This window comes from Sporosarcina limicola, from assembly GCF_014873855.1.
GTDB lineage: Bacteria > Bacillota > Bacilli > Bacillales_A > Planococcaceae > Sporosarcina > Sporosarcina limicola.
In genome coordinates this window covers 1-57671 of sequence record NZ_JADBEL010000020.1, presented here as the reverse complement: position 1 = coordinate 57671, position 57671 = coordinate 1, and the positions used below count along the sequence as shown (strand labels likewise).

47 protein-coding genes and 3 pseudogenes (1 of these 50 running past the window's edge) are annotated in these 57671 nt (G+C 39.8%); 43 read left to right on the top strand and 7 right to left on the bottom strand.

Annotation, left to right across the window (positions count from 1 at the left end):
* Positions 1 to 1367, top strand: partial view of a S8 family serine peptidase gene (locus H4683_RS21970; protein ID WP_192599727.1) — the 3' end only. The gene continues 3949 nt to the left of window position 1, outside the view; the window shows 1367 of its 5316 coding nt (coding positions 3950-5316); its start codon lies off the left edge, out of view; the stop codon is at positions 1365 to 1367.
* A 340-nt stretch (positions 1368 to 1707) separates the two neighbouring features.
* On the opposite strand, the gene H4683_RS15435 is transcribed toward H4683_RS21970, so the two are convergent.
* A complete protein-coding gene (locus H4683_RS15435; RefSeq protein ID WP_192599726.1) occupies positions 1708 to 2340 on the bottom strand; it encodes a nitroreductase family protein in 633 nt (210 codons plus the stop codon).
* A 133-nt stretch (positions 2341 to 2473) separates the two neighbouring features.
* Between H4683_RS15435 and H4683_RS15430 the strand changes: the two genes are divergently transcribed.
* From H4683_RS15430 to H4683_RS15415, 4 genes are all read left to right on the top strand, one after another.
* Positions 2474 to 2845 carry a winged helix-turn-helix transcriptional regulator gene (locus H4683_RS15430; protein WP_192599725.1) on the top strand — a complete coding sequence of 124 codons (372 nt, stop codon included), beginning with the start codon at positions 2474 to 2476 and terminating at the stop codon, positions 2843 to 2845.
* 354 nt (positions 2846 to 3199) lie between these two features.
* Complete coding sequence (locus H4683_RS15425; protein WP_192599724.1) at positions 3200 to 3769, top strand: ECF transporter S component; 570 nt, start codon at positions 3200 to 3202, stop codon at positions 3767 to 3769.
* Positions 3770 to 3815: 46 nt separating this feature from the next.
* Positions 3816 to 5324, top strand: a complete 1509-nt coding sequence (locus H4683_RS15420) for an ABC transporter ATP-binding protein (RefSeq protein WP_192599743.1) — start codon at positions 3816 to 3818, stop codon at positions 5322 to 5324.
* A complete protein-coding gene (locus tag H4683_RS15415) occupies positions 5299 to 6066 on the top strand; it encodes a CbiQ family ECF transporter T component (RefSeq protein ID WP_192599723.1) in 768 nt (255 codons plus the stop codon). Before H4683_RS15420 ends, H4683_RS15415 begins: the two co-directional genes overlap by 26 nt.
* Positions 6067 to 6361: 295 nt before the next feature.
* Here H4683_RS15415 and H4683_RS15410 read toward each other — a convergent pair whose 3' ends face one another.
* Complete coding sequence (locus H4683_RS15410; protein WP_192599722.1) at positions 6362 to 7147, bottom strand: hypothetical protein; 786 nt, start codon at positions 7145 to 7147, stop codon at positions 6362 to 6364.
* 356 nt (positions 7148 to 7503) lie between these two features.
* Between H4683_RS15410 and H4683_RS15405 the strand changes: the two genes are divergently transcribed.
* From H4683_RS15405 to rlmD, 24 genes and pseudogenes are all read left to right on the top strand, one after another.
* Entirely contained in the window at positions 7504 to 8469 is a 966-nt protein-coding gene (locus H4683_RS15405; protein ID WP_192599721.1) for an ABC transporter ATP-binding protein, read from the top strand.
* A 17-nt stretch (positions 8470 to 8486) separates the two neighbouring features.
* The gene (locus H4683_RS15400) at positions 8487 to 9485 is read left to right on the top strand and encodes an ABC transporter ATP-binding protein (protein WP_192599720.1); all 999 of its coding nucleotides are present in this window, start codon (positions 8487 to 8489) and stop codon (positions 9483 to 9485) included.
* Positions 9482 to 10291: an IclR family transcriptional regulator gene (locus H4683_RS15395; RefSeq protein WP_192599719.1), complete on the top strand. Its 810-nt coding sequence runs from the start codon at positions 9482 to 9484 to the stop codon at positions 10289 to 10291. The genes H4683_RS15400 and H4683_RS15395 overlap by 4 nt, the downstream gene beginning before the upstream one ends.
* A gap of 14 nt (positions 10292 to 10305) precedes the next feature.
* A pseudogene (locus tag H4683_RS15390) lies at positions 10306 to 11901 on the top strand (ABC transporter substrate-binding protein).
* 226 nt (positions 11902 to 12127) lie between these two features.
* The gene (nikB, locus tag H4683_RS15385) at positions 12128 to 13060 is read left to right on the top strand and encodes a nickel ABC transporter permease (RefSeq protein WP_192599718.1); all 933 of its coding nucleotides are present in this window, start codon (positions 12128 to 12130) and stop codon (positions 13058 to 13060) included.
* Complete coding sequence (locus H4683_RS15380) at positions 13060 to 13962, top strand: ABC transporter permease (RefSeq protein WP_192599717.1); 903 nt, start codon at positions 13060 to 13062, stop codon at positions 13960 to 13962. The genes nikB and H4683_RS15380 overlap by 1 nt, the downstream gene beginning before the upstream one ends.
* A gap of 10 nt (positions 13963 to 13972) precedes the next feature.
* Positions 13973 to 16819 carry a M14 family metallopeptidase gene (locus tag H4683_RS15375; RefSeq protein WP_192599716.1) on the top strand — a complete coding sequence of 949 codons (2847 nt, stop codon included), beginning with the start codon at positions 13973 to 13975 and terminating at the stop codon, positions 16817 to 16819.
* 18 nt (positions 16820 to 16837) lie between these two features.
* On the top strand, positions 16838 to 17452 hold the full coding sequence (gene pcp / locus H4683_RS15370) for a pyroglutamyl-peptidase I (protein WP_192599715.1): 615 nt from the start codon (positions 16838 to 16840) through the stop codon (positions 17450 to 17452).
* Complete coding sequence (gene pxpB / locus H4683_RS15365; RefSeq protein WP_225942128.1) at positions 17442 to 18209, top strand: 5-oxoprolinase subunit PxpB; 768 nt, start codon at positions 17442 to 17444, stop codon at positions 18207 to 18209. The genes pcp and pxpB overlap by 11 nt, the downstream gene beginning before the upstream one ends.
* Positions 18194 to 18958: a LamB/YcsF family protein gene (locus H4683_RS15360; protein ID WP_192599714.1), complete on the top strand. Its 765-nt coding sequence runs from the start codon at positions 18194 to 18196 to the stop codon at positions 18956 to 18958. The genes pxpB and H4683_RS15360 overlap by 16 nt, the downstream gene beginning before the upstream one ends.
* Positions 18955 to 19815, top strand: a complete 861-nt coding sequence (locus H4683_RS15355) for a 5-oxoprolinase subunit C family protein (RefSeq protein ID WP_192599713.1) — start codon at positions 18955 to 18957, stop codon at positions 19813 to 19815. The genes H4683_RS15360 and H4683_RS15355 overlap by 4 nt, the downstream gene beginning before the upstream one ends.
* Positions 19816 to 20551: 736 nt before the next feature.
* Positions 20552 to 21262 (top strand): heptaprenylglyceryl phosphate synthase, encoded by a 711-nt coding sequence (gene pcrB / locus H4683_RS15350; RefSeq protein WP_192599712.1) that lies wholly within the window; start codon positions 20552 to 20554, stop codon positions 21260 to 21262.
* 32 nt (positions 21263 to 21294) lie between these two features.
* Positions 21295 to 23529, top strand: coding sequence for a DNA helicase PcrA (gene pcrA / locus H4683_RS15345; RefSeq protein ID WP_192599711.1), 2235 nt, complete (start codon positions 21295 to 21297; stop codon positions 23527 to 23529).
* 23 nt (positions 23530 to 23552) lie between these two features.
* Positions 23553 to 25562: an NAD-dependent DNA ligase LigA gene (ligA, locus tag H4683_RS15340; RefSeq protein WP_192599710.1), complete on the top strand. Its 2010-nt coding sequence runs from the start codon at positions 23553 to 23555 to the stop codon at positions 25560 to 25562.
* A gap of 5 nt (positions 25563 to 25567) precedes the next feature.
* Positions 25568 to 26701 carry a CamS family sex pheromone protein gene (locus H4683_RS15335; protein WP_192599709.1) on the top strand — a complete coding sequence of 378 codons (1134 nt, stop codon included), beginning with the start codon at positions 25568 to 25570 and terminating at the stop codon, positions 26699 to 26701.
* Between the two features lie 72 nt (positions 26702 to 26773).
* On the top strand, positions 26774 to 27061 hold the full coding sequence (gene gatC / locus H4683_RS15330) for an Asp-tRNA(Asn)/Glu-tRNA(Gln) amidotransferase subunit GatC (protein WP_192599708.1): 288 nt from the start codon (positions 26774 to 26776) through the stop codon (positions 27059 to 27061).
* A gap of 25 nt (positions 27062 to 27086) precedes the next feature.
* The gene (gene gatA / locus H4683_RS15325; protein WP_192599707.1) at positions 27087 to 28550 is read left to right on the top strand and encodes an Asp-tRNA(Asn)/Glu-tRNA(Gln) amidotransferase subunit GatA; all 1464 of its coding nucleotides are present in this window, start codon (positions 27087 to 27089) and stop codon (positions 28548 to 28550) included.
* Positions 28551 to 28552: 2 nt separating this feature from the next.
* Positions 28553 to 29983, top strand: a complete 1431-nt coding sequence (gene gatB / locus H4683_RS15320; RefSeq protein ID WP_192599706.1) for an Asp-tRNA(Asn)/Glu-tRNA(Gln) amidotransferase subunit GatB — start codon at positions 28553 to 28555, stop codon at positions 29981 to 29983.
* A gap of 257 nt (positions 29984 to 30240) precedes the next feature.
* Positions 30241 to 30810, top strand: a complete 570-nt coding sequence (locus H4683_RS15315; RefSeq protein ID WP_192599741.1) for a thioredoxin family protein — start codon at positions 30241 to 30243, stop codon at positions 30808 to 30810.
* A gap of 108 nt (positions 30811 to 30918) precedes the next feature.
* Complete coding sequence (locus H4683_RS15310; protein WP_192599705.1) at positions 30919 to 31830, top strand: diacylglycerol kinase; 912 nt, start codon at positions 30919 to 30921, stop codon at positions 31828 to 31830.
* Between the two features lie 345 nt (positions 31831 to 32175).
* A complete protein-coding gene (locus tag H4683_RS15305; RefSeq protein WP_192599704.1) occupies positions 32176 to 33522 on the top strand; it encodes a cytochrome ubiquinol oxidase subunit I in 1347 nt (448 codons plus the stop codon).
* Positions 33519 to 34544 (top strand): cytochrome d ubiquinol oxidase subunit II, encoded by a 1026-nt coding sequence (locus tag H4683_RS15300; protein ID WP_192599703.1) that lies wholly within the window; start codon positions 33519 to 33521, stop codon positions 34542 to 34544. Before H4683_RS15305 ends, H4683_RS15300 begins: the two co-directional genes overlap by 4 nt.
* A gap of 15 nt (positions 34545 to 34559) precedes the next feature.
* Complete coding sequence (cydS, locus tag H4683_RS22420; RefSeq protein WP_420826564.1) at positions 34560 to 34679, top strand: cytochrome bd oxidase small subunit CydS family protein; 120 nt, start codon at positions 34560 to 34562, stop codon at positions 34677 to 34679.
* Between the two features lie 755 nt (positions 34680 to 35434).
* Entirely contained in the window at positions 35435 to 36802 is a 1368-nt protein-coding gene (gene rlmD / locus H4683_RS15295; protein ID WP_192599702.1) for a 23S rRNA (uracil(1939)-C(5))-methyltransferase RlmD, read from the top strand.
* Here the strand turns inward: rlmD and H4683_RS15290 are convergent.
* Positions 36763 to 37260, bottom strand: coding sequence for a hypothetical protein (locus H4683_RS15290; protein WP_192599701.1), 498 nt, complete (start codon positions 37258 to 37260; stop codon positions 36763 to 36765). The genes rlmD and H4683_RS15290 overlap by 40 nt on opposite strands.
* 183 nt (positions 37261 to 37443) lie before the next feature.
* Between H4683_RS15290 and tnpC the strand changes: the two genes are divergently transcribed.
* Complete coding sequence (tnpC, locus tag H4683_RS15285; protein ID WP_192599700.1) at positions 37444 to 38868, top strand: IS66 family transposase; 1425 nt, start codon at positions 37444 to 37446, stop codon at positions 38866 to 38868.
* A 14-nt stretch (positions 38869 to 38882) separates the two neighbouring features.
* Here the strand turns inward: tnpC and H4683_RS15280 are convergent, their stop codons facing one another.
* Positions 38883 to 39971, bottom strand: coding sequence for a recombinase family protein (locus H4683_RS15280; RefSeq protein WP_192599699.1), 1089 nt, complete (start codon positions 39969 to 39971; stop codon positions 38883 to 38885).
* A gap of 158 nt (positions 39972 to 40129) precedes the next feature.
* Positions 40130 to 40276 carry a hypothetical protein gene (locus H4683_RS15275; protein WP_192599698.1) on the bottom strand — a complete coding sequence of 49 codons (147 nt, stop codon included), beginning with the start codon at positions 40274 to 40276 and terminating at the stop codon, positions 40130 to 40132.
* A gap of 522 nt (positions 40277 to 40798) precedes the next feature.
* Here H4683_RS15275 and H4683_RS15270 point away from each other — a divergent pair.
* Positions 40799 to 41425, top strand: a complete 627-nt coding sequence (locus H4683_RS15270) for a hypothetical protein (RefSeq protein ID WP_192599697.1) — start codon at positions 40799 to 40801, stop codon at positions 41423 to 41425.
* 153 nt (positions 41426 to 41578) lie between these two features.
* On the opposite strand, the gene H4683_RS15265 is transcribed toward H4683_RS15270, so the two are convergent.
* Entirely contained in the window at positions 41579 to 42550 is a 972-nt protein-coding gene (locus tag H4683_RS15265; protein WP_192599696.1) for an IS30 family transposase, read from the bottom strand.
* 58 nt (positions 42551 to 42608) lie between these two features.
* On the opposite strand from H4683_RS15265, the gene H4683_RS15260 reads away from it, so the two are divergent.
* The 4 genes from H4683_RS15260 to H4683_RS15245 all read left to right on the top strand — a co-directional run bounded on the left by H4683_RS15260 (position 42609) and on the right by H4683_RS15245 (position 48970).
* On the top strand, positions 42609 to 42911 hold the full coding sequence (locus H4683_RS15260; RefSeq protein ID WP_192599695.1) for a hypothetical protein: 303 nt from the start codon (positions 42609 to 42611) through the stop codon (positions 42909 to 42911).
* 1727 nt (positions 42912 to 44638) lie between these two features.
* Entirely contained in the window at positions 44639 to 46606 is a 1968-nt protein-coding gene (locus tag H4683_RS15255; protein ID WP_192599694.1) for an SNIPE associated domain-containing protein, read from the top strand.
* A 221-nt stretch (positions 46607 to 46827) separates the two neighbouring features.
* Positions 46828 to 47871, top strand: a complete 1044-nt coding sequence (locus tag H4683_RS15250; protein ID WP_192599693.1) for an HNH endonuclease — start codon at positions 46828 to 46830, stop codon at positions 47869 to 47871.
* A 319-nt stretch (positions 47872 to 48190) separates the two neighbouring features.
* Positions 48191 to 48970, top strand: a complete 780-nt coding sequence (locus tag H4683_RS15245; RefSeq protein ID WP_192599692.1) for a hypothetical protein — start codon at positions 48191 to 48193, stop codon at positions 48968 to 48970.
* Positions 48971 to 49142: 172 nt separating this feature from the next.
* Here H4683_RS15245 and H4683_RS15240 read toward each other — a convergent pair whose 3' ends face one another.
* Complete coding sequence (locus H4683_RS15240) at positions 49143 to 49595, bottom strand: helix-turn-helix domain-containing protein (protein WP_192599691.1); 453 nt, start codon at positions 49593 to 49595, stop codon at positions 49143 to 49145.
* Positions 49596 to 49736: 141 nt separating this feature from the next.
* Between H4683_RS15240 and H4683_RS15235 the strand changes: the two genes are divergently transcribed.
* The 8 genes and pseudogenes from H4683_RS15235 to H4683_RS21480 all read left to right on the top strand — a co-directional run bounded on the left by H4683_RS15235 (position 49737) and on the right by H4683_RS21480 (position 57364).
* On the top strand, positions 49737 to 50798 hold the full coding sequence (locus H4683_RS15235; protein ID WP_192599690.1) for a hypothetical protein: 1062 nt from the start codon (positions 49737 to 49739) through the stop codon (positions 50796 to 50798).
* Between the two features lie 407 nt (positions 50799 to 51205).
* On the top strand, positions 51206 to 51535 hold the full coding sequence (locus H4683_RS15230) for a transposase (protein WP_192599689.1): 330 nt from the start codon (positions 51206 to 51208) through the stop codon (positions 51533 to 51535).
* A 194-nt stretch (positions 51536 to 51729) separates the two neighbouring features.
* Positions 51730 to 52020: pseudogene (locus H4683_RS15225) on the top strand (IS3 family transposase); the annotation flags it as partial.
* The gene (locus tag H4683_RS22220) at positions 51998 to 52429 is read left to right on the top strand and encodes a DDE-type integrase/transposase/recombinase (protein WP_192599739.1); all 432 of its coding nucleotides are present in this window, start codon (positions 51998 to 52000) and stop codon (positions 52427 to 52429) included. The pseudogene H4683_RS15225 and the gene H4683_RS22220, both read left to right, overlap by 23 nt.
* Positions 52430 to 52557: 128 nt before the next feature.
* Positions 52558 to 54831 carry an AAA family ATPase gene (locus tag H4683_RS15215; protein ID WP_192599688.1) on the top strand — a complete coding sequence of 758 codons (2274 nt, stop codon included), beginning with the start codon at positions 52558 to 52560 and terminating at the stop codon, positions 54829 to 54831.
* Positions 54818 to 56491, top strand: a complete 1674-nt coding sequence (locus H4683_RS15210; protein ID WP_192599687.1) for a LeoA/HP0731 family dynamin-like GTPase — start codon at positions 54818 to 54820, stop codon at positions 56489 to 56491. Before H4683_RS15215 ends, H4683_RS15210 begins: the two co-directional genes overlap by 14 nt.
* A 25-nt stretch (positions 56492 to 56516) precedes the next feature.
* Positions 56517 to 56834 (top strand): annotated as a pseudogene (locus H4683_RS15205) (Fic family protein); the annotation flags it as partial.
* A 113-nt stretch (positions 56835 to 56947) separates the two neighbouring features.
* Positions 56948 to 57364, top strand: coding sequence for a hypothetical protein (locus tag H4683_RS21480; RefSeq protein ID WP_225942126.1), 417 nt, complete (start codon positions 56948 to 56950; stop codon positions 57362 to 57364).
* Positions 57365 to 57671: the final 307 nt, after the last annotated feature.

Below are 57671 nucleotides of genomic sequence, written 5' to 3'. Positions count from 1 at the left end.
TTAAAACTATGGCTGCGACTAAAGCTGTTGTTAACCTATCAGTCGACAAAACAGCTCTTTCAATTGAAAAAGGTAAAACGGCTACTGTTAAAGTAACGGAAACCACTACAATGGAAGGTGTATCTACAGAAGTCGATGTAACTGCTAAAGCGAAGTATGCTGTTGAAGACGATGCAGTAGCATCCGTCGAAGCAGGCGTAATCACTGCGAAAGAAAAAGGCGATACAAAAGTCAGTATTACACATGGTGAAAGTACTGCAACAATCAATGTTTCAGTAACGGATTCAGAAGTTGTAACTCCTAATCCAGAACCAGTCGTTACCCTTTCAGTCGACAAAACAGCTCTTTCAATAGAAAAAGGTAAAACTGATTCTGTAAAAGTAACAGAAAAGACAACGATTGATGGTGAATCTACTGAAGTTGATGTAACAGCTGATGCAAAATATATTGTTGAAGGCGATGCAATCGCATCCGTCAAAGCAGGCGTGATCACTGCGACAGTAGCAGGTGAAACAACAATCACGATTACACATGGTGAAAAATCAGTAACAGTTAAAGTTACAGTAACAAATCCGGCTCCAGTTGATCCAGGTCCAGTAACGCCAGGTCCAGTAACTCCGGACCCAGTTAAACCGACACCGGTCTATCCGGATCCAGTCTATCCAACACCAGTCTATCCGGGTCCAGTAACGCCAGACCCAATTAAACCGATACCAGTAGACCCGGGTCCAGCTAAACCGGTACCAGTAGACCCAGATACGGATCCAGTAAAACCAGAACTAGTGGATCCTGATCCGATTAAACCAGAACCAGTCGATCCGTCACCTGTGACATTCACAGATACAAAAGGTCATTGGGCAGAAAGTTATATCGCAAAAGCTACTGCATTGGGGATTTTTAAAGGCTATACGGATGGAACGTTCAAACCAAACAAGCAGTTAACACGTGTACAGGCCGTCTCCTTAATTGTCCGTACGTTGGGCATAACTACCGATGAAGCAGCACCGTTTACTGACATTGCTAATTATGCCGATGAAACAAAAGCGGAAATTGCAGCGGCGTATAAATACGGGATTATCAAAGGGAACAATGGCAAATTTAAGCCTGCGGATAAAATCACGCGTTCACAACTCGCGTTAATGATTGAACGCGCATATGAATATAAAACAGGTAAGAAATACAAAGCATCGAAAAAAGCACCGTTCTCTGATTATGGAAATTATAATGCAGAAACAGTGAATGCAATTACCATGATGTATGATCTTGGAATTGTGTCTGGATCTGAAGGTAAATTCATGCCAAATAATCCGACGACACGTGCACAAGCATCGAAAATTTTTGTTAACTTAATCGAAAATCTTAAGTGATTTTCACTGCATACCAGTCACTCGTAGAGTTTGGGGACTATTCCCATAGTTAGCATGTGACCACATGAAATAAAAAAGTCCCTTGACCGAGAAAATCGGTCAGGGGACTTTTTCTTGTCAAAAGATAAGAAGGTATGAGTTTTTTTGCCCGCCACAATCCACGAGGTTGTGACATCTACTACCATGAAGCGACTAATTCTACTCCTGAACCACTCAATCCTTTTATGATAATCAAGATGTATTAAAAAGATAAGAAAATTGATCCTTTTGGACTCACACAACCTGTGGTAAGTATAGACGACAAGGTACTGGGTGGTTTGTGCCAGGTTTTTCTAAGTAATTAGATGAAAGTTGCTATTTTTTCAAGCGGCAAGCGGGTAGAGCCATAAGCAGGAGCAGCTGCTTTACCTAAAGCAATTAGTACGATGGGCACATATCGATCTTCCAACTCAAACTTTTCCGCAAATTGTTTTTTATCAAAGCCGCCCATGCAAACGGTATCATATCCTTTTGCTTTAGCAATTAACATAAATTGCATGGAAATTAAGCCGGCATCAAAAGAAGCTATATTCAAAAGTACTTCAGTAGGCGCAATCGGATATAACGCTTTGGCATTTTGAATTTGGCGTTCCATATTTAGTTTATCGATATTGCCAGCCTCGAAATTGGAACGATAAATTTCATCGATATTATGATGCATTTCAGTATCGCCAATTACGGCAATGATGGCTGAAGATGTTTCGATTTGCTCTTGATTAAATGAAAACTCTTTAATCTTTTTCTTGGCTTCTGAATCTTGAATAACGATGAATCTCCAAGACTGTGTGTTACTCGATGAAGGAGCTTCTGTTGCTTCACTTAGCATTGCTGCAATTTCTTCTTTAGAAATTTCGGTTGATGCCTCGAACTTTCTTACGGATTTCCGTTCATGAATGATTTCAGATAAGGTATTATATTTTTGGGACACGGTCATTATCTCCTAAGAACATAGTGTTCATTTATTAGCTTACTAATAGTAAGCTTAATATAGAGGTTACTATTAGTAAGGTTGTTTGTCAACAATAAGTATGCTAAAATTAAGGTATCAAACAAATGGAGTTTTTATTATGGAGCATAAAGATAATCTTATACAATCATCTATTAAGGAAAAAGCTGTCACCTTGTGTGATAGTTTTCATGGAACTATAGAATTTATTGGTAAGCGATGGATGGGAATTATCATCTATCATTTGCTAAGCGGTCCAAAACGTTATCATGAGTTAGTAGCGGAAATTCATGGTATATCTGATCGATTACTGACCGAACGATTACGCGAATTGGAAACACAAGGCCTAGTCGTAAAGAGTGTTTCTAAATCATCTCCAAGAAAAGTGGAGTACGAATTGACACAAACGGGACTGGAATTAGAAGAAATCATTAACTCCATCTTAAAATGGGTGAAAGTAAATGGCTGCCATACCGACCGGAACAACAAATAATGGGGGGGTCATTGTGACTGCTAAAGCTTAAAGGTCTCATTCAAACGTGAAAGTTTAAACAATCATGTTTACTCGAACTAACATGAATATTTCAGTGTCATCGCTCACTGGGGCCACTATTGCTATATAACAAAAGCTACTATATAATGGAATTAACTTCATAAAAACCTAATCGGGTGCTCGAGTGAATCGGGCTGAGATTGCAGCTATAATCCGCTGCTAACCGTTAATCTGATCTGGATAATGCCAGCGTAGAGAACTTGTTGAATGACTACATAGGGACCCTTCTACCGTCTGCGCACCCAGGTGGTTTTTTTGTTGTAAAATAACGCAATATAGAAGGGGATAAAAGAGATGAAGAGATTGAAATTTTCGGATTTACTAATCACTATCATGATTGGTGTTGTATTCGGTATTACAATGAAATTCTGGGATGATCTATATACGGTTGTTAAGCCGATGCTTCCCATTGCTCGTCAGTTATTATACGGTATGTGGTTTATGGTAGGTCCTTTCGCATTTTTACTCATTCGTAAACCAGGTGTTGCTTTACTAGCTAGTATTGCAGCAGCAAGTCTTTCGGCATTTATTGGGGGAGGCTTTACGGTCCTCATTTATGGTTTTGTACAAGGTTTAGCGGCAGAATTACTATTTGCTTCATTTCGTTATAAGAAATTCGGAATTGTTGTTGCGGGATTGGCGGGTGTGGCGTCGTGCTTCGCAGGGTTCTTTTTGGATTTATTCTACGGTTATGCGAATTTGGAATCATGGGCATTATTCGTCAAGTACGGTCTACGTGTAGTAAGTGCTTTCCTATTTACAGGTGTATTTGCCTACTTAATCGTTCGTGCATTGGAAGCGACTGGTGTAACGAATCTCATTAGGCCTGTATCGAAAGAAGAATACAGTTTGTTAGATAACTAGTTATAAAGGGTGTTAGCCAGTGAATAATCATCAACAAAACAGTATTATGCAAGTTTCGAATCTTCGTTTGAAATTCCCAGGAGAGTCTTCCTTAATTTTTAAGGACCTCTCCTTTACTGTATCGCAAGGGGAAAAAGTATTATTGCTTGGTCCTAGTGGTTGTGGAAAATCAACATTGTTACAGGTATTGAGCGGAATTATTCCCCATTCTATTGAAGTTCCACTTAAGTGCGATTCGATTCAATTGCCAGAGTCATGGGGATTCGTCTTTCAGGATCCGGACACTCAGTTTTGTATGCCTTATGTGGATGAAGAACTTGCATTTGTATTAGAAAACTTGAATGTACCAAGAGACAAGATGGGTCCGCTGATTGGGAAGGCGTTATCCAGTGTGGGCTTGCCGTTACCCGAACAGCATATTTTGATTCAAACTCTTTCTCAAGGAATGAAGCAACGGCTAGCGCTTGCTTCGGTATTACTTCTAAAGCCAGATGTTCTATTCCTAGATGAACCCTCGTCCTTACTTGACCCTGAAGGTACCATTCAAATTTGGGATTCGGTCAAGGAAGTGGCGGCAGAAAAAACGGTTATAATCGTTGAACATAAAATTGATCACATTGCCGACTGGGTTAATCGTGTCGTTTTGTTCAACGATGTTGGTGAAATCATAGCTGATGGGTTGCCAGAGGAAATCTTTGACCAGTACAAACAAGAAATCGCTGAATATGGCATATGGTACCCCCAAGTGTGGGAAGATTATTTAGTTTCTACGAATTTCAAGGAAATAAATACGTTAAGACGGCAGGAGAATCTGTCCCGTCTTAAGCCACAGAAAACGATAATCAAACTTCAAGACTTTCGAGGGTATAGGGGTAAAATCGAGAAGATTAACATACCACAGGCAGAAATAGATGGAGGTAGTTGGATCACCATCATAGGAGATAATGGTGCAGGTAAGAGCACATTGTTATTATCTTTAATGCATTTGCTTCGCACAACAGGTCAATACGAGTTAAACGGCAATCTTATTAATTTGCAGAATCGAAAGAAATCACCACCTAATGAACTTTCGCTCGTATTTCAAAATCCAGAACTGCAATTCGTTACAAATTCTGTGTTCGATGAAATCGCGTTTTCGCTTCGACTAATAGGACTTTCAGAATTGGAAATACGTACAAGAGTAATGAGTCTGCTAGAGTTGTTTCACCTTAATGTAAATGAACAACGTCATCCTTTTCAGTTATCGATGGGGCAGAAGCGGCGTTTAAGTGTAGCTACTGCATTTGCACATGGAACTACGATGTTGTTGCTTGATGAGCCAACGTTCGGTCAGGATGCTCGAAATACATTCGCTATTCTGGAGAAGTTGGAGCAGTTACGCAGTGGAGGAACGACGATAATGATGGTGACTCATGATAGGAGGATTGTAGAAAATTTTGCTACAGAGGTATGGACAATTGACCAAGGTAAGCTAGTTAAGATGTGTGCTTCACAAAACGTCTCTGAGCAAAAACGGGAGGAGAAGCACTGTGCTGGAATTATTCACACCACATAGAGAAACTTGGCTGTATCGGGTCAATCCTGCTTTGAAATTCGTCGTTTTTTTCGCCTTTATGTTAATCGTGCTCTTCAATCAAAATTTCCACTTTGCGCTCAATCAACTGATTTTATATGGGGTACTAGTGTATAGCTTCAGCGGCTATTCATGGCGAAAGTTATTGCTTTTTTCTGTTCCGATTGTTATCTCTTTTGTCTCTTCTGCGGCCACGATGATGTTGTTTGGTAAAGGGGTAACTATTTGGTGGTCATGGGGACTAATCAAAATATCGGAGGAAAGCTTCAACTATGGGTTATTACTAGGCTTTAAAACACTTAGCTTCGGCTTTATTAGTCTAGTCTTCCTGTTGACGTCTCGACCTATTTTGTTGTTCTATGCGCTTATGCAGCAGTTCAGGCTACCCTCTAAATACGCATATAGCTTCATTGCCTCCATCCGCTTGATGCCGGTGATTGTGGAGGAATTACAGACACGTTCCGACGCTTTGAAAATACGGGGAGTTCACTTTCCGAAAGGTTTGAAAGGAATTTTCCAACGTTTACGGATGTATACGGTGCCCTTGTTTGCCCAAAGCATACGCAGAGCTCAACGTGTGGCGGTGGCGATGGAAGCAAAGCGTTTTCAAATGGGTGCTAAGCGAACGTACTATTATCCGACGACTTATGAACGGGTGGACGCAGTATTTGTGATTGTTATGGTTGTTTCGTTTGCTTCGGCATTGGTGCTATCAGTTAGATAATGAATGTTCCGATTCGCAGCTTGTATAAGCTACGGAGCGGGACATTTTGTTTGATGCTGCTCACTTGCTTCACTCGCTAACTTGGCTGTATGTAGTTGATAATGACTTTTGTCGGAAACTTTCGAAGCTTAAGCTTTACTTCTTTCGAAATCAGTCCTTACAAACGTGTAAGATAGGTTACCAAATAGAGTCGATCAAAGTATTCCGACGACCTATCGAATTAGTAGGAACCCCCTCACTTCAAAAACGATGCGTTGGAAGTGAGGGAAGTTCATAATTGCATGACTGGTACGCTTTAAAACCAAGAAGTTAAGTCATTGAAGTACACTCTAATTCTTGAGTCCGCCAAAATGCTGACAAAGATATAAAATAGGATTGAAAATGTGACGATGTACAAAATGAATCTATACAATGAATCGATTCCAGTTGGTTTTTTTGTTAGTAAGGAACTAATTAGGTATAACGGTAAAATGAACACGGCGAAAGTGAAAACAATCCATAATACTAGATTTCCATACGTGAAAGACTCCAAAAATAGTAGCAGTAAAGATACTCCGGCACCTATCAGAAGTGGCGATAAATGTCCGCCATAAAGACTGGTGATTGCCTTGAAAGAAAGTTGAGGTCCGAAAAACCGACTTATGAGGAATAAAGATACTAGTGAAATTCCCATCGCAACCAATGAAAATATGAGAATGCTACCAAAAATTGAAATAAAACCTGGTTCGTAGCCCGAAAACATACTATTCAAAAATGAATACAAGGTCAAAGCAATTACAACAGCTAAAAGTAGAATACTAGTTAGTCCATTTGAAAAGTTGGCCTTCTCTTGGTTAAAAGCAAGAGAGGGCCTCTTTAGCTGTTGAACGAAATAGGATCCATACATTTTCGATTGCGCCTTAATCTTTTCTATATGAATATTTGGCTCAGCCATTTTCTCGGGGGAGATTGGCTGCTGCACAGACTCTATCGTAGCTCCTTGTTCTAGGATTGTAGACTCGATGCCTTTTTCGAACTCCGTACCACATCTACCACAAAACAATCCTATATCTTGCACATAACCACATTGGGCACAATTCATTCCCCTACTCCCTCCAATTCTTGATGATGGTGGATTTTTTGCTTGTTAAGGATTTTTCATAAGCATTTCTAGAGTCTATGATAAATTACTCCAATTTATCCCAATCAAAAATCTCTTTCGTGATTTACTTGGTTTTTTACAATAAGTTGGACGGATTGAGCGTTCGGTGACAGGAAGTTATAGTTAATTTTTTATAGACAAAAGAGAGGTTGGAGAATAGTAAGTAAGGCTTTCCGAAAAAATAAACAACATTTCGGACAAATATAGTATTGCGAAAAATAGTTCTATTCTGTACAATAATAGAAACAAGAAATGAAATCGCGTTTCAAATAATGAAATCTCTTAGGGGTGTCAAAATGAGTAGAAAATTATTGGAAGTTGATAATTTGCAAGTTGGCATAAGTGACGATGGTGTGCGGACACCAATTGTTAATGGCATAAGCTTTCAACTGAATAAGGGGGAAACGCTCGGCATTGTTGGAGAGTCGGGATGTGGTAAAAGTATGACTTCTCTTTCTTTAATGGGTTTACTGCCACCGGGTGTGGAATGGCAAGACGGGGACATCCATCTACATAATTTGCATTTCAAAGACTTCAAGAAAAAAGATTGGAGAAAAACCCGAGGTAAGAAGCTATCGATGATTTTCCAAGAACCGATGAGTTCGCTAAATCCTGTTTATCCAATTGGTAAACAAATAATAGAAATGATTTTAAATCATGAAAAAATCAGTAAAAAACAGGCGCGTCAACGTGCGCTCCAAATGCTGCAACTTGTAGGAATCCCAAGACCTGAACAAGTATTGGATGAATACCCCCATCAATTATCTGGCGGGATGCGTCAACGTGTTATGATCGCGATTGCATTGTCTTGTAATCCAGAAATACTTATTGCAGACGAACCAACAACTGCTTTGGACGTAACCATTCAAGCACAAATACTAGAATTGATGAAGAAATTGCAAGTGCAAATGGATATGTCAATTATCTTAATCACGCATGACTTAGGCGTCGTAGCAGAAATGTGTGACCGTGTGATTGTCATGTATGCAGGCGAAATTATCGAAGAATCTACCATTGTTGAGCTATTTGATAATCCCAAGCATCCTTACACAAAAGGATTATTAGAATCTTTACCAGATATAAATGAACAAAAAGAGTATCTTTCGTCTATTCCAGGCATGGTTCCAGCACCAGGCGACATGCCAAAAGGATGTCGATTCGCTCCAAGATGTTCGAGGGTGCATGATAGATGCTCACAACAACCGCCTCTTGTCACAACAGAAAGCGGTTCCAAAGTGCAATGTTGGTTGTTTGAGGATTGAGAAGGGAGGATGACGTCATGCACAAACAAGAAGAATTATTGAGAGTGGAAAACATAAAAAAATATTTCCCTATTAAAGGCGGAGTTTTCGGAAATAAAACAGTGCAATATGTGAAAGCAGTTGACGGCATATCATTCACTGTCAACCAAGGGGAGACGTTCGGGATTGTTGGTGAATCGGGTTGTGGGAAAAGTACGGCTGGTAGAACAATCATGAGAATGCTTGAACCGACCGAAGGCACCGTCTATTTTCAAGGGCAGGATATTACAAAGCTTGCGAATGACGACATGAGAAAACTTAGGAAAGACATTCAAATTGTTTTTCAAGATCCTTTCGCATCGCTGAATCCACGGATGCGTGTCTATAAAATTATCGAAGAACCATTGATAAACTTCGGTGTGACCGATCAAGCGGAAAGACATCGAAGGGTTCTGGAAGTGGCAGACCAAGTCGGGATTTCTCAAGCCCAATTGAAAAGGCTTCCGCATGAGTTTTCTGGTGGCCAACGTCAACGGATCGGAATTGCCCGCGCGTTGATATCTAAACCTAAATTGATTATTGCCGACGAACCTGTTTCGGCATTAGACGTTTCAATCCAATCACAAGTGTTGAATTTAATGAAAGATTTACAGAAGGAATTTGGACTTACCTATATATTCATTTCCCATGATTTAAGTGTTGTGAAGCATTTTTGCGATCGTATTGGCGTGATGTATCTAGGGAAGATGGTAGAAATCTCAGCGAAAGATGATTTGTATGATGACCCGAAGCATCCGTATGCCAAAGCGCTTCTCTCAGCATTGCCAAAAGCGCATCCGTTGCAGGAAAAGGAGAGGATTATGTTAACTGGGGATGTGCCAAGCCCTTCTAATCCGCCGAGTGGATGTACATTTCATCCGAGATGCCCATCGTGTATGGACGCTTGTAAAACAGTTGAACCAATCCTTCAACCGATTGGACAGAATCATATCGTCTCGTGTCATCTGTATACAGCAGAGGAGGCGAAAAGTAGATGAGTAAAACAATGGAAAAAGGACTACAATTACTGGATTTGTTCACAGAGGAAAAGCATTCTTGGACGTTGGATGAAATCTCTACTCACGCAGAAATGCCTAAGCCGACTGCCTATCGAATGCTACGTTCTTTAGTGAATGTTGGTTTTCTACAAAGAACGTTACTAGAGAAAAACGGAAAAATTATTGAGAGTGACAATTATGTCCTTGGACTAAAATTGTTGCAGTTAGGCGGGCGTGTCGCAAGCGCCCTTGAAATAAGAGAGATTGCTTTTCCATATATGAAACAGTTGCAGTCTGAAATTAATGAAGCAGTTCAATTAGTGACCCGTGACAATGAAAATGGAATTTACATTGAAAAGGTGGAAAGCACAAGACCTGTTCGGCTGTATACGCGTATTGGGCGACAGGCTCCACTTTATGCAGGTGCTTGTACGAGAACACTACTGTCTTATTTACCTGACGATGAAATAACCGAAATCCTTAAGAACCCGATTAAAAACTATGCCAGTCATACGCCTAAAACCGTAGAAGACGTTTGGGCATTAATTCATAAAACAAGGCAGGAAGGTTTTGCTTACAGTCATTCTGAACTGGAAGAAGGTACTGTTTCGATTGCAACCCCTATCTTTAATCATCGTGGTGAAGTTCAATATTCAATTAGCATTGCCGGTTTTCCGGTATCGCTTCCCATTGAAAATGTAAAAAAATTCGTAGTTCCACTTTGGAAAGTTGCCAGTATTATTTCGAAAAAACTCGGTTATAACGATCCATATCCGTATGGTGATAACATAACAAAAATTAGTTAATAGGAGGAAATGACATGCAAAAGAAGAAATTTTTTATGCCGATAGTAATGGCAGTCATGCTAGTTTTAACTGCTTGTTCAGGCGGAGATAAAGACAAAGTGGACGGAGCTGGGAAGAAGCCTGTAAAAGATGGGGCTGCTTCTGTAGTAAATCCAGCAACAGATCGTGGGAATGAAGTCGTTGTCGGTATGTCAAGTGACCCACAAAGTTGGGACCCGATTGATACATTTTTACTTGACTGGAGCACAGTTGCGACATCTGTATTTGAAGGACTCGTCGAACGTGACCTAGATTTAGAATTAAAACCAGGATTGGCTGAAGAGTGGGAGTACTTGGACGAACAGACGTTGCAATTCAAACTTCGTAAAGGGGTTGAATTCCATAATGGAGAACCGTTTAACGCTGAAGCTGTAAAATTTACCTTTGACCGTTTATTGGGAGAAGAAGGACAACAAGGCCCTCAATATTCAAACTACACGGCAATCGATTCTGTAGAAGTGAATGACGAATACACAGTAACGATGATATTGAATACACCAGATCCTGTATTACTAACTAAATTAGCAGGTTATGGTGCAGTTATTGTACCACCGACCTATGTAAAAGAGAACTCGGATGATCACTTCAACAATAATCCAGTTGGTACTGGACCATTCAAGATGACAGGTTATAAACGTGATTAGGAAGTAGTGTTAGAGAAAAACGACAAATACTGGAAAGAAGGACTACCAAAACTCGACAAAGTAACGTTTAAAGTCATTCCGGAAGCTTCTACTCGTTTAGCAGAATTGCAGACCGGAAAAATTGACATTATGAAACGTGTCGAAGTTGCACAAACGAAAACAGTGAAAGATACAGACTTCTTGGAATTGAAAGATGTCGGAACACCAACTGTCTTCGCATTACGCTTTGATACTTCAAAAAAACCATTGGATAATAAACTGGTTCGACAAGCCATTAACTACGCAATCGATAAAGAAGCGATTATTAAAGAAATTTTGGGTGGTTATGGAACACCAATCAGTACATTCCAAAGTGAACTTTCTTTCGGGAATAACCCGAATTTGAAACCCTATCCATATGATCCTGAAAAAGCAAAAGAGCTTCTTAAAGAAGCAGGTATTAAAGAAGGGACAACTTTAGAAGTATTCATCCCTGGGAACGATGGGAACTTTAAAGAAATTGTCCAAGCTGTTGGATTCTACATGGAAGAAGTCGGTTTGAAAATAAATATCAACAGTGTGGATAATACGACATTGATTTCCGACCTAATTCCTAACGGCAAATCGGGTGATATGTACCGTAATGGCTGGGGCGGATGGACATTGGACTTTGATAATACAGCCTACTTGATGTATTACGAAGGGGAGCATTGGAATCCGACTTACAAGAATGAAAAAGTTGAGGAATTGTTGCGTGCTGAACGTGCTACAGTCGATCAAGTTAAGCGTGAAGCAATTTTCATGGAACTGACGGAATTGCTGTATGATGAAGCGCCAGAAGTAAACTTGTATCAAGATGTTGCGCTATATGGTGTGAATAGTCGGTTGGAAAACTTCCAACCACCACATGAGGATCGTATGAGATTAGATGAGGTCACTGTAAAATAAAGGTACAACAGACAAAGAGATAGTATGGTCCTCATGCTATCTCTTTCTTTTAAAGATAAAAAACAAGTTTTTTACTAGGTAATGGTGTCTAGGCTTCAGCGCCTAAAGGCTCGGGTCATAAGCCAGTCCGGCTATGCGGCAAAGAACGCCGCTTCGCCAGCCTTTCTTATGCCTGTCGCCTCTAGATAGGCGCTTACGCTTTTCTTAAGAGGACGGAGGAACGATAATGATTGCATATGTTACCCGAAGATTAATTCATACAGTATTTGTTGTTCTTGCTATTTCCATCGTCATTTTTTTCTCCATCCGACTAACAGGGGATCCTGTGACAGTCATGTTTTCTGCTGGCGAACCTACTAAAGAAGCCATTGCAGATTTGACTGCGAAATTAGGTTTGGATAAGCCGATTTGGGTACAATACGGAATCTTCCTGAAAGGTCTTTTTACATTGGATTTTGGAGAATCCTTTCGTAGTGGCGCACCGGTTACGGCATTAATATTTGAACGTTTGTGGGCTACCTTGGCATTGGCTCTTGGAGGAATCGTCGTTGCAGTTGCAATCGCTTTTCCAGTAGGAATAATATCCGCTGTAAAGCGGGGCACACCTGTTGATTTCTTTGGACGGATTTTTTCATTGATTGGCATTTCATTCCCTAACTTTTGGCTTGGAATAATGTTGATATTGATATTTGCTGTGACCTTGCAGTGGTTACCCGCTTCCGGATTTGACGGTTTTTCTTCCCTCATACTTCCTTCGATTACATTAGGAATGATATTATCCGGAATTTTAGCAAGGCTTGTTCGGTCTTCAATGTTGGAAGTGTTGAATCAGCAGTATATTGCCACCGCAAAGTCAAAGGGAATCAGTGATTGGGCTGTTATTATAAAACATGCATTCCGTAATGCGCTTTTACCGACAGTGACTTTCTTAGGTTTACAGTTTGGTTCCTTATTAGGTGGAACAGTTATTGTTGAGCAAGTTTTTGCTTGGCCAGGTATTGGTCGACTCATTATCGATGCCATTAATCAGCGAGACTATCCTGTTATTCAAGGCGGCGTCATCTTCCTGGCAATTATCATGGTTGTCGTAAATTTGATTGTCGATTTGAGTTACTCATTGATTGACCCGCGCATTAAAGTTGGAAGGGGTGGGCGGTAATGGTGAATGTTCAATTGAAAGAATCAAAAGGGAAGAATAAGAAGACGAAATTGCAATTGCTCGGTCGTTTCATAAAGAAGAATCCAGCAGGGTTTGTAGGAATTTTACTTGTCCTTTTAAGTGTCGGTTCAGCATTGTTTGCACAGTGGATTGTACCATTTGACCCGTCAAAAGCGAGTTTGGCAGCCAGATTGACGCCTCCTTCTTGGGCTAATCCAACTGGAGAATCCACATTTTTCTTAGGTACTGACCAATTAGGTCGAGACTTGTTGAGTCGGATTATTTATGGGGCGAAAATCTCGTTGATGGTTGGGTTTTTCGGTGTTTTGATTTCATTGATTATCGGGACTGTTTTAGGTCTGATTTCCGGATATTTTGGGAAATGGATGGATGATTTCATTATGCGTTTTGCAGATATTCAACTAGCATTTCCATTTATTTTATTTGCAATTGTTGTTATGAGTGTTTTAGGGACTGGTATTTGGAAAATTATCATTATTTTAGGGTTAACCTATTGGGTTGGTTTTGCGCGTTTGATACGTGGGCAAGTCATTTCCTTAAAAGAGCAAGAATATATTCATGCTGCCAAAGCAATCGGAGGTACGACGTTCACGATTATTCGGAAGCATATTTTACCAAATGTACTGTCTTCGATATTGGTTTTGGGAACGATGTATATTGCGGAATTCATTCTACTTGAAGCGTCTCTTACGTTTTTGGGGCTTGGTGTAGATCCGACGATTCCATCATGGGGTGGTATGTTAGCGGATAGCCGTAACTATATTACAACAGCATGGTGGACAGCTGTTTTTCCGGGAGTTGCCATTATGTTAACTGTCTTAGGCTTTAATTTGCTTGGGGATTGGCTGCGTGACCGATTCGATCCAAATATGAAGTTGTAGGTGAAATAGGATGGATAAAACCTTATGGTCAGAAGATGGCATTTTTGTCGATAAAAATGGTGACGGAGTTCTTGATGGTGTTTCGTTATTTATTGATTTGCCGGAGGGTTTATTGCCAATAGGTTTAATCGATTTTTGTGCAAGGGTTGGTTTTGAAACAACGGCATTGTCATTTAGTTTTTTTGAAAAAAACAATCAACAAGTGACAATGCAATTTGTACAATCGTCAAATGAGACAGCGGCAACATATACGGATGGTAAACTCATTTTGACTTATCGAAATGAGGGTGAACTAACCCAGTTACTGCGCTCCATCACGTTTGGGGATGTAAAAAAAACGACAGCAGAGGCAAATCGATTTTATAGTGAAGTGAAAAGTTTAAGTGAGATTTGGAGCTTTTCAGGTTTCGGGACTCAAATTGAAGCCTCACCAACTCGCATACTGAGTTTGAATATTACGGTAGAAGACGCTATGCTGACAACTGCTTTATTGAAAGAGTTATGTTATTTTGCGGCACGAAGCGCGTTATATTGTACTGAAATTGACTTTCCTGTAACCCAAAATAATGATGCGAAAATTTCGTTCGCCATTGTTCAAGCGGAGCAAACTGAGCTAACTTTGCAAAGGGAAAACGCGATTTGTTTGGCAGGTACGAAAGACAATTTGCCAGCCGCGTTGCATTCATTTGTTCGTAGTACACATTGGAGTGAAGGCGGCACAATTGGAAACTGGGAGCAGCAACAGTTGTTAGCGTCAAAAAATGAAGCGGAATTACTGTTCGAGCAAACATGGACTGACGATAGTGAGGTCGATCGGGTTTTTGATTGCCTACAAGCATCATCTAATTTGGATGATGCAATTATTGAAATCTATTTGTCTGAACCCGTTAATAGAAGAAAGGAATTAAGTGCTGAGTGGCAGAAGGTATTCCCACAAGTTCAATCCATCGTGGTTCGATCGGCCTTTAAAACAGGCTTCCATTGGATTAAAGAAGAGTTATTGCACGACCTTCATGAGGATGTTGAAAAAGTAGTCATCTCAGTCAAAGAAGATGTAAATGAACATGCGCTGGAACTACCTATACGATGGATTCAAGAGATGTATCCAATCGATCGTTACATAGAAGAAATGACAACGATCCATTCTGAAGATGTGACGTTTATCCTTGAAGGAAATCAAGAACCTACGTATGAGGTTTTCGGTGAGTTGCGAAATGGCAAGAAAAAAAGAATCGGCGTTTTGAATGTACCGGTTTCGCGAATGCCTTATGTAGATGAAAGGCATGCTGTTTATCCGTCAACGAGTGCAGTACAAATCTTTCAAAATGGTACACTTGTTGAGGAGCAGATTATTGAAACAGATCGAGCGCAATTTTATAGGTACTATATGGCTCAAATATTGCCGGAACTACGCGAAGCAATCAGCGAATACAATGATGGACAAGGGCATACACGGCCTTTGTTTGACCGCATTGAAATTGACGTTTGGATGAGTGAGGAAGAGGCGAAGCTTCCTGTCGATGAAGAACGGATTTCATCTCTCGAGGCATTACATGAAGATCTTTATTTCAACACATTGGACTACTTTGCGCAAATGGGTGAAGATCTGGAAGGGAAACCTTTTAATGCTCCAGGCGGCGTACATCCGTTTATGCATGTACGAATCGGTGAGAAACCGAAAGCGCGTTTTCGTGTCTACCAATGGAATGATCAAGAAACTGAAAAGATAACAACCGTGAAAATAACGTTCCAGCAAGATGGTACCTTAGAATATGCTTATATGAATCAAGGAAAACAGCAAATTATCTCATCCATTGAGTGCTTCAAACTTCCCGAAAATCATCTTCACCCAAGTGTTTCGAAGTGGATGAAAAACAATGAATCGTATCGGATTGTTTACCCTGACCATTCCTATCGACAACATGCCATACCTGTTATTGAGTGTTTTGCACCAACGGGAGAACGATTTAACTCGGCTTTGAAAATGACATTGTTGAAAAAGACGGTATTCATTGAAGCGGGGCATCATTCGAATGAAGTATCGAGTACGCCGGCCATTGTCGAGCTGCTAGAAAAGAGTCATCAACTACTTGTGAAAATGAATATTGTCGTCATTCCTCTGGCAAATCCGGATGGTTATGAACTTCTTCAAAAACTAACCGTAGAGCATCCAGAATGGAAACACCACGCGGCTAGGTATAATGCTGTTGGATTAGAGTTTGCGCATGTCCGTTTTCAAGAAACTGTTTTTAGGGAAGCGAATGTCTACTCGGAAATTTTACGGAAATGGGCACCAGATATTATCGTTGACAATCATGGGATCCCTTCGCATGAATGGGTGCAGCCATTTGCGGGCTATAATAGTCCGCCTCGATTTCCAGTGTCCTATTTTTTACCGAGTGCGAAAATCTATGGCATCGGGCGAGCATCGTTTGAAGTAAATCGAGCCCTTCACGAAGAAAATTTAGAGAAAATCGTGCAGGAAGTGAGCTCGGCGATTAGTGACACGGATATTGCGTGTGAAAATGACTATTGGAAGCGACGATTCGTAAAATATGGCCAGCAATGGTTGCCAGAAGTTTTTCCGATTGAAGAAGCACCGGGAATTCATTTTTATCGACAGACGACTGTCACACCAACGTATTCTTCTGTTGGGATTTTACGCTACCCAGAATGGGTGGCGGCGGATATCATTACAGAAGCGGCGGATGAAGTCGTCTATGAGGAAGCATTGGATACATGTATCGAAGCACAAACGCTCTTTAATAGGGCCATTTTGAATTTATTGTACCGTGCGAAATCAGTGCCTAACAGAGAGGGTGCTAAAATGATTCGGCATCGCCCCATACACTTATAGGAAAGTAGGTAGGAATAGATGAAAAAACTATTGCTGACAGGATTCGAACCATTTCTAAACTATACGGTTAATCCGACAATGAAAATTGTTCAGGAACTAAACGGCCAACAAATTGGTGACTATGCGATTCATAGTGAAGTGTTGACGGTCGATTTCACATCTTCTGGTGAACAACTTCTCGCCCATATCGAACGGCTACAACCGGATGCTGTCATTTCTTTAGGTTTGGCAGGAGGTCGTTATAAAATGACACCTGAGCGGATTGCCATTAACTTTAAGGATGGCGAACCTGATAACCAGGGAAATAAACCAGTAGATGAAGCGATTCAACAAGGCGGGGAGCCAGCTTATTTGTCGACGTTACCTGTACGTGCGATGGTTGACAAGTTATTGGCGGTCGGATTGCCTGCTGAACTATCAAACACAGCCGGAACGTATTTATGTAACAACGTCATGTATGAAGCATTGCATTACGCAGCAACGAAACAACCAGGCATGAAATCAGGATTTCTTCATATTCCAGCATCCCACGAACTTGCGATTCAACACGGCCAAATTCCGAGTTGGTCGCATGAGGATTTGAAAAAAGGGGTAACGGTTTGTATCGAAGTGTTGTCGGCATATGAATCGTGAAAAAATGAGTTTTCCTCAAGTGATGGTGACCGGCGAGCAATCCATCAGATTTCAATTTGGAGAGGCAATCAATCAAGAAACATACAGCTATGTGCAAGCGTTTTCCCAATTAATCATAAAACGTAACCATCATTTACTAGCAGAAATTGTGCCAAGTTACCATGCAGTCACGATTTATTTAAAGAAAGAAGTAGCTAACTCTTCTTTGCTGATAGATGAATTATTAATGCTGTGGTCAATGAGAGAAGTTTTTACACCTACCCAACTCACAAGCCGGCAGTTTCAAATTCCCGTTTGCTACGATGAAAAGTTTAGTGAAGATATGGATCGAATCATAAATATAACGGGACTTTCACGGGAGGAAGTTATTTCCTTGCATACGACAACAAGTTATACGGTCTATATGATTGGCTTTTTACCTGGCTTTCCCTATCTAGGAGAATTACCGGAAGCCCTTCACGTACCAAGACTCGGCAAACCGCGTTTACTTGTACCTAAAGGAACTGTTGGCATCGGTGGAAATCAGACAGGCATTTACCCACTCGAATCGCCCGGCGGATGGAATATTCTTGGGAGAACTCCGCTCGATCTTTATTGTCCAAATCGGAAGGAACCTTTTCTGCTGCAAGCTGGGGATTATTTGTCATTTGTTCCTATACCTATCGAAGAATATAGAGAGTTGGAACATCAATTAGCGCGTGAACCGGAAGCGATATATGACCTTGTGAAGGAGGAGTCTCGATGCGAATCGATATAAATGCGGATGTAGGAGAAAGCTTTGGTGCCTATAAGATGGGTGAAGATGAAAAACTCTTTCCATTCATTACATCTGCGAATATAGCTTGTGGCTTTCATGCGGGCGATTTCAATGTCATGCAGGATACAGTCCAAAAAGCCGCGAAACAGGGGATAGCAATCGGTGCTCATCCAGGGTACCCGGATCTTCAAGGGTTTGGAAGACGGAATTTATCGATGGCGCCCCGTGAAGTCTATCATGCTGTCGTCTATCAAATTGGCGCCCTTCATATGTTTTGCAAAATTAATGGTGTCCCGGTATCGCATGTTAAGCCGCATGGAGCGCTGTATAATACAGCTGCCATCGATGTGGAAATTGCGGAAGCGATTGCGGAAGCCGTCTATGATACAGTGCCAGAAGCGTATTTATTCGGCCTTTGTAACAGCGAAATAATCCGAGCAGGTGAGAAAATCGGCTTGAAAACAGCGGGTGAAGCATTTGCTGATCGGCGGTACGATATATCAGGTCGCCTTTGTTCGCGGACGTTGCCAAATGCCGTACTCCATACAACTGAAGCGATTGAACAACAAGTGTTAAGCATTGTTTTGGATGGAAAAGTGCAAACGATAGGTGGGGGAACAATCCCACTGAAAGCAGATACGATTTGTTTTCATGGAGACGGGAGTGAGGTTGCCAAGCGGGCAGAATTGATCCGCGCAGCACTGCAATCGAATCATGTAATTATTCAAGCGATAGGTGAACACCGATGATTCCTCTTTTTCGAGTGATTAAACCCGGTGTTTACGGCACGATACAAGATGCAGGAAGACCTGGATTTAGACGATTTGGAATGCCAATTTCTGGCCCCATGGATGAACAAGCCTTCCATTTGGGAATGAAGATAATGAATAATAATGGCAAAGAGAGTGCGCTTGAGTTGTTTTTGGGTGGGCTGACACTGGAAGTCCTAAGTGATCATCGAATTGCGATTACAGGAGCGGATTTGACGGTAAGTATTGATGGCATCGAAGCTCCGATGTGGAAATCATTTTACATAAGGAAAGACCAAACTATTCGTTTTACGAAACCTGCTACTGGCGGTATTGCATACATCATTCCGGAAGGCGGATTTTGTTCTCCGAAAGTGCTCGATAGCCAATCTGTGTATCCGAAAGGGTTGATTGGTGGTCCTGTGAGAAAAGATGAAATTCTCTATGCCAACATACCTATAAAGAACCGATGTAATAGTGGCATGCGAGTGGAAGATATCCCGACGTATTCAAATGATGTTACCGTTGAATTATGGGATAGCCCTCATATGCATCTATTTCGTAAAGAAAGTGTTCAAACTTTTTTCAATGCAACTTACACAATGCGTGGCGGCGATCGAATGGGCTACTTTCTAAATGGCCCAGCACTTGAATTTGAAGCAAGCGGGGACATCATAAGCGAAGCCACCCAATTTGGCACAATCCAAGTCCCTACAAATGGCCAACCAATCATTTTAATGGCAGACGCTCAAACTGTCGGAGGCTACGCGACGATTGGAAAAGTTGTGAACAAGGACTTACCGAAAATAGCGCAACTACGAACTGGTGGAACGATTCGTTTCGTGCAGAGGATTTAATCAGTGTTCTATAACAGAAGAAATCAAGTCGGCAATTTTTACCGGCTTGATTTCTTCTGTTTTTGAAAGACAAGAAACAATAAGTGTTTAGGCTCGCCACAATTTAAGCTATTGTGACACCTTTCACCGTCAAGCGACCAATCCTTCTAACCAAGCGACCAATCCTTCTAATCAAGCGACCAATCTCACACTCCAAGTGACCAATCCTTCTAACCAAGCGACCAATTCCACACTCCAAGCGACCAATCTTCTAATCAAGCGACCAATTCCACACTCGAAGCGACCAATCTTCTAATCAAGCGACCAATCTCACACTCCAAGCGACCAATCTTCTAATCAAGCGACTAATCCTCTAATCAAGCGACCAATCCTTCTAATCAAGCGATCAATCTCACACTCCAAGCGACCAATCTTCTAATCAAGCGACCAATTCCACACTCCAAGCGACCAATTCCACACTCCAAGCGACTAATCCTCTAATCAAGCGACCAATCCTTCTAATCAAGCGACTAATCTCACACTCCAAGCGACCAATCCTTCTAATCAAGCGACTAATCTCACACTCCAAGCGACCAATCTTCTAATCAAGCGACCAATTCCACACTCCAAGTGACCAATCCTTCTAACCAAGCGACCAATCCAATTCTTAAAAAACTTGCAGTGCGTAGGTGACTGGTACGCTATAATTTATTTGGTATACTAAAGGAACATACAATTATAGAGTAGGTGGGTTAACATGGATTACACTACATGGCGTCATGCTTTTAAATTAGATCCTGCAAAAAAGCTAACAGACGAACAATTGGAATTGCTTGCGGAATCGGGAACAGATGGGCTTATCGTTGGGGGATCAGATGGGGTTACACTCGACAATGTCCTCGACTTGCTTGTTCGGATAAGACGTTATTCCGTCCCGATTGCACTTGAAGTATCCACGGTCGATTCTGTAACACCGGGCTTCGATTTTTATTTCATTCCAACGGTACTCAATTCAACAAAAGTAGAGTGGGTCAACGGCATCCATCATGCGGCGCTCCGCGAATACGGTCATATGATGAACTGGGATGAAATCGTTACTGAGGGCTATTGCATATTGAATCCTGCTTGCAAAGCAGCAAAAATGACTGGTGTTACAGCAGTGCTGGACGAAGAAGATGTAATTGCGTATGCGCGTATGGCGGAGCATCTTTTTAGATTGCCAGTTTTTTATATAGAATATAGTGGTACATACGGTAATCCTGAAATCGTCGAAGCCGTAGCCAGCGTTCTCAAAAATACGCGACTCTTCTACGGTGGAGGCATCAAAAATGCCCAAGACGCCAAAACGATGGCCAGAATCGCAGATACAATCATCGTTGGAAATAGTATTTATGACGATTTGAATGCCGCACTTGAAACGGTTGATGCAGTGAAATCAGTTTCCCGTAAAGGGCAAATAAGTGTATAATAAAGAACGAATGTTCCGAGAGGGTGTAAATTATGAATAAAATTGCAGAAGATTTACTTGCGGGCATGAATCCTGAACAAGCGCGCGCTGTGAAGAAGACAGAAGGACCACTTCTCATTATGGCGGGGGCGGGCTCTGGGAAGACGCGAGTACTAACTCACCGTATCGCCTATCTCGTTGTAGAGAAAAACGTTTACCCATCCAATATCCTTGCCATCACATTTACGAATAAGGCGGCAAGGGAAATGCGTAATCGGATTGATGGACTCCTAGGTGCTGGCACCGGGGAACGGATGTGGGTATCGACCTTTCACTCAATGTGTGTACGTATTTTGCGTCGAGATATCGATCGTATCGGGTTCGCCAAATCATTCTCGATTCTCGATTCCTCGGATCAATTGACCGTTGTGAAAAATGTCCTAAAACAATTAAACCTTGACCCAAAGCAATACGATCCGCGTATGTTGCTGAATACAATTAGCTCGGCGAAAAACGAATGCATTAACGCACAAGACTTCCGTAGTCAAATTGATCCCTCCAATCCATATGAAAAAACAATTGCGGGCGTATACGACGGTTACGCCAAACGGTTGCGCCAAAACCAATCACTCGATTTTGACGACCTGATCATGATGACACTCGTCCTATTCGAACGCGTCCCAGATGTTCTTGAGTTTTATCAAAATAAATTCCAATACATTCATGTCGATGAATATCAGGATACGAATAACGCGCAGTATCGTCTCGTCAATATGATGGCGGATAAATTCAAAAACCTCTGTGTTGTCGGAGACTCTGATCAGTCCATTTATAGATGGCGCGGCGCAGATATCGGCAATATCCTATCTTTTGAAAAAGATTATAAAAATGCGGAAATGATCATGCTTGAGCAAAACTATCGTTCGACAAAACGAATCCTACAAGCGGCGAATGACGTCATTACAAACAACCACAGCCGTTACGATAAAAAATTACGGACGGACAACGAAGAAGGGGAAACAATTTACGTCTACAAAGCGAGTGATGAAAAAGACGAATCACAATTTGTAGTCGGCAAAATTATTGAGTTGAGAGATCAGGAAAGCTTGAAACTCGACGAATTCGCTATTTTGTACCGAACGAATGCACAGTCCCGTATCATCGAGGAATATCTTGTGAAATCGAATCTCGACTACACAATCGTAGGCGGCACGAAGTTCTATGACCGGAAAGAAATCAAGGACTTACTCGCCTACTTACGACTTATCGCAAATAATGCGGATGATCTTGCGCTCGCACGAATCATCAATGAACCAAAACGGAGTATCGGCGCCACTTCATTCGAAAAAATGGCAAGATTCGCGATTGAACATGACCGCTCGATTTTTGACGCATTACAAGAAGTCGACTTTATGGGAATTACGGCAAGGGCCGCAAATGAAGTAGCGAAGTTCCGTGACCTAGTAATAGGCTTTACGCAAATGCAGGAATATTTGTCGGTCTCTGAACTTGTGGAGCAAGTGCTCGATAAATCGGGTTATCGCGAGATGCTTAATCGGGAAAAAACGATTGAGTCGGAAAGTCGCTTAGAAAACATCGAAGAATTCCTTTCCGTGACAGAGGCATTTGAAAAACGTGCGGCAGAGGAGGAGGGGGATCGATCATTGGTCGCTTTCCTGACAGATCTAGCACTCATTGCAGATATCGATTCGCTCGACAAGGAAGAGAACCAAGCGACTGAAAAAATCGTCCTTATGACGATGCATGCGGCGAAAGGACTTGAGTTCCCTGTCGTATTCATTATAGGGATGGAGGAGAACGTCTTTCCACATGCCCGTTCAATCGGCGATAACGAAGAGATGGAAGAGGAAAGACGCCTCGCGTACGTAGGCATTACACGTGCAGAGCAAAAGCTTTACTTGACCTCTGCATCGTATCGGACGCTCTACGGACGTGCGAGTTACAATAACCCATCACGGTTCATCAGTGAAATTTCAGATGATATCATGGAAGTGATTTCGAGGAAATCGGACTTTTCTTCTGGTGGATCACGGAGCAGAATTGTTGAGCCAACTCGTTCGGCGGTTAAAAAGCCTGTCTATAAGACGAGTGGTGGGGACAAGATGGGATGGAACCCAGGCGACAAAGCGGTCCATAAAAAGTGGGGTACCGGAATGGTCGTCAGCGTGAAGGGATCAGGCGAGGAAGTCGAACTGGACATCGCATTCCCGGATCCGGTGGGTATTAAACGTTTACTTGCGAAATTTGCACCAATCGAAAAAGAGTGACGGCTCAAGGAGGAAAAATGAACATGAATCGAAGCGAACTCGAAAAGCGAGTGGAAGAATTGAACAATCTACTTCATACGTATGGACGGGCCTACTATATGCTCGACAATCCGGTTGTGACCGACAAGGTTTATGATGAACATATGCAGGAACTACTTTCAATTGAAGCGGAAAATCCGGACCTCATCTACCCAGACTCTCCATCGCAGCGCGTCGGCGGTGAAGTTTTAGCTGGATTCGGAAAAGTCGTTCATGCGTATCCAATGCTTAGTCTATCTAATGCTTTTAATGCTGAGGATTTGAGAGAGTTTGACAGACGCGTCCAGACAGCCGTAGGTGATGTCTCTTATATTTGCGAATTAAAAATTGATGGATTAGCTATTTCACTCAGATACCTTGATGGGAAATTTGTACAAGGTTCAACTAGAGGGGACGGAACGATCGGAGAAGATATCACGGCCAATCTAAAAACAATCCGAACAATTCCACTCCGGTTGAATGAATCTAGTACAATTGAAGTACGTGGCGAGGCGTATATGCCGAAAAAGTCGTTCGTCGACTTGAATGCCGCACGTGACGAGGCAGGGGAAGAGCCGTTTGCGAACCCGAGAAATGCAGCGGCGGGTTCACTTCGTCAGCTCAATCCGAAAATGGCTGCTAGTAGAAACTTAGCGATTTTCGTCTACGGAATTGGCGGCGACGGTAGTGCATACGGACAAGATAGACATTCGGATTCTTTGGATCATCTTGGAGTACTCGGATTTGAAACAAATAAGGAACGGCAACGTTGTGCCACAATCGAAGAAGTGATTGATTATATCGAGAAGTGGACGAAAAAGCGCTCCAATCTTAATTATGAAATCGATGGGATTGTCGTGAAAGTCGACCGTTTTGAAGAGCAAGAACAGCTTGGCTTCACTGCTAAAAGTCCGAAATGGGCAATCGCGTATAAATTCCCAGCCGAAGAAGTAATGACGAAATTACTGGCTATCGAACTAAGTGTTGGACGGACGGGTGTAGTTACGCCCACCGCTATTTTGGAGCCTGTTCGAGTTGCAGGTTCTACAGTCGGACGTGCATCCCTTCATAATGAGGATCTTATTAAAGAAAAAGACGTCAGAATCGGCGATACCGTCATTATTCGGAAAGCAGGCGACATCATCCCTGAAGTAGTTGCCCCATTGGTCGAAAGGCGTACTGGGGACGAAATACCGTTTGAAATGCCGAAAAACTGTCCGGAATGTGACTCGGAACTTGTGCGTATTGAAGGGGAAGTTGCCCTTCGTTGCGTGAATCCGCAATGTCCTGCACAGATGAAAGAGGCAATCATCCACTTTGTGTCCCGCAATGCCATGAACATCGAAGGCGTTGGAGAAAAGGTAGTCGATCAATTGTATCGTTCAAGCCTTGTTCACGATGTCTCGGATTTATATACGCTAACAAATGAGCAATTACTTGCGCTGGAACGGATGGGTGAGAAGTCGGTCTTCAATCTTCTGAGCGCAATTGAAGCCTCAAAAACGAATTCCCTAGAAAAAATGCTCTTTGGACTTGGAATTCGACATGTCGGTGAAAAAGCAGCGGCAATACTAGCGGAAGAGTTTGGTACACTTGATGCGTTGATGAAAGCGGATGTAGACCATCTTTTAACAATCCATGAAATCGGTGATAAAGTTGCTAATTCCATTACAACCTACTTCAGCAATGAAGACGTCGTTGAAGTGCTCCGTAAGTTGGAATCCTACGGCCTGAATATGACGTACAAAGGGCGTAGCAGACAAGATGTACCAACTGATGGACCATTTGCTGGTAAGGTAGTTGTATTAACAGGAAAGTTAACGATACTAAGTCGAAGTGAAGCGAAAGAGAGAATCGAAGCACTTGGCGGAAAAGTAAGTGGTAGTGTAAGTAAGAAGACCGATCTTGTCATTGCGGGGGAAGACGCCGGTTCGAAACTGGTAAAAGCCGAGGAACTTGAAATCACGGTATGGAATGAAGAAAAGCTGATTGAAGCACTCAGCGAAAAGGAGTAAATAGGATGAAAAGGTTATTTGTAATCCCTGGACTCTCAGTTGTGTTATTGCTTGGCGGATGTCTCCCTTCATTCGGAACGGAAAAGGAGGAATTCATTCAAGAGAACGAGGAAAGTATCGAAGAAACGGTCATGATTCCGGATATACAACTGAAAGATGAGTATTATAGGATACTACAGCCTTTCAAGAAAAGCGCAAGCCGCGGACTTGTTATACCAAATATCTATACGAAATATGATATGAAAGAGGCGGAAGAGGGGTTATTGCGTCTGTCTGTCCCAAACTTCGCCCCAAAAACCCACCTCTTCCAAGAGGGGCAATATATCGATAAAGAAATGACTGGCGCTTGGCTCTCAAGGAGTTCAGTAAATAAAGCTGGGTTGAATCCCCCGATTAAAAAAGGGATGACTGACGAGCAAATAGTAGCAAAGGCACCCCTTTATCTTGCACATATTGTCGAACAAAATTACTTAGTCAAGACCGATAAGAATAAAGTTCAACTTTCGGGTATTTCGATTGGTCTTGCTCTTAATTCAATCTATTATACAAAGAGTGGGCAAAAGGCTGAAATTTCGGGTAAGGTGATTGAACAACAGGGAATGAAGATGGCTGAAGAAATTGTTAGTCGCCTCCGTAAGCAGGAAGGACTTGGAGAGGTCCCGATTGTCGTAGGATTGTTTAAACAGGCAAGTCGAAACTCCATTGTCCCTGGTACTTACTTTGCAACAGCGGTTGCTGGTAAAGGTCAAGTAGCATTAACAGGGTGGAAAGAAGTTAATGAAAAGTACGTGGTATTCCCTGCGTCGTCAGACACTGACACTGATAATTATAGGGATATCAATACGAAATTCAATAATTTTAAGCAGGATATTGATCAATATTTTCCGAGCTTCGTCAATGTCATTGGCACTGGGTTTTATAAAGAAGACAATTTGAAATCACTCAAAATAGAAGTGCCTATTCAGTTTTTCGGTACGAGTGAAATAATTGGTTTTACACAATATATGACTTCTCGTGTATTAAAGTATTTTCCGGATATCCATACCGAAGTAAGTATAACTTCAGTAAATGGGCCAGAAGCGCTTATAGTCAATGAAGCTAAAAGTAATGACCCTTATGTTCATATTTATGGCTATTGATTTTCCTAACTTTTCACCATTAACAGAAGGTGTTATGATGAATCGTACAACTAATGATGAGGGGGAGAGAATATGACACAATTTACGAAAGATGATGTCTACTACTTCGCAAAATTCGCGAGACTTGCCATGACGGATTCTGAAGCGGAATCATATGCTTCACGACTAAGTGATATGATTGGTTTTGCAGATGCATTAAAAGAAGTTGACACGGAAAATGTTGGACCCATGACCCATCCACTTAAACTTATTAATGTATTACGTGAAGATATACCGACAGATAGACTTGACCGTGAAGAAATGTTGAAAAGCGTAAAAGAACATGAAGCTGGAATGATAAAAGTGCCGAACATCCTTTGATGTGTGGATTTGAGGAGGAGAAAAAATGACATTATTGACAAAGACGGCAACAGAACTTCAATCGCTTTTACATAAAAAAGAAGTGTCTGTCAAAGAATTGACTAAAGAATCACTTACTCGTATTGCTAAAATTGACGGGGATGTACAAGCGTTCCTTACAATAACCGATGATGAGGCACTTGCAAGGGCCGAACAATTAGACAATCAACCTTTAGAAGGCAGAGGACCATTATTTGGTCTGCCTATCGGGTTAAAAGATAATATTGTAACAAAGGACGTTGTTACAACTTGCGGAAGTAAAATGCTTGAAGACTTCGTACCGGTCTATGATGCGACGGTCGTTGAGAAACTTAATGCAGCAGGCATGGTGACTGTTGGAAAACTAAATATGGACGAATTTGCGATGGGATCGACGACTGAACGATCTGCATTTAAACAAACGCATAACCCATGGAATTTGAAGCATGTTCCTGGCGGCTCATCGGGTGGTCCAGCGGCAGCAGTTGCGGCTGGTGAAGTGCCGTTCGCACTTGGCTCGGATACAGGTGGTTCCGTTCGCCAGCCAGCAGCATTCTGTGGCGTTGTCGGTATGAAACCAACATACGGTCGCGTCTCACGCTTTGGTCTTGTCGCATTTGCATCGTCACTCGATCAAATCGGGCCGATTACACGAAATGTTGAGGATAATGCGCTTTTACTTAGTGCAATTGCAGGCGTAGATCCGAAAGATTCATCGACATCACCTAATGAAGTACCTGATTTCAAAGCTGCACTTACGGGCGATGTCAAAGGTTTGAAAATCGGTGTTCCAAAAGAATACCTTAGTGATGGAGTAGCGGAAGAAGTTAAAAACGCCGTGAAGGAAGCATTGAATGTGCTAGTGTCACTTGGTGCGGAGTGGGAGGAAGTTACACTTCCACATGTTAAGTATGCATCGCCTACGTACTATGTCATTTCTTCATCCGAAGCGTCATCAAACCTTTCACGCTTTGACGGAATCCGATATGGCTATCGTCCTGAAGATGCGAAAAATCTTGAGGAACTATACTTGCGTTCCCGCTCTGAAGGATTTGGAGACGAAGTGAAAAAACGTATTCTTTACGGAACCTATGCGCTAAGTGCAGATCATCATAAGGATCTTTATGTAAAAGCACAAAAAGTACGTGCATTAATCGCTCAAGACTTTGCGAATCTTTTTGAAAAATACGATGTTATCATCGGGCCAAGTTCAGCAACAACAGCCTACGAAATGGGTCAATTGATCAACAATCCATTGACGCTTTATGCGAATGATGTATTGACTGTACCAATCAATCTGGCTGGTGTTCCAGCAATTTCCGTACCTTGTGGTTTTGCAGATGGCTTGCCGATTGGCTTACAGATCATCGGTAAGCATTTCGATGAAGCGACAGTATACAGAGTTGCGCATGCGTATGAACAAGCCACTGATTTCCATACAAGCACTCCGGACATATGGGAGGGGAAATAACAATGAATTTTGAAACGATTGTCGGCCTTGAGGTTCACGTAGAACTTAAAACAGATACAAAAATCATGTCACCCGCACATGCTCATTTTGGTGCGGAACCGAATATGAATATCCATGTCACTGACTTGGCCTATCCTGGTGTATTACCAACGCTTAACAAACGTGCAATTGACTTTGGTATGAAAGCATCAATGGCATTGAACTGTGACGTTGCAACTGTCATGAATTTCGATCGCAAACATTATTTCTATCCGGATAACCCGAAAGCCTACCAAATTACCCAAGATGAACGACCAGTCGGTTCTAATGGTTGGGTTGAAATTGAAGTCGACGGGAAAAAGAAGAAAATTCGTATCGAACGTGTTCACCTTGAAGAAGATGCGGGGAAATTGACACATACGGACGAAGGTCACTCTTTTGTCGACTTAAATAGACAAGGGACGCCACTTATTGAAATCGTTACGGAAGCAGATATTCGCTCACCGGAAGAAGCGTATGCATTTCTTGAAAAGTTAAAAGCAATCATTCAATATACAGGTGTCTCTGATGTACGAATGGAAGAAGGCTCTCTTCGTTGCGATGCGAATATTTCCCTTCGTCCATATGGCCAAAAGGAATTCGGAACGAAAACAGAATTAAAAAACTTGAACTCTTTCAACTTTGTGCGTAGAGGGATTGCGAATGAAGTGGAACGTCAGGAGGGAATTTTGTTATCTGGCGGGGAGATTGAGCAACAAACACGCCGTTATGATGAAGCGACGGGCCAAACTGTGCTCATGCGGATAAAAGGCAGTGCGAATGACTACCGCTTCATCAACGACCCTGATTTATCAGAAGTCCATATTGACGAGGCGTGGATGGAACGTATTCGTGCGGAAATTCCTGAACTTCCAGATGCGCGTAAAGAACGCTATGTCAATGAGTTAGACTTACCTGATTACGACGCAATGGTGTTGACGTTGACAAAAGAAATGTCCGATTTCTTTGATGCGACTGTTACAGCAGGTGCAGATGCAAAACTTGCATCTAACTGGCTTATGGGAGAGGTTTCAGCGTATCTAAACGCTGAGCAAAAAGAACTTCGTGCAACTGAACTTACACCTGAAGGACTTTCAAGCATGATCAAGCTTATTTCGGATGGCACGATTTCATCCAAAATAGCGAAGAAAGTATTCAAAGAATTGATTGAGAACGGCGGTAATGCAGCTGACATCGTTAAAGAAAAAGGACTCGTCCAAATTTCTGATGAAGGCACGCTGCGCAAGATTGTCACGGACATATTGGATACCAACGAGCAATCGATTGAAGACTACAAAAACGGAAAAGAACGCGCTGTCGGATTCCTCGTCGGCCAAATCATGAAAGCGACGAAAGGGCAAGCAAACCCGCCACTCGTCAATAAAATTCTTCTCGAAGAAATTGCAAAACGATAGAAATTTTTTAACTTCATTCAGCAGGGATTCAAACCCCTGCTGAATGAAGCTAAAGCCTCCGGCGGATGCCACAGATTTTAAAGGAGTCAATTGGGCAAGCCCAATTCAAAATCTGGGCACAATTCGCCGAGGCGTTTTTGATATGGGCGTCCTATGCAAGACTTTAAGTAGTCAGCGCATAGGGCGTTTTCTGGACTTTGTATTTGATTCGCACCATAGGACAGTTTAAACTGATAGGAAAGGAGTGTGGATGATTGATGAAAACAGAAAAGCACTATTTTGATGAAGCAATTTCACTCTCAGCATATATGGATACGATGGAAACCCATAAAGAAAATAGTTTTCGCATCTATGAACAATTTGAAGTCCCGCAAGACGATGAATTCATAGAACTGTTGAAGGTTAAGAAACTCAATATCCTCGTTATCACAGAAGATTGGTGCGGAGATGCGATGATGAACAACCCTATTCTACGGCGAATTGCGGAAGCCGCTGATCTTGATGTACGAACGGTTTATCGTGACAATGACACGGATTTAATTGATAAACATCTGACAAACGGTGGCAGGTCGATTCCTGTCTACCTTCTTTTGGATGAAAACGGTGAAGTTGAAGCGAAATGGGGACCACGTGCGGCCACGATTCAAGAATATGTCATGGGTTTGCGGAAAGACTTACCACCAGCGGATGCACCGGAATTTAAAGAGAAGCAACAGCTGTTCATGGAACGAATCATGGCGGAATATACGTCCAAGCCCGAACTTTGGTTGACGGTATACGAAGATATCCGTAAAACATTTCTGCCGGTCGTACAGAAGCAAGCATGACCGAGAACCGCGTTGCAACTAACTATGTTGAACAATCGTCATACTTAGCACTTTCAATTAAATAACCATTGCAAATTATTATTTGTAGGAATAGAGAGGGAAATTCGGATGAAACGTGCACGAATTATTTATAATCCGACGTCTGGCCGTGAGGTATTTCGCAAGCATCTTGGGGAAGTCCTTGCGAAACTTGAGATAGCTGGCTATGAAACTTCTTGCCATGCGACAACTTGTGAAGGAGACGCAACAGAGGCTGCTAAAAATGCAGTGGAACGAGGCTTTGACCTTATTATCGCTGCTGGCGGGGATGGCACGCTGAATGAAGTGGTTGCAGGCGTTAGCCCATTTGAAAAACGTCCGAAAATTGGGCTCATTCCTACTGGAACAACAAACGACTTTGCACGTGCATTGCATATTCCGAGAGATATTGATGCCGCTGTAGATATCATCGTCCGAGGAGAAACGATTCCTGTCGATGTCGGACTCATGAATGACCGTTGCTTTATAAATATCGCGGGTGGCGGCAGGATGACGGAATTGACGTATGATGTTCCGAGTAAACTTAAAACCGTACTCGGTCAACTGGCGTATTATTTAAAAGGCATCGAAATGCTGCCATCCATTCATTCTTCACATGTAAGGATTGAATATGATGGAGAAGTATTCGATGATGACGCGATGATGTTTCTAGTTGGATTGACGAATTCGGTTGGAGGCTTCGAAAAGCTGGCACCGGACTCTAGCATCAATGATGGCAAATTCACGTTAATCATTTTGAAGAAATGCAATATTGCGGAATTCATTCGTGTGGTATCTCTTGCAATCAGAGGGGAACATTTGAATGATCCGCTTGTTATTTCAACAAGAGCGGAAAAAATTACTGTGACTTCTTCAGAAGATGTTTTGCTGAATCTAGATGGAGAATATGGCGGTTTACTTCCAGCGAAGTTCGAAAATCTCTACCGTCATATTAAAATGTTTGCACCATTGGAGGATTTAAGAGAACAAGATCGGATCTAATGGACTGATCGTTGCCTAGAATAAGTCGTTAAATAAACAAAAGCTGTTTCTAAGAGGATAAAGCTGTGTGCGTGTCGCAATATGACGTGTGTGCAGCTTTTCTATTTCAAGAGGTAAAACGAAATAAAAACCTCGATGCGCAAATAATTTTCATATTTCTACTCAATTTCGCATTATCATATTGAATAGAGGGTATAGCTAAGAATCAAGATAGAATTGAAGGGGTGTGCTGCCCATGTACAAAATACATGAAAAACGTCTTATGTGGCTTGCATTCATTGTCGCAGGGATTATGCTGATATCCATCATTGGTAGACTATTTGGAAGCTGAAGGGGGATACAAGGATGGGAAATGAAGAAGCCGTCTTTTTTTCGCGCGTTTTAACAGAACTAACCTTATCATTCCATATCATTTACGCTACAATTGGCGTTGGTGTACCGCTTATGATTATGATTGCCCAGTGGGTAGGGATTAAGAAAAATGATGAACATTATATTTTACTCGCCCGTCGTTGGGCACGCGGTTTTATCATCACAGTCGCTGTCGGAGTTGTAACCGGAACCGCTATCGGTCTTCAATTATCATTGCTCTGGCCAAATTTCATGGAACTTGCAGGGAATGTCATTGCACTTCCGCTGTTCATGGAAACATTTGCGTTCTTCTTTGAAGCAATTTTCCTCGGCATCTATTTATATACATGGGATCGTTTTGAAAACCAGAAAAAACATTTTCTTCTGCTCATTCCTGTTGCAGTCGGGGCATCTTTCTCAGCTGTATTCATTACGATTGTCAATGCCTTCATGAATGCACCGCGCGGATTCGACATCGTCAATGGGGAACTCGTCAACATCAACCCATTGCTTGCGATGTTCAACCCAGCGATGCCGACGAAAGTGGCACATGTCGTTGTGACAGCTTATATGACAGCCGCCTTCGTACTTGCTGCAATCGCTGCATTTCGATTATTGAAAGGATCGAATCACGAATACCATAAAAAGGCCCTTTACCTTACGATGAAAGTCGGGCTTGTCTTCGCAATAGCGGCAGCAATTATCGGCGATTTCTCTGGGAAATATTTAGCGGAATATCAGCCAGAAAAATTGGCTGCTGCAGAATGGCATTTTGAAACAGAGGGCAATGCTCCGCTAATCATGTACGGTGTCCTTAAAGATGGGGAAGTTAAATATGCTATTAAAATTCCGTACGCTTTATCATTCCTCGCGCACAGCAGTTTCACTGAGGAAGTGATCGGTCTGGATCAATTTCCACCAGATGAGGTTCCACCCCTTTACATCCATTATCTTTTCGACATCATGGTGACGATTGGCGTCTGGATGACAGTGCTGTCCGCTGTGTATTGGTTCGGTATGAAGCGGCGTTGGGCAATGGTGAGGGCAAGGTGGTTCCGCTGGCTCATCGTACTGGGTGGTCCACTATCGGTTGTAGCAATTGAAGCAGGTTGGTGGCTAGCGGAAGTAGGAAGACAGCCGTGGATCCTACGCCATATAATGCGGACACAGGAAGCCGCTACGACGAGTGCACATGTCGATTCGATGCTCATTTTATTCTCGTTACTCTATCTTGTGTTGGGTGTTGGGAGTATCGTCGTGTTAAGACGGATGTTCCGCAACAATCCGGTTGAACGTGAAATTGAAGACCGTGAAATGGAGAAAGGCGGTGACGTATTATGACGCTTGAGATAATCGGCATATCCGTCTTATGGACTTTCCTTTTCGGTTATATACTCGTAGGCGCGATTGACTTCGGAGCAGGATTTTTCAATGCATACAGCCTACTCACCGGTCGACAACGTGTCTTGACAAATGTGATTCAGCGCTATCTATCACCCGTGTGGGAAGTGACGAATGTTTTCCTCGTCTTCTTCTTCGTTGGAATCATCGGGTTCTTTCCGAAAACTGCGTTCTATTATGGAACGACTCTGTTGATTCCCGTTAGCATAGGAATCATCTTAATCGCAATTCGAGGCTCCTACTATGCGTTTGAAACATACGGTACGCGTGGCCATAAAGGCTATTCGTTCATGTATGGACTCGCGGGAATACTAATCCCTGCTTCACTATCGATTGTTTTGACGATATCCGAAGGCGGTTTCGTGACGATGGTGGATGGAAATCCCGTACTTGATTATTGGTTGTTATTTACGAGCCGGCTTACATGGGCTGTTGTCTTTTTAAGTATTTCTGCAACGCTCTATATTTCGGCGGTGTTCCTAACCTGGTATGCCAATAAAGCGCGGGATGTTGAAGCCACGAATCTTCTGCGGAAATATGCGCTCATTTGGGCATTGCCGACGATAATTACAGCGGGCGGTATCATCGTTGAATTGAGACAACATAATCCTTTGCACTACAGCAATATTCAGATGTTCTGGCCGATGTTCCTCATTTCATTTCTGATGTTTGTCGGAACGGTATGGTTACTTTGGAAACGTCGAAAGTATGGATTGGCGTTCAGCTTACTTGCAGGGCAATTCGTCTTTGCCTTTTTCGGCTATGGCGCATCACATTATCCCTATTTGCTCTATCCATATTTGACGATTTACGACAGCTTCACAAATCCAGCAATGGCAATATCGCTTATTATTGCGTTCATTCTAGGGCTTGGCTTGCTGATACCGTCATTAGTTCTACTCATGCGCCTGTTCCTGTTCGATAAAGACTATGTCCGCGGAAAAGGCGATTACCATGCATAAGGGAGGAACCGATTCATGACACACTTTCTAATGTTCTACGCACCATTCATCGTACTCATCGGGGGAATCGTTCTGGCGTTTGTCATTGCTCCAATGGATGAGGCAGTGAGGAAACAGATAGAAGATGAAAAATAAGTAGGGAGCAGACGTCGGTAGTGCGTCTGCTCTTTTTTTGATTAAATATGGTGTAAGCGACTAATGTTTCGGTTCAAGCGACCAATCTTCGAACCAAGCGACAGATTCCACTGTTGAAGCGACTAATTTTTGAAACAAGCGACAGATTCCACTATTGAAGCGACTGATTTCTTAATCAAGCGACCAATACCACTGTACAAGCGACTGATCTTTGAACCAAGCGACCAATACAACTGTCGAAGCGACTGATCTTTGAATCAAGCGACCAATTCCATTGCCGAAGCGACTGATCTTTGAACCAAGCAACCATTTCCATAGTAGAAGTGACTGATCTTCGAATCAAGCGACCATTTCCATTGCCGAAGCGACTGATCTTCGAATCAAGCGACCATTTCCACTGCCGAAGCGACTATTCATCGAACCAAGCGACCAATTCCGTTGCCGAAGCGACTAATCTTCGAACCAAGCGACCAATTCCGTTGCCGAAGCGACTAATCTTCGAACCAAGCGACCAATTCCGTTGCCGAAGCGACTAATCTTCGAATCAAGCGACCAATTCCACTGCCGAAGCGACTGATCTTCGAATCAAGCGACCATTTCCATTGCCGAAGCGACTAATCTTTGAACCAAGCGACCAATTCCACTGACCAAGCGACTATTCATCGAAACAAGCAACCTAAATGGACCGCAACACCTTCTTTTTCAGCTCCACCGTGTTACTATAAGACATCGAGAATTATTTGGAGGAAAAAAACATGTCTTTTACTGTTCATAGAAATGAATGTCTTACCGTCTTCGTAGAGGACTTAACACATGATGGCTCAGGTGTCGCAAAAGTTGAAGGGTATCCGCTTTTCATTCCGGGTGCGCTGCCAGGCGAAGAAGTTAAGATACAAGTAGGAAAAACGTTGAAAAACTACGGATTTGCAAGGTTATTGAACGTCATCAAGGCGTCACCAGACCGTGTCAAACCACCTTGCCATGTGTTTTCAGAATGCGGTGGCTGTCAAATGCAACACTTATCCTACGAAGCACAACTCGTACAAAAACGTAAAACGGTCCGCGATGCGCTAGATCGAATCGGCAAACTACCCGATGTACCTGTCCACCCCGTAAAAGGAATGGCCAACCCATGGCGCTATCGCAATAAATCACAAATACCTTTCGGTGAACGCGATGGCGAAGTCGTATCCGGTTTTTATAAATCCCGTACACATGACATCGTCGACACGGACGTCTGCCTCATCCAGAGTCACGAAGCGGATGACTTAATGACGATGTTGAAATATGAACTTCATGCACTTGGCATCGATGCATACGACGAGAAAACACATCTAGGTATGTTGCGTCATCTTATCGTTCGCAAAGGTCATGCAACTGGCGAACTGATGGTTATCCTAGTAACGCGCAAGAAGAAATTCACACAACAAGATGAAGCCATTAAACTCATCAAACGATTCGCTCCAGATGTGACATCCATCATGCAAAACGTCAATACAGAAAAAACAAACGTTATTTTCGGCGATGAAACAATTCTGTTGTACGGCAAACCAGTTATCGTCGATTCAATCGGCAACATCGATTTTGAAATATCCGCAAGATCCTTCTATCAAGTCAATCCAGTACAGACGGAAGTTCTTTACAGACAAGCCCTGGACTATGCTCAATTAACAGGGAGTGAAACAGTCATCGATGCCTACTGCGGTATCGGTACAATTTCATTGTTCATCGCCCAAAAAGCGAAAGAAGTGTACGGCGTAGAAATCGTCCCACAAGCAATTGAAGATGCAAAGCGAAATGCGGAACTGAACGGCATCACAAACACCTATTTTGAAGCAGGTGCCGCAGAAGTCGTCATCCCGAAATGGTATAAGGACGGTAAACGATTCGACGTGCTAGTCGTCGATCCGCCGCGTAAAGGCTGCGACGAAGAACTATTGAAAACAATCTTGGAATATAAACCGAAACGTGTTGTTTATGTATCGTGTAACCCAGCTACACTTGCACGGGATTTGCGTATTCTTGAAGACGGTGGGTATCGCACGCAGGAAGTGCAGCCGGTGGATATGTTCCCGCATAGTAGTCACGTGGAATGTTGTGCGTTTCTAGAATTGAGTAAATAAAGAGCAGGCGTGTCCGAGAATCGATAGTGGATTCTCGGGCTTCTTTCTGCTTTTATTTCGATTTTTTCTATGAAGCGATTCAAAATATCAGAAGTTAATTTCTCGAACGACAACAAATCAATAAGAAGAGATTTGATCAATTTAAGACCTTCAATATCATCATCAGTTGAAAAAGTTTCTTTTATAGAAACAATCTCATCTTGTATTTTGCATTCCTTATTTCTTTTAGACTCAATATAAAGATGATATTCCTCTTTAGTCGTATTACCATCCATATGGAAGTCCATTGCCTTATTTTTTTGTTTTTGTATTCGTTCTAAACGACGCTCAAGTGCCGGGATCTTTTTCTCCAAATTCACGGATTCCTTGTTCATTTCCGCTTCTAGTTGGGAGAATACGTCGTTCTCTTTGAATCCGCTATTCAACTGCTTAAATTCTTGCTGTAATATCTCAATCAAATTGTTTTCTCGCACCCTATGATGACTACATTTCTTTTTCCCGTGCTTATTGAAATTTCCACAAACATATCCCCTACTATTCTTTTTGTGTAACTACTTAGGTACCCAATTTCAAAACTCAAACAAATGAGGTATAATGAATAGATTACCAACATCGAAGATTATGAAAGGGGGATAGCCACTATGCAATACTCTGCTAAGGATATTGAGAAGATCAGTCATGGCAAACCGGCTGACATCGCAACGTTTATTACGACCCTTTTGACGCATATCGAAAAGCTAGAAACCCGTGTAAACGTGTTAGAGCGTCAAGTTGGTTTGACAAGTGCCAACAGTAGTAAGCCCCCTTCAAGTGATGGACTACGCAAGCCAAAAAGTATGCGCAAATCTGGAGGCAAGAAGGGAGCCCCAAAGAATCATGACGGATATACTTTGAACATGGTTGATGAACCAGATGTAATCGAATGGCATCCAGTTCAATCCTGTTCCCATTGTGCGACTTCCCTTGAAGACATTCCAGCTGATGGGTATGTCCGTCGTCAAGTATTCGATTTACCCCTTCCTAAAATTGTAGTTACGGAGCATCGTTTCGAAAAAAAGTGCTGTCCGAACTGCACAAGTAAACAACAAGCTCCTTTCCCAGAAAACGTGAAAGCACCCGTCCAGTATGGCGACAGCTGGGCTGCTTGGTGTGCTTATTTACATACCTTTCAACTACTTCCCCTCGAACGAATCAGCCAGTTTTTTCAAGATATGACGGGTTACCGCCCAAGCGAAGCAACACTTCTTAATCGTTTGGACGCGTTTCACGAAGAGCTTGAACCCATTGAAAAACACATTCAACAGGAAATCATAAAAAGTGACGTTCTTCATTCAGATGAAACCGGTCTGCGTATCGAGGATAAAACACAGTGGCTACACGTGGTAAGCAGTGAAGACTGGACGCTGTATCATGCCCATGAAAAACGCGGACAAGACGCCATCAATGAGCATGGAATACTTTCCAAGTACGAGGGTATTCTTGTTCATGACTTTTGGGCACCCTATTTTACAACCGATTATTCCTATGAACATGCGATGTGTGGAGCCCATCTTCTTCGTGAGTGTCAAGGGATTATGGACCATGACAAGCATCGATGGGCTGCTGATATGCAGAAGTTCCTGCAGGAAACTTGGAGCGAAACGAAAAAAGCTAGAAAATCAGGGATCTTGGTGGATGAATTCAAAATGGCTGAATGGGAAGCCGAGTATGACGCTATTTTGAGTCTGGGTGAAATTGAATGGTTTACAGCCCCCGTCCCCGATGCCCCGCTCAAACGTGGACGAAAGAAAAAGAGTAAAGCCGCTAATCTGGGAGAGCGTTTTCAAAATCACAAAACCGCCATTCTGCGGTTTATTCGAGATGACCGTGTACCTTTTGATAACAGTTTAGCCGAACGTGATGTCCGAAGGATGAAGGTAAAACAAAAGGTATCAGGATCCTTTCGTACAGTCAAAGGTGCAGAAAGATTCGCCCGAATCCGTGGCTTCGTCTCTACTGTTCGAAAGCAGAATCGTGGGGTACTTTCTTCTTTGATAGCAGTCCAATGTGGGAAGTTTACTTTCTAATAAGTAAGACCTACCTAAGTAGTTACCTTTTTGTAATGCATAGCTCTTCCACAATCAGCACAATAAATGATATTTGAAAAGAGTCGGGTATTTGCTTGTGGTCTAATTCTTTTTCGGGATTGTATTATTTTTTGTACAAGATCAAAATCCGTTTGGGAAATAATCGCTTCATGTGTATCCTTAACGATAATCATTTCATCTGGATTTTTAGCAACTCTTTTCCGGGAAGTAATACTAACGCTTTTTGTTCTAGATTGAACAAGACTTCCTGTGTAGTGCGGATTTTCTAAAATAATGCGAATTGAAGATCCATGCCATTCATCGCTCGCATTTTTTCTAGCTTGTTTCATTGAAGGTGTTGGAATGCTTTCGTTATATAAACCACGTGCAATAGCGTCATGTCCGTTACCAGCTAAATATTCACGGTATATTCGTCTAACGATTAGTGGAGTTTCGTCATCGTTAATAAACAACTTCTTATCTTTTACCGTGTATCCATACGGGGGATTCGAACCATTAAATTCTCCGTTTTTAGCTTTCATATCGAGAACTGATTTGATGCGCTCTCCAGTTGTTCGGGATTCGTTTTCATGCATCCAAACATGTAAACCAAACATTTGGGTATTACCGATTAATGTATTGATCGAGTTATCCAAGGAAACCCAATGTAGCTGCTTTTCTGATATTGAATCACGAATAAGGTAGGATAAAGATGAATTTCTGGAGATACGGGATATTTCCTTTGTTAAAAGAACATCAAACTTATTTTCTTTTAAATCATTTAAGAATCTCTTAATTTCATCACGATCCGAATAGCGACCACTTTCGATTTCATAGTAGAAGTCGGAGAGTTCCCAACCGTTTTTTTTGATCGTATCTATATACATTTGCTTCTGATTGACTAAAGAATCCTTTTGTTCGTCTTTGTTTGTTGATACTCGAATAAAAGCTACGCATCTCATGACTTTCTTCTCCTCATCATTGAGCGTGCGTGTATTCACCTTACTCATATCGTAGTCTTCAGTAAATTTATTGTCAATTCCGTATGCCATTCCCATTCCTGAAAGTGGTGTCTCTTCGATTGTTGTAAGTGAGCCAGTCAATATAATCCCCTCCAAATGCGTATGCTATTTGTGATTCAATGGCAAGCATACACAAAGTTTAGAAATTGCAAGTTCTAAATATGTTCGAGCAAGTTTGAGATATTGGTAAACGTCAGTATGGAGTCTGAAAGGTCTTTTTATTAATTAGGGATTTGCTTTTACAAGTCGTTAGTTTGCTCTTTTTTGTTGTGTATGCCTTCTTTGTAGTCTTGCACTAGATTGTTTATCTGATTGGAAATAAACTCCTTAAATAAATCTTCTACCGTACGTTTACTATCTTCTGTAAATACTCTTTCAATCTTCATTATTATTTTCCCCTCCACTAGCTTTTCATGGCAAAAGCTTTATATGGAGTATTGTAGAAAAAAACAAGTATTTTAGGACCGAAATCTGCCGAAGTCTGTTCGAGTCACTTGGCAACGTTGAACACAGTCCTTCATCATTATGTTTTGTGAACTTATGTAAAAAGAGTTGTGAAGGCCTTCGATTATGAGGGCCTTTTTGTTGTTCGACAGTGTAGAACCGTTTTCAGCTAGATGCCGATTGGATTTTAGTTATGATTCAGGATGTCAGTGGACAGGAGAGTAGCAGAATTTGTGCTGTTCATTATTTTTTCATTGTCTTACAAGCTGCATATAAAGTGCTTGGAAGGTAGTTCAACACTAATTTTGTTATGGGCTTAGAAAAGGAGGGATAGCATACGAAAACAACAATCGATTTAGATTCGTTGTCAGAACTAATAAATATAGCTGAGATATAGGAAGGAGAAGACGAACGAAGTCATATACACCAATACCTTTAAGTTAATCAAGAGGAGGAGAAAGTTGATGATTCATACATTCAGGATTATATCTGATTTGGAAGTGCAGCATGTGAACTACATGAAAGAAAAATATAGAATCGAAACATATGAATTATGCGGAAATTTTGGGTCTATTTTCAAAGGTGTTGAGGTATGTATTGCTAAACAGTTATATACCAACAAATTGCATGCAAGTATTGTCGTAGATTTACCAGTTATGCTTAACCGTGGTGAAATAACTAATGCAGATTTTCCATTTGTTACGAAAACATTGGAAAACGTATTCGAGTGTTTTTTTGGTGATAAGAATCTATTTCAAAAGCATCGACTAATGCGCATAGATTACCGCTATGACGTTATTGTTGAGAGTAAGGAGCACAGAGATGCCTATATAGACCTGTTCGAAAAATCTTTACAGAAAAAAGGGCATCTACAAAGAAAGTTAGGACGATTCAATGTTAAACGAGAATTTGTGGAATATGGTACGACAATTGAACACAAAAATAAATCTATCAAATCAATGATTTACGATAAGATGGCTGAAAGGATTATTAAAGGTGAAAAGGTAGAAACATATGAAAAAAATGTTCTTAGATTCGAAGTTGCTTTATTAGTAGATCGACTATACTATGAAAAAAATCAAATGGATTAGTGAGAACGCTGGACAATTACTTTTGCTATTGGTCGTTTGTTTATTATATGAAGATTTATATCTTAGAAACTTATCTCCCACAGGATTTCTATCGCTTTGCAAATGCCGTGAAGGTGATAAATGGAAGTCATCATTCTTTACAAACTTGGTTTGTCAAATTAAGCGAGACAAAATATCTTTATCAACATGTTCGTCCATGTGACTCATGAAACACTCAATGGGCGTCTGGTAATTCAATGATTTTCTAGGTATGTGGTTTCTACGTAAAACAACACTAGAGATATAATCCTGTAAGACAGGACGGAAATCCATTTCTTTGGGTAATCCATTCTTACGTAAAAGTCCGTTAGAATTCTCATTCAAAGCTCTTTGAGAAGGTGTTCCTGGATCAGCGAAATAAATGTCTATATCGTGATTATTACTGATGCTTTTCCAATTGGAAAATTCTTTCCCACAGTCAAAAATAATTGATTTGAATAAGTGTTTCGATAGCTGGTTGAACCATTGATCGAATGCCTCTTCACTATTGATTGCTTTTCTTCCAGCGGTTTTAATGGCGATAATGCACTTGCTTACCCGCTCAACTAGCGTGATGATTGCGCTCTTATGTTGATGCCCGACGATTGTGTCACCTTCGAGATGTCCAAATTCTATTTGATAGTTCGGATGTTCATTGTCTCGATCGAGAATGCTGCGCTTGAAATTTTGTTTCCCTCTTTTTTCTTGATGACCATTTGGTTTGCGTTTGCCCTTCATAGGGAGGATTTCTTTATTGAACACACCCGACTTAAACAATCGATAAAGCGTGCTCGTACTGCAGGAAACAGGCTTTTCTTTTCGACCTATAATGACGTCAGGCGTCCAACCTTGAAGTGCTTTTTCATTGATGTAGTCCACTTCAGAAGCAGGTAATTCGATGTTCTTACGTCCGCAATTTTGTTTATTCTTTTCATACTGAAGGTAAACTTCAAGCACCGTAAAACCATCCCTCAACTGTCTAATGACTCGGTAGATTGTTTCATGACCACGCTTTAATTTTTTAGCTATTTTTCGACCAGAATGACCAAAGGAATGATATTCTTCTATGAATACCAGCTCTGTTTGGGTAAGATGGGTGTAGGACATGTCTGATGCACTCTCCTTTTATTAACTTTCGTAGGTTATAAATTGAGTGTATCACGACATGTCTTTTTTTGGTGTCTCGCTTAATTATACAATCGGCGAAATAAAAAAGAGTTTGGAGAGTTTTATTGGAATGGTAACACGCGGTGACTTAACTACCCCCCAAAGATCTATGAGCCCCAGAACGTTTAGGAATAAGTTAAAGAACTTTAAAGAACTTGAAATGCATCCCATTACTATTCCGGTACGTTGGAAGCATGTACCGGATGTATTGCCTAATCCTCTGGGTACCTTAGATAGTGAAGTAAGTAACTATTTAAATAAAGAAGAATGTGAAAAAGAAATTGAAAAAAGAATAGCCTGAGTTGGATAAGAAAACGAGGAAATATTTGTTGGGGAATTGGAAAAAGTGTGTTGTGCAATAGGAATTGTGCATACTTGCCAAATCAATCGGTTCTAAAATTTCAATTGATTTGGTAAGAATCTGATATCACGGATCAAGCTCCTTCACTTGAATGGGGATTTTGGGTTGGTGTATGAATAGATACACAAGAATATCTTACTAACTATCAAATTCTTACTATCAAAAAATAGTGAAGCTCAAACTTTTTTTTGGAGTATCGGCAAAAGTAAATAGTGGTTATTATTATTAAATCGGTTTTTAAGCGCCTATTGCATACTTTTTCATACCTATTTATCCATTGTTCTATCTGCCTATTAAATCAAGGGTTCAATTGCGCTGATATTTGGATTTATCACAATAATATCAGCAAAAAAGGCTTTAAACGTTGGTTTAAAGCCGTTTATTTGTTTGTAGATTACGGAATCTTATAGGGTTTTCGGTAGATTATAAGAAATGAGAGTAGAAAGTAAATGATATCTTCAAGATAAGTTGGCTCATGTAACTGGAAATGCCTTTTAGTAGCTTCTCAAAAACGATTAAGCAGGAGGAAGGCAGATAAGGATTATGAATCTAAACGGGAGGGGCTAATGAATACATTATGTGATTTTATAAATTTGCCTCGCAAAAAGTGTTTAAGTTAGGAGCTAGTCGACGTGTGCAAAACATGTGACTGAAATGTACATGGATTGTGTATTTGTTGTGTTGCATATACACATCATTTCGGAAAAAATAATTTAAACTTAGTAGTCATCTTTTTTTATCTAGAATATATGTGGCTGATATTCACATATAATGTGCATTTGTTGTGCCTAACATGTGCATACAATGTGGGATTACCAATAATAGTAGTTTGTTTAAGAGGGGGTGTGGAAGTCAAAGATCAAAGGTTTTTAACTATCACAGATATTGCGCTTATTGTCATACATATTGCGTATTATAACTGTAAAAAGGGACAATCGAGTGAAAACTATCACAATTATTTCCTCTCAATGTGCCTAGTTTGATCGAATATGAATTGGTACGATGGCTCGCAACACGTCCTTTTATGCTTGACGACGCGGATGTAACGATTGAAAAAGGATAGACCTAGCGCCTCAAGAGCAATATTTCGGTCTTTATCGTCTGAAATGGTAATTAAGTATATTGTTGATTTCGATAGTAGTCTATTCAAAGAGTATTTTACAGTACGAGATCTTTTGACTGTTAATGCCGTCCAGGAGGAAAATCAAACTGTATTAACTATCACACATATTGCCTTCCAATTAGCCAAGCCTAATTGAACACACAGTAGAACGATAATCCGCAACACCTTCATTTATGCTTGACGACAGAGGTGTAACGATAAAAAGGGTAGACATAGCCCCGCAAGAGCCAGTTTTAAGACCATGTCATCTAAGAAAACTGATTTTAAAAAAGTATCTGTTCGACGTTGAAATCAGAATAGTTTGTTTCGTGCAGTATTCTATGGTCTTATAGGAATTTTGTATTGGGCCTATAGAAAGGCTACATAGTTTGGAAGGGTGGGTTAAATATGCCCGGCGGTGTATAATAGTGAATAATGTGAATTCATTACCTTTTTAGTATCCGCACAATATTGAATTTTGTATAGCTTGGCTACATAGAAGCATTAAAATCACACTAATCAGCATTTATACTTACATTAAAATGAACATTGGGAGGTAATATTTATGTTTGTGAGCAAGAAAAGGTATACAAATTTATTAAATGAGCTTTTGGAATGTAAGTTTGAAAAAGATGCAACAGAAAAAAAGTTGGAAGAATCGACTGCTATTATTAAAGCACTTCAAGAAAAAGAAATTATTCTAGAAGTCCTTACGAAAAAAGAGAAGCAATTAAAAGATTCTGTGGTGAAAAGTGGTGGCTTGAATGATGATTTAATGAATCGTATAGAAGTTGGGACTGAGAAGCTGGATTTACTTATGAAAGAAGTAAGAAATGAGGAGGGAAAGTTAAAGAATTATAGGCAAGCTATTGATGAAGCGGGGGCAAAATATAAATTAGAAAAAGATAATGTAGAAAAGAAATTAGCTGAATCCAATGAGATTATTAAAGTACTCCAAGGAAATGAAAATGTTCTGGAAGCCCTAATGAAAAAAGAGGAACAACTAAAAGATTCTGTAATGAAAAATGGCGACTTGAATGATGATTTAATGAATCGCATAGAAGTTGGGACAGAAAGGCTGGGTTTACTTACAAAAGGGGTAAGTAATGTGGAGAAAAGGTTGGAAGATTACAGGCTAATACTTAATGAAACTGAATCAAAATGTAAAAGTACTCAAGTCGTACAATTGAGCCAGTTGATGAAAATTAGGAGTTACCAACTGGAACTGCAGCAAATTAGTGAAACGGTATTGAAACAATCGAATACGATTCATATGAAGGTCAGGAAAAATGAAATTAAGCTCTCCAACCGATTGACAAAAGAAATAAAAAACAAAAAAACAACGCTGTTAAAGCTTGAAGCAGCCATACGGAATGCTAATAACGAGTATAGTCGAAAGGAATCATTACTCAAAGAAATATCCGAATTAAAGAAAAAAGTGATTTTTATGCGAGAGGAATTACAACTTCAAGAAGTAGGGTTTTACAAAAATGTATTTCACTTTTTCACCACAGAACAATACAAAGAGGAATTAGAATTTAATAATGAAAAACAGAAAGAGATGATCAAAAATAAGAAAGTTGTTTATGAAGGAACTACATGGACAATAAATGGAAGTGAACGGGAGGGACGCAAACTAGCAAATGACAATGTGAAATCTATGATTCGATCGTTTAATATTGATTGTGACAATGCGATTCATAACTTAAGATACTCCAATATAATCGCCACAGAGAAGCGAATAAGGAAGTCATTTGAAACGATAAATAAATTTAACAAGCGTAGCACTTTGAGTATTGAAGACGGATATTTAAGATTGAAATTGGAAGAAATGCAATTGGTGTATGAACGTTTGGAATTTGAGCAGGAAGAAAAAGAAACATTGCGGGTCTTAAAGGAAGAAGAAAGGGAACGAAAGCAAGTTGAGAAAGAGATACAAGAAAAATTCAATGAATTAAATAGCAGGGAAAAAGAGTTAGAAAAACAGTTAAAAGTACTAAATGGCGAATATGCAAAATCAAAAGGCCAAAGTGACCATCTACTACCACAAATTCAAGAAGTTGAAGACAATATTTCTTTAGTTCATAAAAAGCGGGAAGAGGTAAACAATAGGCTGGAAATAGGAAAGTCAGGGTATGTATATGTAATATCTAATATCGGGGCTTTTGGCGAGGATGTATATAAGATAGGCATGACGAGGAGATTGGAGCCGCTAGATCGAATTAGAGAGCTAAGTGCGGCATCAGTACCGTTTGGATACGATATACATGCGATGATATTAACCGATGATGCACCTAGCCTGGAGAATCATTTGCATAATGCCCTTCACGATAATAGAGTTAATATGGTAAATAACAGAAAAGAATTTTTTAATGTAAATATTAATGAAATTAAACAAGAAGTATTTTCGATAATTGGTAAATCGGTAGTTTTTAAAGATTATCCAACAGCTACGCAATATTATGAGACAATGGCGATTAAAAATGCAATGGCAATAGTGAATAAAGAGGCCAGCTCATTATATTATAGATGATGGTGTGGAATAAAAAAACCTGTGCAACATTGAATTCAGAATGGTTTGCTGCACGGGTACGCGAAATTAATTGACTACCAATAAAGAGGGGGGGGGATCTTGCAGAAAATGACTTTTCTTGGATTCCAACCAATTTCAAATGATTACTGAAAGTGAAAATAGGAATAGTGAAATAACTGAATAAATCATATCACTAAGTTTATGTTATAGGAGATAGAAAAATGGAAAAGCATAAATGTATTTATTGTTTACGTACAAAATATGAATCAGAATTTAATAAAGAACATGTTGTACCAAGGATGATGGGGACATATCAGGATGCGTTTGTTCTGAGCAATTTCCAAGTCTGCCAGGAATGTAATTCTTATTTTAGTAGACAGATAGAAGATAAAATTGCACTTGATTCCTATGAGGGTTTCCTACGTATGCAATTTCGCGATAAACCAATGTCGGATGGTCGAAGATTGACTGATAGTAGAATTCGAATAATTGGAAACGAAGGTGTATTTAAGGGTCTCCCATTTTATGTGCTTACAGATACGAGTAACCCCTATCGTATCCGCTTTGAAGTTGAACCAATGGTAGGTATAATTAGTTCACTTGAAGCAAATGAATACATCTATTATACACTTGAAAATTTACCTGATGCCACAAAAGAAGTGAAAAGTAGGCTGAAGAAGGCGGAACAACCAATTATTAACACAGGGATTGATAGGGAACTTTTAGAGCGGGAACTAGAAGAAAAGGGATATCTTATTGGAAAGTATAATTACTTTGAGAAGTCAATTACAGACTTCTATAAAGAACCCGAATTTATGACGATAATTGAAATGAAAATTGATTCCTTCATGCGTAGGGTATGTGCTAAAACTGTTTTCAATTATTTGTGTCATTCGAGAGGTAAAGAATTTGTGCTTGATTCTAGTTTTGATTTGATTCGTGAGTATATTAGGTACGGTCAGTGGTCAGAAGAGCTTTGGTTTCGGTATTCTAAAGGTCCAGTATCATCAGTGGAAATGCCAAATGAAACTGCACATGTTGTCGGGTATATGTGGTATCCAGAGAATGACCAATGGATATTATGCGGTAGCCTTACTTGGTTTGGCGACATCACATACATTTTTAAATTAGGAATATCAAACCAAAAAGTGCAACAGCTGAACACGTTAAATTCCACAACAATGGCTTGTTTTAATAATGTTGACCGAACAATAATAGAGGATGATGCCGTTCACATATACGGTGGTAGGCCAGATGAAATCTAAGTCGACATGTACCCTATATGGTAAGGGGCGAAAATTGTATAAAAACATCAATTCTATCCACTTAAGCCATATTGAGACGGTCTGTTTGATGTCAAGGGTGTAGAAATAAAGGGCTTAAAATCCCAGTATTACTGAGGTTTTGAGGATTTAGATGGTTGATATGTTTCTGCTTACTGCTTGCAGATTTAATTCTGGTGGAACATATCAAAGCTGACTATCTGTATAGTTTAGGCTGTGGATTGGATGGCAGGTATGTTGTGACTGTGAATTGGCTGTCACAGGGTAAGTGGGCAAGATGGATATTTAGGGAGGGATTAATATGGAAATAGAAAGTATAACGGTAGAAGATATTGTGACAACACATAATAACATTAATTTGATACCAATAATTAATCCTTCATTAAACGTATTAGCAATTGACGCTATTGAATTAATGCTTAATTATAGAATACAAAATACGATAGAGGTAGATTCATGTACGATTATTAAGGACTGTTACATGTTGCGCTACGGGAAACATATTCCTGATAAAGCGGATACCATATTAAATGCACTGAACCCGTTAAAAGCCTTTTGTATTTTTAGACTTAAAAAAATTGGAGGTACTGTATATCCATTTTGCAAGAATGGTAATGGGTGGATAATCAGACATGACATATTAAAAGTTATGTTAGATAATTTGAAAACAATATTTGATGGGTATGATGAATTAAAAGTAAAGTTTAATAGATTTTCTGACTTAATGTATTGTTTTGCCAATCTTATGCCAGCACCTAAGGGATATAATGCATATACAGATTCAGAAGGTAATCATATATTTGGGAAAGGAACCTATAAAGAAAACAATGATTACCCATGGTTCTATTTAAAAAATTTGCAAAATGGAAGAGACTCTGAAATGTTGTTATGGCTTAATAACAATATGGACAAATATCATTTACAGGAGGCATTCCATTTACGACCACCATTTTCAGGGCCGAATGAATATTATGATGATAATAAATATGATAAATTAATGGAATACCTTGATAATGCTATTCAAGTAATAGAAAATCGGGCTAAATGGTTGTTTGAAGGAAGAACAAATGCCAGAAAGTGATTTTGAAAAAAATGAGTACTATTATAAAGCGTAGGCCTCACGTTGTCATTCTTGGAGCAGGCTCAAGTTGTGCAGCCATTCCAAACGGTGACAAAAATAGTAAGAAGATATCCGCTATGAGTGGATTCATTGACAAATTGGGTTTGTCGAGTACGCTTTTAAAAGTGAGAATTTAAAAAAAACGAATGATCTTGGAGGTATATATGGAAATTGATGAGCGGAAGTTTGGGTGACTGGTACCACAACGAAGGGTTTTGGTGGACACCATAGGCTTGTCTTTCCAATCGTTTTGTTGTTTCGAAAATCCAACCACTGCATTAGGTGACCAGCCTTGATTCATGATCTTTCCGCAATTTACTTTTGGCACCACAAATTTTCTATTCTGTTCATACACAGCCTGTCCTGTCTCGGGGAAGTAGGCTGTGTAAGGATTTCTGCCAGTCTTGAGTTGTGTCGTCGTTCCACACTTAAGTTCATTTGCAATCGCTTGGTGAGCGCGCCCCAAGCGTCTAGCGATTCCCCGATTAGAATGTCCTTCTTTATGCAGCGCAGAAATCATTCCACGCTCAAAAGAAGTGAGGTGTTTAAAATTACGTTTTTGTACGGTATTCTGTAGGTGCGCCATTATAAAACTTCCTCTCATTGTTAGTCTACTAATTTCAATGATACACGAAATTTTATAACGGCATTTTTTTGACTGAATTTAGGTGGCTAAGTTGATTATACAACTAGCCTAAATTTTAAATATAGAAAAGCGGGTGAGATTATGGGTGGGCGTGAAGGAGCTAGGGGTTATCTATTCCAGGCAGTTGTGGCGGTACTCTCTTCTTTAACAGAATCTACTTGGGAGAAAGTTACACTTGAACCGTCAGAGAGTCATGAGAAAGTAGATATTTTATGGGAGTATTCTAATGGGGACCGAAAAGTTACACAAGTAAAATCCAGTATTAATAATTTTAGTGAAAAGATAATTTCTGATTTATTAAAGGAGTTAATTAAAGACGAGCCCTCAGCAGAAACATATGAATTGATTTTAGTAGGACAACTCTCTCAAGGTGGTAAGAAATTTAAGAGGCAATTAGACAATTCTATTTTCTCGGTGGATAGTGAATTTCAGAAATATTCAGGTAGAATAAATATTGAAATAGAAGATTTTTCGATCCATTCCCTTGAATCGAAGATATATATAGAACTGGAAAAGATATTATTTAGTATCAATCCACTATTATCACCTGAAATAAAGCGTTTAAAGGTTCAAGCATTAATTTACCAGTTTATTAGTTATTCTACAAAGGGAAAAACATTTTCAAGGAAAGACTTACTTGGATGGTTTCCTAATCAAGAAAGTCTGAATCTTTCGGGTGTTGATTCCAAAACATTAAATCTATATGCCTTTTCACAAATAGAAAGATTCTTCGAGGTTCCAATAAAGGAACAGCTCAAAATAATCTTGCAGTTAGAAAAAGTAATGGGAATTCTAGTTCAGAGAACAAGAAAAGAAAGAGATATAAATCCTTATGATTTATTATATGAAAATAATTACTTTTCGTTTGTGAAGATTGACGATAGTCAGACTGTTAATTTCACTACTAAATTAAATGAAAATACAATTTTCATACCAAAGGGAGTAAATTGTATAAGCGAACTAATTCTAGCAATGTTTAAATTGCTTGATTATGAGAATAAAAAAGATAAAGAAGTTATGATTGAAGAATTTAATAATAGATATTCCAAAAGTGATATAGTTTGTGAAATGATATGCGGAAATAATGTTCGTGCTTTCCTCAAAAAGGAGTGGATAAATTTGCCGCTCCAGGAAGTGTGGTAAGTTCCTTTAACATCAATGGTAAGTTTAATTAAATCTCTAAACTTTAATTCTTTAAATTTATTTCTTTATCTTTCTCATCTTCAGGCGTTCGGTTATTATAGATTCTCCTTATCTCTGTTAGTTGTATTTTACAAGACCTTAATTTTATTGTCTAACTTAGTGCAACCTGCCCAGTTTGAATCAATGAATTAAATTTTGAGTATTAAGTTCTAAAGCGATTCTAAATTGTTTTAGAGTAGGGTACTCTTTATTTCATTCTAAAAACCATTTATCTTTTGAGATATCATACATTCAATCTCGAACATTCAAACATTAGGTAACTGTGGTCGACCCCCTTATAATGGACATAAAGCGGGTATAGTATTGTACCAGTATTATTTTATAATTCATTAAAAGGGGATGACAACATGGTTTACAGACCACGTAGGAAACGAAATATTAATACATCACCTGAAAATAAAATAAAAGCGGTAGAGCGTATTTTGGAAGAAAACATACCCACAAAACAAATGGCAGAAAAGATGGACGTTAGCCAAACAAGTATTCAACAATGGGTCAGACAATATAAAGATTTTGGTCCGGCTTATTTTCTAGAAAAAGATACGCATAATAGCGAAATGACTATGGTGGATATAGAAGAATTAGTACGTTTAAAAGCCATTGAAAAAGCTTATAAAGAACAACAGATTCAGGTGGAAATCTTAAAAAAGTTCCAAACCTTTCTCAAACAGAAGTAAAATCTGTGTACTTTGAAGCAATGACAAGTTTGAGAAAGGAATATACGGTGGAACTATTAGCTAGAGCGTTTAATGTGTCACCTAGCGGTTACTACGCTTATTATGGGGCGCTCCCAAAAAGGCCCTTCTGAACGCGATTGGCGTGATAAAAAGATGATCCAATCGCTTTATGATGAGTAAGTGGAACGTATGGAGTAAAACGAATTGCGGGTACGTTAAAAGAACAAAATGGCTATGTGATTAACCATAAACGGGTAGCCCGCTTAATGCGTGAGATGAGTTTAGCTGCAAAAGTGAGAAAGAAAAAATCGTCCACAGAGAAGAAAAAAATTGCCGCTGGCTATATTTATCCGAACCTGTTAAATCGTAATTTTAATGCGTTTTTCCCGAATCATAAATGGGTAATGGATGTCACTGAAATTACATTTTGTGATACAAAAATCTATGTATCTGCTTTAATGGATCTCTTTAATCGATCTCTTTAATCGAGAACCTATTGGTTTTCAAGTTAGCTTCCATTCCGATACAACTATGATGGAAGCCACTATTCGCCAAGCCATGGAAGCACGTCAACTCACAGACTTAAGTCAGGTAATCATCCATACAGATCAAGGGAATGTGTATCGTTCTTATCGCTATCATCAGCTTTCGAAGGTATTGGGATTTATTCCAAGTATGTCGCGTAAAGCAAATTGTCATGATAACGCTATGATTGAATGCTTTTTCTCTCATTTAAAAGTCGAGTTTTCACTTCTATTCCCTATGCTTTCGGTTGAGCAGCTGATGGAAGATTTACCAAAATACGCAACATTTTACGCAAAAAAACGTAGCCAGAAAAGACTTGGGTTTTTATCACCGTCATCTTTTCTAACTACGTATTTTAAAAGTGCTTAGTGGCACAATTTAAGCATTTATTTCGTGTCTATTTTCATGGGGCTTGACCACTGTCACCATAAAGTTAAGATATAGTTTAGATGGTATAATACAGATAACTGACACATCAATACAAGAAGGATGATTATATGGGGAAAACTAATATTTTACCACAAACTATTTATCCCAAAGTAATAGGTAAAGTTGAAAAATTACTTATAACTCTTGAAAGTGAAAGTACAGATTCAGAAATAATAGAACACCAAAAACAGGCTAAAAACAAGCTGAATTCACTTCATCAAAATCTGCAAGAAACACTTCAATCACTCGAAAAGAATGCGGAGTGGGATGTATTTACGATTGCTTTTTATGGGGAAACTAATGCTGGGAAATCAACCTTGATTGAGACCTTGCGCATTTTATTAAATGAAAAAACGAAATTACAGGAACGGGCCAATTATGTAGTGGCACTTGATGAATATAGGCAAAAAGAGTTGAAAATTGCTGATTTACAGAACAAGCTAGATGAACTTGAAATTTTTAATGAAAATAAAATTCAAACGTATGAGAACATCATACAAGATATATTATCGAGAAAAAATGTGCTTGAAACTTCTTTGGAAAAAAAGAAAAGTAGTGTAAATAAATTAAATTACGAAATTTTACAGAAAGTTATTTATAGCTTAGGTGGTTTTCTAAAAAGTATTGTCCACCAGTTAGATGAACAAAAAGAATTGAATATGATAGAATTACTAATTTTCGAATTAGAACAGCAAGCTGTACAACTTGAGAAAGCCATTCTTAAGAATCAAGAGAATATGGAAGGCATCGAGTCAGAATATAAAAATGATAAGAAATACCTCGAAAGTAAAATACCACCTTTGAATGAACAGTTAGCTAAACTTGATACAAAACTAATAGAAAATAGTGATGGTAATATTGTCGGTGATGGTCGCTCCGATTATACTCGAAATGTTGGCGAATATAGGTTTAATGTAGACAGTTTACAATTTTGTATTTTGGATTTACCAGGAATAGAAGGGAAAGAAGGGGTTGTTCAAAAAGAGATTGATGCTGCTGTCGAAAAAGCACATGTTGTTTTTTATGTTAGTGGAAAGGCAACGCCACCGCAAAAAGGTAATGATGAAAGTCTGGGAACGATAGAAAAAATTGGGGAACAATTAAAAAAGCAATCTGAAGTATATTTTGTTTACAATAAACGAGTGAAGAACCCGAGGCAATTATTGAAAGCATTAATTTCTGTTGATGAATCTGAAAGTTTAGATATAGTTGATCAAAAGATGCAAGATACGCTCGGTGAACAATATACGAAGCACATATCATTAAGTGCTTATCCAGCTTTCATTTCGGTTGGGAACTATTGGGGATCTAGTTTTGAAAAATCAAAAATGAAATTTATTGATGCATTTGATTCCTCAGAAATCTTGTTGGAGAAGAGCAAAGTCACCGCCTTTTCAAAATGGATGACCTCACAATTAGTTAGTAATGTTAAGGATAAGATAGTTAAGTCTAATTTCAGAAAAATTGCTCTCTCACTGAGTGAAACGCGGGAGAATATAAAAGAAGTCTCAGAAAGCATCAATCATTTAGAGAAAAGGTTAAAAAGAACTCTAAAAGATAGTTCCTACCAATTAGATGAGACTGGGGAAATATTTCACCAAAATCTACTCAATTCCATTAATAAATCAATAAATAGCTTTAAAAGTAGATTGAGAGAGAAAGTATATTCGGATATAGATGATAAAATTAAAACTGAAGAATTTACAGAGAAATTAAAAGTGGGAACTGAGGAAGAGACTAAGAAATTAGTCGAAAGCTTTCATAAGGAAGTTAATAAGATTAACAAGGAATTTCAAACTGATATATCAGAGATTGTTAAAAAATACGAACGATATGTTGATGAATTAGTAGAATCCTATTCAGATACAGTTGATTTTAACTTTGAATTTAATCCGGAAATTAATATTAAAAGTAACGTAAATAAGGTTGGAGCAGTAACTTCAATCATAGGTGATATTATAGGCGTAGTTTTTCTTGCAATTAATATTACAAATCCTCTAGGGTGGGTGGTACTTGCAATATCTATTCTCGGAGGGATGGTGAGTGTTGGAAAAAAAGTTATAGCCTACTTTGATAGCGACTACCATAAATCACAGCAAAGAAAAAGTGCAGATGAAAATATTGAAAAATTTGCAAGTGGACTAAGAGAGGAATTAGAAAAACAAATGGAAAATATAATAAACTCTGTAAAAGAAGGAGTAAGTAATATTAAAAATGAAATAGAAAAATCGGTTAGCCAAGTTGTAGTGATGGCTGAAGTTTTTAAAGAAGTTGAGGATGAACTTAAATTAATCGCAATAGATGTTGAACGGGAAGGGGAGCTCATGTATGGAAACGATTGATTATTTCAAACAACAACAAACAAAGACAATTGAAATACTGGAAAGACTACTAGGCTTTTTAAAGGACGGACAGAAATTTGGTATTGTACCCAGCGAAGAAATCACAAATAAAATAGAAGTAGGAATCAATAAAATAACAAGTGAAAAACTCAAAGTAGCTTTGGTTGGTGGGTTTTCTGAAGGGAAAACATCGATTGCAGCAGCTTGGTCGGAAAATTACGATACTTCAACGATGAAAATTAGTCAATCAGAGTCAACAGATGAAGTAAATATTTATGAAATGGATGATTTCGAGCTAATTGACACTCCTGGATTATTTGGTTTTAAAGAGACAGAGGAACAAGAAAAATATAATGATATCACAAAAAAATATGTGAGCGAAGCAAACCTAGTACTTTATGTGATGAATCCTAATAATCCAATTAAGGAGAGTCATAAAGATGATTTGATTTGGTTATTTAAGGACTTGGATCTTCTGTCTCGAACAGTTTTTGTTATAAGTAGATTTGATGAGGAAGCGGATATCGAAGATGAGGATGATTTCAATGAAAGATTCTATACAAAGCGTGAAAATATATTAACAAGGTTACATGGTTTTGGAATCATTCAAGCGGATCAGGAAGTTTCAATAGTCGCTGTTTCAGCTGATCCGTTTGGAGAAGGAATTGATTATTGGTTATCTAAACTCACCGAATATAAGGGAATATCACGTATTGGTGATTTGCAATCAGCAACAACTCAAAAAATAAAGGAATTTGGCGGTAGAAATACTTTGGTGGTTGCATCACAACAAAGTATTGTTAGGGACGTTATTATACGTGAAATGCCGGTGGCGCAAGACCGAGTTGCTAAAGCAATAGAAGAAATGAAGAAATTTAAGCGTGCTTGTTTGGATATACAAAAAGAACTTGATAGATCCGAAAGACAAATTAGTAAAGTTCGTATTGATTTAAGAGACTTTATGACAGAATATTTTTCCGACTTGATTCTTCAAGTGAACGGGACTGATTTAGATACAATAGAAGCCTTCTTCGAACGAAATATTGGTGAAGGGGGAGTGGTGTTAGATACCAACATTCAAAATGAATTTGAACGTCAACTAGGAAAAATGGTTCGAGAAATCTCACAAGTGGAGATGAGTTTTAATGCTAGTATTGAGCATTACAATCATATCGTTGGTGATATGGCGTTAAATGGCATAAAAGTCGGTGGTGAATTTCTTAAAAAAGGTGGTGTTAAAGTGACAAATTCTAATGTGCTTGCTGCGAGAGATTTGTTGATGCCATCTATGAAATTTAAGCCTTGGGGAGCAGTTAAATATGCTGATAAATTATCAAAAGGATTTGCAATATTTGGTGCAGTGTTAGGAGTAGGAATAGAAGCTTGGGATAGCTGGAATGAAATGAAGAAGAAAAAGCAATTTCAAAATGTAGTTGAAGGGATTGTTCGAAACTTCAACAAGCAACGTCAAGAATATCTTGGTTTCATCAATGATAACGAGAAATTTATCGAGCAACTCTTCCCCAATTATATTGAATTAATTAATCGTGTAGCTGAAATGAAGGGGGAAGTGGACAAGAGGGCAGATTTTCAAAGAGAATTTAAAGAGTGGAAGCATCAAGGCGAGATTATCGAAGCTGACTTTAAATTTCTTTTCTAACAGGATTTAGACACCTGCAAAAGTTAGCAGTGAAATGAAACAACTTCTTGCTGACTATCATGCAAAAGCTACAATCACCATTGGGGATATTATTGATTTTCATTATCAATTTGAGCGCATACACCCCTTTCAGGACGGAAATGGACGGGTGGGACGAATCATTATGTTTAAAGAGTGCCTAAAGAACAACGTCCTCCCATTTATTATTGACCATGAGTATAAGCTATTTTATTATCGTGGCCTTAAAGAATATAAATCGGAAAAAGGATTCTTGATAGATACTTGTTTATCTTCGCAGGATCGGTACGAGAGGATGGTATCTTACTTTGATCCGGAAATATAGCACAATAATTTTTGAATGGATTCCAAATAAAGGAGTTCGTTCTTTTTTATTGAATATGTTTTATAAGGACTGTGTAGATTTTTTATTTTCAATTAAGGTGGGAGGCGAAAAACATGGGGAGATATACAGATGATGAAATAAGGTCTTTCCCAAAAATCACATGCAAAATAGCAGCAGATTATTTAGGGATATCGCCAATGGCTGTTAGTATTGGAATGAGAAATGAGCTTCTACCAATTGGATTTGCCATAAAAAATGAAGATAGGTTTTCTGAGAGTTGGAGTTATCAGATTATTGATGAGCGGCATGAGAAAGTATATAGAATTAGAGCGTATATCAAGGCGGTTGAAAATACTCCTGGCCAAAACGCCGTTAATGATGATACTTCAGCATGGATTGACTGGGCTAAGGGGAAGGCTGACTGGTATGATCCAATTGTAGCTCGAGAAGATGTGTTGTTAGGTTGTAGGGAGCATGAAAAAAGCGAAGAGCAAAAGTTATTAAAGAAGAGTGGTCGTCATTTGTGGTAAAAAGACTTGTTAAAATTCGGACAGACATCTCAATTGGATAAGAATCCTCATAAATACAAAAAACTCATGTACCAATCGATATGAGTTGAACGTTAATCTAAATTCTAACGCAAGGCTTTGTGGTACTTTAAGTATCCGAAAGATCTGAATCTTTTAATCATCTATGTTGTAGTTTATTTTAATGATTGATACACTATAGATATGATAAATGACTCAACTTTCGCACACTGAAATCGGCAAATAAGCCTTGATATAACTGGGTAAACCGGCCATCCATTGCTGTAGTTGATTTTCGACTAGTTTTTTG

What these genes read in the sequence shown, in the direction of transcription:
- H4683_RS15245 (WP_192599692.1), top strand. Translation starts at nt 48,191, where the DNA reads ATGGAAATAGAAAGTATAACGGTAGAAGATATTGTGACAACACATAAT.
- H4683_RS15335 (WP_192599709.1), top strand. Translation starts at nt 25,568, where the DNA reads ATGAAAAGGTTATTTGTAATCCCTGGACTCTCAGTTGTGTTATTGCTT.
- gatA (WP_192599707.1), top strand. Translation starts at nt 27,087, where the DNA reads ATGACATTATTGACAAAGACGGCAACAGAACTTCAATCGCTTTTACAT.
- H4683_RS15405 (WP_192599721.1), top strand. Translation starts at nt 7,504, where the DNA reads ATGAGTAGAAAATTATTGGAAGTTGATAATTTGCAAGTTGGCATAAGT.
- H4683_RS15260 (WP_192599695.1), top strand. Translation starts at nt 42,609, where the DNA reads ATGTCTTTTTTTGGTGTCTCGCTTAATTATACAATCGGCGAAATAAAA.
- H4683_RS15305 (WP_192599704.1), top strand. Translation starts at nt 32,176, where the DNA reads ATGGGAAATGAAGAAGCCGTCTTTTTTTCGCGCGTTTTAACAGAACTA.
- rlmD (WP_192599702.1), top strand. Translation starts at nt 35,435, where the DNA reads ATGTCTTTTACTGTTCATAGAAATGAATGTCTTACCGTCTTCGTAGAG.
- gatC (WP_192599708.1), top strand. Translation starts at nt 26,774, where the DNA reads ATGACACAATTTACGAAAGATGATGTCTACTACTTCGCAAAATTCGCG.
- H4683_RS15315 (WP_192599741.1), top strand. Translation starts at nt 30,241, where the DNA reads ATGAAAACAGAAAAGCACTATTTTGATGAAGCAATTTCACTCTCAGCA.
- pcrB (WP_192599712.1), top strand. Translation starts at nt 20,552, where the DNA reads ATGGATTACACTACATGGCGTCATGCTTTTAAATTAGATCCTGCAAAA.
- H4683_RS15435 (WP_192599726.1), bottom strand. Translation starts at nt 2,340, where the DNA reads ATGACCGTGTCCCAAAAATATAATACCTTATCTGAAATCATTCATGAA.
- H4683_RS15250 (WP_192599693.1), top strand. Translation starts at nt 46,828, where the DNA reads ATGGAAAAGCATAAATGTATTTATTGTTTACGTACAAAATATGAATCA.
- H4683_RS15300 (WP_192599703.1), top strand. Translation starts at nt 33,519, where the DNA reads ATGACGCTTGAGATAATCGGCATATCCGTCTTATGGACTTTCCTTTTC.
- H4683_RS15310 (WP_192599705.1), top strand. Translation starts at nt 30,919, where the DNA reads ATGAAACGTGCACGAATTATTTATAATCCGACGTCTGGCCGTGAGGTA.
- gatB (WP_192599706.1), top strand. Translation starts at nt 28,553, where the DNA reads ATGAATTTTGAAACGATTGTCGGCCTTGAGGTTCACGTAGAACTTAAA.
- H4683_RS15265 (WP_192599696.1), bottom strand. Translation starts at nt 42,550, where the DNA reads ATGTCCTACACCCATCTTACCCAAACAGAGCTGGTATTCATAGAAGAA.
- H4683_RS15240 (WP_192599691.1), bottom strand. Translation starts at nt 49,595, where the DNA reads ATGGCGCACCTACAGAATACCGTACAAAAACGTAATTTTAAACACCTC.
- H4683_RS15360 (WP_192599714.1), top strand. Translation starts at nt 18,194, where the DNA reads ATGCGAATCGATATAAATGCGGATGTAGGAGAAAGCTTTGGTGCCTAT.
- H4683_RS15380 (WP_192599717.1), top strand. Translation starts at nt 13,060, where the DNA reads ATGGTGAATGTTCAATTGAAAGAATCAAAAGGGAAGAATAAGAAGACG.
- ligA (WP_192599710.1), top strand. Translation starts at nt 23,553, where the DNA reads ATGAATCGAAGCGAACTCGAAAAGCGAGTGGAAGAATTGAACAATCTA.
- cydS (WP_420826564.1), top strand. Translation starts at nt 34,560, where the DNA reads ATGACACACTTTCTAATGTTCTACGCACCATTCATCGTACTCATCGGG.
- nikB (WP_192599718.1), top strand. Translation starts at nt 12,128, where the DNA reads ATGATTGCATATGTTACCCGAAGATTAATTCATACAGTATTTGTTGTT.
- H4683_RS15235 (WP_192599690.1), top strand. Translation starts at nt 49,737, where the DNA reads ATGGGTGGGCGTGAAGGAGCTAGGGGTTATCTATTCCAGGCAGTTGTG.
- H4683_RS21480 (WP_225942126.1), top strand. Translation starts at nt 56,948, where the DNA reads ATGGGGAGATATACAGATGATGAAATAAGGTCTTTCCCAAAAATCACA.
- H4683_RS15255 (WP_192599694.1), top strand. Translation starts at nt 44,639, where the DNA reads ATGTTTGTGAGCAAGAAAAGGTATACAAATTTATTAAATGAGCTTTTG.
- pxpB (WP_225942128.1), top strand. Translation starts at nt 17,442, where the DNA reads ATGAATCGTGAAAAAATGAGTTTTCCTCAAGTGATGGTGACCGGCGAG.
- H4683_RS15215 (WP_192599688.1), top strand. Translation starts at nt 52,558, where the DNA reads ATGGGGAAAACTAATATTTTACCACAAACTATTTATCCCAAAGTAATA.
- H4683_RS15275 (WP_192599698.1), bottom strand. Translation starts at nt 40,276, where the DNA reads ATGAAGATTGAAAGAGTATTTACAGAAGATAGTAAACGTACGGTAGAA.
- H4683_RS15355 (WP_192599713.1), top strand. Translation starts at nt 18,955, where the DNA reads ATGATTCCTCTTTTTCGAGTGATTAAACCCGGTGTTTACGGCACGATA.
- H4683_RS15425 (WP_192599724.1), top strand. Translation starts at nt 3,200, where the DNA reads ATGAAGAGATTGAAATTTTCGGATTTACTAATCACTATCATGATTGGT.
- H4683_RS15375 (WP_192599716.1), top strand. Translation starts at nt 13,973, where the DNA reads ATGGATAAAACCTTATGGTCAGAAGATGGCATTTTTGTCGATAAAAAT.
- pcp (WP_192599715.1), top strand. Translation starts at nt 16,838, where the DNA reads ATGAAAAAACTATTGCTGACAGGATTCGAACCATTTCTAAACTATACG.
- pcrA (WP_192599711.1), top strand. Translation starts at nt 21,295, where the DNA reads ATGAATAAAATTGCAGAAGATTTACTTGCGGGCATGAATCCTGAACAA.
- H4683_RS15210 (WP_192599687.1), top strand. Translation starts at nt 54,818, where the DNA reads ATGGAAACGATTGATTATTTCAAACAACAACAAACAAAGACAATTGAA.
- H4683_RS15430 (WP_192599725.1), top strand. Translation starts at nt 2,474, where the DNA reads ATGGAGCATAAAGATAATCTTATACAATCATCTATTAAGGAAAAAGCT.
- tnpC (WP_192599700.1), top strand. Translation starts at nt 37,444, where the DNA reads ATGCAATACTCTGCTAAGGATATTGAGAAGATCAGTCATGGCAAACCG.
- H4683_RS15230 (WP_192599689.1), top strand. Translation starts at nt 51,206, where the DNA reads ATGGTTTACAGACCACGTAGGAAACGAAATATTAATACATCACCTGAA.
- H4683_RS15420 (WP_192599743.1), top strand. Translation starts at nt 3,816, where the DNA reads ATGCAAGTTTCGAATCTTCGTTTGAAATTCCCAGGAGAGTCTTCCTTA.
- H4683_RS15410 (WP_192599722.1), bottom strand. Translation starts at nt 7,147, where the DNA reads ATGAATTGTGCCCAATGTGGTTATGTGCAAGATATAGGATTGTTTTGT.
- H4683_RS15270 (WP_192599697.1), top strand. Translation starts at nt 40,799, where the DNA reads ATGATTCATACATTCAGGATTATATCTGATTTGGAAGTGCAGCATGTG.
- H4683_RS15400 (WP_192599720.1), top strand. Translation starts at nt 8,487, where the DNA reads ATGCACAAACAAGAAGAATTATTGAGAGTGGAAAACATAAAAAAATAT.
- H4683_RS15395 (WP_192599719.1), top strand. Translation starts at nt 9,482, where the DNA reads ATGAGTAAAACAATGGAAAAAGGACTACAATTACTGGATTTGTTCACA.